Origin of the sequence: Janthinobacterium sp. (assembly GCF_031995485.1) — a bacterium.
In the GTDB taxonomy this organism is placed as follows: Bacteria; Pseudomonadota; Gammaproteobacteria; order Burkholderiales; family Burkholderiaceae_D; genus Janthinobacterium.
On sequence record NZ_DAMAGB010000021.1, the window covers coordinates 1 to 55,312 of the forward strand.

Consider the following 55,312-nt stretch of genomic DNA (forward strand, 5'->3'; position numbering starts at 1 on the left):
ACCGCCTTTCCAGGCCGCATGCGGACAGGGAGTTGCTTGCTGGGCGGCGGCGGGAAGCGACAGGGCGAGCGAAAGGAGAAAAACAGGGCGCAGGTTCATGCCCGTATTGTAAGGCGTCGCAGGTCGGATCAGGGCGAAGGCCGTAATCCGACAAGATTGTTGGCAACGCCTTAAAACGCCACAGTCGCCGACACCACCACCGTACGCGGCGCAGCCAATACCAGGCTGCCGGCGCCGAACGACGATATGGCCGACGACCAGTAGTTGCGGTCGGTGACGTTATCGACGCGCGCGCGCAGGGTCACGTCGCGGCCGGCCACTTGCGTCAGGTAGCGCGCGCCGATATCGAGGCGGGTCCACGAGGGCAGCTGCTTGGTGTTGGCCAGGTCCGCATACTGGGTCGAGGTGTAGACGGTGCGGGCGTTCAGGCTCAGGCCTGGCGCGCCCGGCACATCCCATTCGCCACCCAGGCTGACCTGGGTTTTCGGCGCGCCGATGGCCTGGTTGCCCTGGTTGACGCCGCCCTCGGTCTTGCGCAGGTCGGTATCGAGCCAGGTCAGGCCGCCCAGCAGGCGCACGCCCGTCACCGGCGTGCCGAACACCGACAGTTCCAGGCCCTGGTTGCGCTGCTTGCCGGACAGGTCGGCGCGCGTACCGGCGATCACCAGCGATGGCTTGTCGGTGGAGAACACGGAGGCGCTCATGCCCAGCTTGCCGCCGTCATACTTGACGCCGATTTCCTTCTGCCTTGACTTGTACGGGTCAAACACCTCGCCCAGATTGGTCACCGGCGTCGATTGCGGGCCGTAGGTGCCGCTGGCAACGGGGCCCTTGACCAGCGCTTCGATATAGTTGGCATACAGCGACACATTCTTGCTGGCCTTGTAGACGACGCCGGCCACCGGCGTGGTGGCGCTCTGGTCGTAGCTGGAGTACTGCACGGCGGTGCCGTAAGCGTAGGCGCCATCCTTGATCTGCTGGTAGCGCACGCCGACGGTCAGCAGCAGGCGCTCGTCGAGGAAGGCCATGGTGTCGGCCAGCGCATAGCTGCTGAGGATGGTTTTTTGCGTCAGGCGCGGATCGCTCATTACGCCGCCCGAGTTCGCTGCCAGTGTCTCCGGACGCAGTGCATCGACCGGACGATAGATATTCGTCGGCAGACCGGCATAATCGCTGATGGCATAGGCATTCTTCGCTTCATTCCAGTGCCCGGACCAGCTGGCCACCAGCGCATGCCTGATGCCGCCCGTATTGACCTTGCCGCGGACACCCAGTTCGCCCGTGCGGATTTCCTGCTTGCGTGCATTGTCAAAACGGTACACGCTGGCGTCGCCATTGCCCGACGTCAGCGCAGGGTTGGCCAGGCTGTTCGATTCACGCGTCTTGCGCCCGCCAAACGCGGCCCACGCCACCACATCTTTTGCCACGTCATATTCGGCGCGCGCGGTGCCGAACACATCGCGTTCCTTGGAAAAACTCCACGGCTGCGCAAAATTGCGCGATGCATCGGGCGCCGATGGCAGCACCGCCGCGCCCGAAGTGCCGACCGACGGGCGTGGCGCATCGAGGTCGAAATTCTGGTAGCCGGCATCGGCCGAAAAACGGAAACCACGGCCGCGGTAGTCGAGGCCGACGGCAAACATGCCCACGTCGTGGTCTTCATGCTTGATGCTGGTCTCGCCCTGGCGCTTGGCGGCATTGACGCGCACGCCCCATTCCTGCTGCTCGCCGAAGCGGCGCGCCACATCGATGGCGGCGTAGGCATGGCCGCCCGTTTCCACGCCGACCGTCACTTCCGTCAGCGGCGCATTGCCGGCACGCTTGGGCATCAGGTTGATGGCGCCGCCGAGGCCGCTGCCGCCCGGCGCCGCGCCGTTCAGAAAGGCGCTGGCGCCGCGGAACACTTCCACCCGTTCGAGCAGTTCCGGCGAGACATACTGGCGCGGCAGCACGCCGTACAGGCCGTTATACGCCACGTCGTCCGAGTCCAGCGCGAAGCCGCGGATCACATACACTTCCTGGAAATTGCCGTAGCCGCGCGACAGGCGCACGGCCGGGTCGCTCTGCAGCAGGTCGCCCACGCTGCGCGCCTGCTGGTCCGAGATGAATTGCTGGGTGTAGGCAGTCGAACCGAACGGCGAGTCCATCATGTCGACCGAACCCAGGATGCCCATGCGCCCGCCACGCGCCACCTGGCCGCCGGCATACGCGCGCGACAGGCCTTCGGCGGACGCGTCGGCCGACGCGTTGACCACCACCGACGGCATGGTTTGCGCGTCGGCAACGTCAGGCAAGTTTTGCGCCATCGCGGTGGAACTGGCCAGGAGGAAAGCAGCAAGGGCAAACGGAGTAGGGACTGGGCGAAATGGGCGCATGGCGTTCTTGATTAAATGTTAATGAGAATGATTATCATTATAAGCCAGCAAGGCTGCCCGTGTGAGCGGTGGCCAAAATAGTTCGATTTTTGTATAAAAAGTACAGACATTTACGCAACACCGGGACTTGGGTGCAGGATATGCAAGGAAAGGTGGCGCCAGACGGTACCTGCCCGAATTCCTGATGGAAACAGACGAGTGTGCCTAGAATGGGGAACCGCGCCACGGCGCTTATCAGGACACAGCATGGACAGGCAAGGCATCCACCCCGGCATCGAACATCGCATCAGCCTGAAAAGCGCCGCCGTTGCGCTGATCCTGGCCGTGCATGGGCTGGGCGTCTACCTGCTGCTGTTGCCGCCACGCCAGCTCAAGCAATATACGGAAGTGGCCTTCATGACCCTGATTCCGCCCCGGCCAGTGGCGCGCACGCCGCCGATGCCGTTGCCGATGCCCATGCCGTCGACGACTGTCCGCCAGCGTCCGCCCGCCGTGGCGGCAGCGCCGCCTGTTGCACCGGACGAGACCATCACCCTGGCGCCGGCCGCACCGCCAGGCGAGGTCGCGGAAGACACCGCGCCCGCTGCACCGGCAGTCGACTTGCGCACGCGCGCCCGGCTTGCGGCCGGTTCCATCGACCAGGCCCTGCGCGCCGAACAGAAAAAGGACAAGCCGTGGCTGGCCGCGCCCGAGCTGCACAGCGACAGCAAGTTTTCGGCGATGGTAGCCAGTGCCTGGCGCGGCGGCCCGGCGCTCAGGGTGGAGGATTATGTGACCGCCGATGGCCGCGCCGCCACGCGCGTCGTCACTGCCACCGGCACCACCTGCTTTGCCATGCAGGCCAATCCGTTGGGCGGTGCGGACCCGTTCGGCACGGCCGGCAAGGTCAAGCGCGTGCCTTGTCCCTAGGACGTGACCAACCCTGTTGACGCCAGGGTTACAGGGCATGGCCATTCCCGGCCGGGCGTCAAATATGCTAAGTTGCGTCTGCTAATAATACAGACCAACCCAGGACACCCATGCTTCCCGACATACTGATACTCGCCACCAGCCCCTCCGCCGCCGTCAACGAGCAGCTCGAACGCAGCTACACCTGTCACCACGCGTGGCAGGTGGCGCCGGAACAGCGCGCCGCCTGGTTGCAGGAACGCGCCAGCCGCATCCGCGCGGTAGTCACCACCGGCGCGCTGGGCTTGAAACGCGCCGACATGGATGCGCTGCCGGCGCTGGAACTCATCGCCGTCAATGGCGTGGGCCTCGATGGTGTCGATCTGGACGAAGCCCGCGCGCGCGGCATTGCCGTCACCACCACGCCGAATGTGCTGACGGATGACGTGGCCGACGTGGCGCTGGGCCGGCTGCTGGCCAGCGCCCGCCATATCGCCTTGCTCGACCGTTTCGTGCGCGACGGCGGCTGGGAACGCCGCGAACCTGTCAAACCGGCCTCCAGCCTGCGCGGCAAGACGGCCGGCATTTTCGGCTTCGGCCAGATCGGCCAGGCCATCGCGCTGCGCCTGGCCGCCTTTGGCGTGCAGGTGCGCTACTACCAGCCGCGCGCCAAGCCGGGCGTGGACGTGCCGCGCGCCGGCTCGCTGCTGGCCCTGGCGCAGGAAAGCGATTATCTGATCGTCTGCGCGCCCGGCACGCCGGCCACGCGCCATGCGGTCGATGCCGCAGTGCTGGCCGCGCTGGGACCAGCCGGCACCCTGATCAATATCGCGCGCGGCGCGCTGATCGACGAGGAAGCGATGATCGCAGCGTTGCAGGACGGCACGCTGGGCGCGGCCGGCCTGGACGTGTTTGCGGACGAGCCACGCGTGCCGGCCGCGCTGCGTGCCTTGCCCAATGTGGTGCTCACGCCCCATGTCGGCAGCCTGACGGTGGAAACGCGCCACGCGATGGGCCAGCTGGTGGTCGACAACCTGCAGGCGCACTTTGCCGGCCAGCCATTGCCGACCCCGGTCAAACTGTAAGGAACGAGACAGATGGAATTGAAAACATCGCTGCTGCGCACGCGCGGCAGGGCCGATAGCGGCAAGGTCGGCATGATCGAGCTGTTTTTCGACCTGGTCTTCGTGTTTGCCGTCACGCAGCTGTCGCATGCGCTGCTGGAACACCTGAGCGCCGAAGGCTGGCTGCAGACAGCCTTGCTGCTGATGGCGGTCTGGTGGGTATGGATCTATACCTCGTGGATTACCAACTGGCTCGATCCGGAACGCATGCCGGTGCGACTCAGCCTGTTCGTGCTGATGCTGGGCGGCCTGCTGATGTCGTCCTCGATCCCCGAAGCATTCGGCACGCGCGGCCTGGGCTTTGCCGGCGCCTATGTCGCCATGCAGGTGGGCCGTCCGCTGTTCGCGCTGTGGGCGGTGCGCGGCGAAGATGCGGCGCGGCGCCGCAATTTCCAGCGCATCGCGCTGTGGGCGGTGTTCTCGGGCGTATTCTGGCTGCTCGGCGGCGCGGCCGATCCCGCCGTGCGTATTTACTGGTGGGCCGGCGCCTTGCTGGTCGACCTGGCAGGGCCGTGGCTGCTGTTCGGTGTGCCCGGCCTGGGCCGCTCGACCACCGGCGACTGGGATATCGACGGCAACCATATGTCTGAGCGCTGTGGGCTGTTCGTCATTATTGCCCTGGGCGAATCGCTGCTGGTGACAGGCGCCAATTTCTCCGGCCTGGAATGGAACGCCGGCAACTGGCTGGGCTTTATTTCTGCCTTGCTGGGCAGCATCGCCATGTGGTGGCTGTATTTCGACAAGGGCGCCGAGCTGGGCCACACGCATATCGCCGCCTCGAAAGACCCGGGCCGCATCGCGCGCCGCGCCTACACGTATATCCACATGCTGATTATCGGCGGCGTGATCGTCAGCGCGGTGGCGGACGAATTGTCGCTGCTGCACCCCGATGAAACCAGCTTTGCCGGCATCAGCGCCATGCTGGGCGGCCCGATCCTGTACCTGTTGGGCAATGCGCTGTTCAAATGGGTCAGCAGCGACCGCTCGGCGCCGCCGATGTCGCATGTGCTGGGCATCCTGATCATCCTGGCGCTGATCCCGATGGCGTATGGCCGCCTGTATTCGCCGTTGACCCTGGCCTGCATCACGACCGTGGTGCTGATGCTGGTGGCGGTATGGGAGCATATGGCATTGCGCCGCCCCCCACCAGAGCTCGATCCTTGAGCCATCTCACGGTAGCGCCGCCGCGCGCAGCTGGGCTATCCAGGCGCGCGCGGCGCTGTTGTGTTCGTGGCGGCGAAACGCCACCGCGATTTCCGATGCAATCGGCGCTCCCGCCAGCGCGCGGTAGCACACGCCGGGCAGCCTGATGCCCTCCATCACGGCCTGCGGCACAATGGCGCAGCCCGCCCCCAGGGACACCTGCGCCAGCACCGCCAGCAGGCTGCCCGGGCGCGAGGCGATCTGCGGCGCAAAGCCGCCGCGCCGCGCCACTTCCAGCGTTCCATCTTCCTGTTCCGGCACGATCAGCTCCTGGCGCGCCAGCGCCTGCGCCTCGAGTGCGCCGCTGCTGGCGGCCAGCGCACTCCCTTCGGGCACGGCCAGCACAAAGCGCTCGCGCAGCAGCACCACGCTGTCCAGCCCCTCCGGGTACTGCATCGGAGGCCGCACAAAAGCAAAATCGAGCCGGCCCTGGTCCAGCAATTCCGGCAGCCGCTCCATCGGCAGCTCGCGCGAGCGCAGCGTCACGCCCGGATGCGCGGCGCGGAAGCGGGCAAACGCCCGCTGCAACACGCCGGCATAGACGGCCGACGCCACATAGCCGATCTCCAGCTTGCCCAGTTCGCCCCGTCCGGCGCGACGCGCTACTTCCTGCGCCTGCGCCAGCTGTTCCAGCGCGCGCTGCGCCTCGACCACGAACAGGGCGCCGGCAGATGTCAGCGCCACGCTGCGCTTGCTGCGCATGAACAGCCTGGTGCCCAGCAGCGCTTCTGCCTCCTGCACCTGCTTGGTCAGCGCGGGCGGCGAAATACCGAGCTCGGCCGCCGCTTTGGCAAAATGCAGCGTCTGCGCCACCACCAGTACGCAGCGGTAATGGCGCAGTTCCATGTCTTTCTCGGTATTCACCATTGATAAATTATAAGCCGATCGTCTTATAACAATATGTAATGCATGCCAGCTTACACTGGCCTCATGAAAAGAACCGATAAAACCCTGTATATCTGCTCCGCCGTCTGTGCGCTGATCATGCTCGACACCAATGTGGTGGCTGTCTCGCTGCCCGCCATCGCGCGCAGCCTGGATGCCAGCTTCGTCGACGTGGAGTGGGTGGTCAGCGCCTATATGCTGGCGTTCGCCTCGTTCCTGCTGCCGGCCGGCAGTATCGCCGACCGCCTGGGGCGGCGCCGCGTCATGCTGTGCGGCCTGGCCGTGTTTGCGCTGGCATCCCTGTTGTGCGGCGCAGCCTGGACGCCGTTCGTGCTGAACCTGGCGCGCGCCGTCAAGGGCCTGGGTGCGGCCTTGCTGCTCACTTCCGCGCTGGCCGTGATCGGCCACACCTTCCAGGGCGACGCCGAGCGCACGCGCGCCTGGTCGATCTGGGGCGCGGCCATGGGCGTGGCGATGACGGTGGCGCCGCTGCTGGGCGGCCTGATTACCAGTGGCATCGGATGGCGCTGGATTTTCTACCTGAACCTGCCGGTGGTGCTGCTGCTGATGTGGCTGGTAGCCAGGCATGTGGCCGAATCGCGCAATCCTGCCAGCACCGGACTGGACCCATTGGGCGCGGTGCTGTTCTCAAGCGGCCTGTTCTGCATGATCTGGGGCCTGATCGGGTCCGGCGTGACTGGCTGGAGCAGCCTGGCCACCGTTGCGCGTTTCGCCACCGGCCTTGTTCTGCTGGCCATCTTTGTCCTCGCCGAGCAGCGCGTGCGCGCGCCGATGATCGACCTGGCGCTGTTTCGCCGCCGCGCCTTTGCCGGCGCCGTGCTGGGCATGTTCGGCTATGCCGTCTCGGCCCAGGTGATGATGACCTTTTTGCCGCTGTACCTGCAGAACGCGTTCGATTATTCCGCCGTGCTGGCCGGCTGCGCCATGCTGCCGTTCGCCGTGGCCATGGTGCTGTTCTCGCGTATGGCGCCGCTGCTTGGTCCCTGGCTGATGGATCGCGGCATGCTGGTGGCGGGACTGTCGACCGTGGCGGCGGGCAATGCGGCCAGCGCGCTGGCCGCTGCCAGCCTGTCGTATGGCTGGGTTGCGCTGGGCATGGTGGTGACCGGCGCCGGTGCGGGATTGTTGAACGGCACCACGCAAAAAGCCATCCTCGCCTGTATCCCGCGCGAACGCAGCGGCATGGGTTCCGGCATCAGCACTACCACGCGCTTTACGGGCATCGTGCTGGCAGTGGGCGGGCTGGGCGCCGTGCTGGCGTGGCGTACCGGGGCCTCGTTCGAGCGCCTGGCCTGGCTGCATGGCCTGAGGGCGTCGCCGGAAATGGTGGGGCGTATCGTGGCCGGCAATGCGGCAGAAGCCTTCAGCCAGCTGCCGACACCGCTGCGCTCGCTGGCGCAAGAGACGGCGCGGCAAGCCTTTGTGGACGGTTTCGCGGCGGTGCTGTGGCTGGCCGCTGCGCTGGCCGTACTGGTAGCCGTGCTGGTTTTTTTCTGGCCAGGCCGGCGGGAAAAAGCCAGGCTATGTCACTTTTAGATGGGGAAGCTGCCCATCGCAGCCTTGAGCAAGCTTTGCGGAGACAAGATTCTCCTGGCGTCGAGGATCCGGCGCCAGCGTGCCGCGCACGCGGATGCCGGCCCGCCAGTTGACCGCTGCATGCCGGATGCCGATCTCTCTGGCAAACACGGGACAGGCCGGATGGCCAATCGCTGACGAGCAGGATATCGCGCTCGATCACCGGTGGCAGGCAGGCGTGCGGCCTGGCCTTGGCCAGCTGGCCCATGCCGGCGACCAAGTCGATGTCGTCTCTTGCAAGCAATGCATGATCAGTCAGACCTCGGCGATTCCGGAAGATTCCCACTTTTGACGTTGACAGAGCCAAAATGTAACTGTTCTGCGAGAACAGCGTGCACCAGCGCCGACTGTAATATCATGCCACCGAGAAATAGATGACACTCACTTAACTTTCAGGAGGCCCATGCGCAGGAAACGCATCATGATCACCAGCGTGCTGGCAGCGTTGCTTGGCGTGGCCGCGCCGCTGGGCCTGGCCATGCATCTGTCGATGGAACGGGCGGTGCAGGCAGAGCAGGAGCGGCTGCGTTTTCTGGCCAGCTACGCGCTGGAACGGGCGCAGCGCACGCTGGTGTCCGCCGGCGATGCGCTGCGCAGCTTCGAGCCGCTCGATGTGGCGCCCTGTTCGCCCGCGCATATCGAACGCCTGCGCCGCACCACCATCACCACGCGCAGCGTGGACGATATCGGCTATGTGGAAAACGGCATGCTCAAGTGCAGTGCCAGCGGCATGCAGGCGGTGCCGGTCAGCGTCACGCCGCCGGCGTTCACCCTGATGAACGGCATGGGCGTCGATTTCGATCTGCGCCCGGTCATCAGCGGCGGCAGGCGCATGGTGGGCCTGGTGCACGGCGCACACAAGGCGCTGATCGAACCGGTGCGCTTTGCCGACGTCATTGTCGACCATGATATCCAGATGGCGGTGGCACTGGCCCATGGCGGCGTGCTGGGCACTTTGCACCAGCCAGACCCGGCGCTGGTGCGCGCCTTGCTGTCGGGCAGCGCGATGCGCAACGGCGACCTGCACACGATATTGCGGCGCGACGGCCTGACGGCGGTGGTGATCGCGCCGCGCAGCAAGCTCGACGCCAGGCTGGCGCGCGAGCGCGCGGTGTGGCTGCCAGTCGGCCTGCTGATGGCGGCCTTTATGGTCGGCCTGGTGGCCTGGCTGTCGCGGCGCCGCCTGTCCCTGCTGGGCGAACTGAAAATCGCGCTCGAACGCAATGAGTTTTTCGTCCATTACCAGCCGATTATCGCGCTGGCTACAGGCGAGTGCGTGGGCGCCGAAGCGCTGATCCGCTGGCAGCGCCCCGACGGCAGCATGGTGCGGCCCGACCTGTTCATTCCGGTGGCCGAAGAAAGCGGATTGATTTTGCCGATTACCGACGCCGTCATCGCCTGCGTAATCGCCGACCTGCGCAATGCCCTGGTAGCCGACCGCGCGCTGCATGTCGCCATCAACCTGTGCGCCAGCGATATCGAAACGGGCAGGGTGCTGCAGGTGCTCGACCGCGTGCTCGCTGGCACCGGTATCGAGCCGCAGCAGATCTGGCTGGAAGCGACCGAACGCGGCTTCATCAATGCCGGCGCCGCGCGCGCGACACTGGAGCAGGCGCGCGAACGCGGCTACGCGGTGGTCATCGACGATTTCGGCACCGGCTATTCCAGCCTGGCCAGCCTGCAAAGCCTGCCGCTCGATGCGCTGAAAATCGACAAGGCCTTTGTCGACACCATTGCCACCGACGCCGCCACCAGCAGCGTCACGCCGCACATTATCGCCATGGCGCGCAGCCTGAAGCTGCAGATCGTGGCCGAAGGCATCGAAACGCAGTCGCAGGCCGATTACCTGGCGACGCAGCAGGTAGAATTCGGCCAGGGCTGGCTGTTCGCCAAAGCGCTGCCGGCCGCCGAATTCCTTGCTTTTCACGACGCACGCCGCCCCATGCCATCGACATGAACGATTTTCCTTATCCCTTGCAGCCGCTGCGCGTACCGGGCGGCTGGAGCATTACCGTCAATACCCTGTTCGACGTGGAACCGGGACCCGCTACCATGCAGTGGTTCAGCAGCGCGCTGCTGCTGTGGGGCCATTGCCGCGATTCGGGCTATTGCTTCAACTCCCATTTCGAACCGGAAGACGACCCGGATGGCGAGTTCGTGCTTGAGATGTTCAGGGTTAGGTACGACCGGCAGGGCCAGGCCGTCAAGGGCAGCGAGCTGTTCCTCGGCGACTTCCGTACGCGCAGCAAAACCGATTTTGTCGAGCGCGTCGAGCGATTTATGGCTCATCCTGTGCGGGAGCGGAAGACATGACCAGGGTCAGCATCAATTATCTGCTGTTATCGCTGTTCATTTTGCTGTTCGGCACCGCCGGCGGCGCCGCCATGACGCGAAAAATGGCCGGCCGCAATGACGAGCTGGGGTGGAGCTTTTTCTGGTGGGCGCTGCCGTTCTGCCTGGCGCTGTTTCTATGCCAGTGCCTGGTTTTTCCCAAGGCCCGCACCCGGCTGCTGTTTCAGCTGGTGTTCACCGGCTTGATGGGCTTTACGCTGACGTTTTTCCTGCTGTCCATTATTCTTCCCGTCTTCTGGCTCAGTCCCATGGCGCTGCCGGGCAAGATGGTCCTGGCGCTCATGTTCGCCGCCATCTTTCTGCATAACCTGGCGTTCGGCTGGCGGCGCGTGAACCTGCGCTGGGCCACCATGGCCGCTCCCGTTTTCGAGCAGGAATTCAAACCCCGGGACGGCACCGTCAACTGGGACAAGGTGGTGAGGAAAATGAGAATCGAGCCAGAAATCATTATTCCCGGCGTACCGGCGAAATGGGCCGCTGCCGTCTGGATCGCCTTGATTGCCTGCATGATCGTCGGCCTGGCCATGAAGTCGGCCTGGCCGGCGTTCAGCGCGTTTTCGTGGGCAATTCCGCTGGTCCTGGTCGCCGCCTGTCTCAATCAGGTCAGCGGTGCCGCTTTCGCGCAAGCCGTGAAAGTGCGTGCGATTGAAAAAGACAGGAAAATCATCCTGCCTTCCTGCGGTTGATCGCTGTAATGGCATGCCGGCCGTCACGCGCGGCGGCAAGGACCAGCGCAACGGCATGAACAGTTCGGTGAAAACAGCAATACAAACCTCAACCACCGATCGTGAAGTAAAAATCATCTTTGTCGGGAAAATGAACTCTTTTGATGCTGTTCGTGGCGGTGCCAGCCCCGCCTGGCGAGTTTCGCGTGAAGAAGGCGTGCGTTGATGGCAAAATGGACATACCATCAGCCGTCGGCTTATTTACTTCGTACCTGGAATCCACCTCATGTCAAACCGTGTTTATCTGTGCTGTACGCATTTCTCCACGCCGCCAGGCGACAGCGACTGGCCCGCGTTTGCCGATGAGTCCGGCATGGAATACGAGGCCGCGTACTGCATCCCCCTGTTCTGGCTGTGCCTGTTCGCGCCGCAGGACGTGCAGCTTGCCCAGGTCGAGGACGAAGATGCCGATGTGCCGCGCAGCTACGCTTTCCTTGCTTGTTCGCGCGACGATGGCCTGGCGCGGCTGCGGGCGCGTTCAGCCGTCATGCAGCGCGCGCTCGGCAGCGAGCGCCATGACTTGTACCTGGAATGGGCGGCGCGCCTGGGGCGCGAAAGCTACACCCATATCCTGGTCAGGACGGAAGAACTCGACATGATGGAGGAGGAGGGCCAGCTGCGGCAGGACATGCTGGCGGCCCTGAGCGATCTCGATGTGGCCTGCACCGGCGGTGCGCTGGTGGTCAGCCCCGTGCTGGCCAACCTGGCCGGCTTTCCGAATCCGCCCGAACTGCAGCGCTACAACTCCCATGTGCTGGCTGGCACGGCGATCAGCGCCGAAGGCTGGCCACCGGCATTGCCGGAACCGGCGCCAAAGCTGGAGCAGGACAGTGTGGATCTTCCCGCTACGCCGCGGGCGTGGTGGAAGCTCTGGTAGCGGGCGGGCGATGCTCTTCGGAAGGTACTCTTCCAACCCGGATGCGGAACCCGGGGCCGGACCCTGCTTTTGGATAAAGGCGATGCAGAGTAAACCCTAGTCGTCTTTTCTCTCTTCCAGCAGCGCCAGCCTCGCCGCCATCCCCGCATGCTCGCGCAACAGCGAGTCGCGCTCCTGCTCCAGCTGCTGCCTGCGCTCCAGGCTCGCTTGCGCCTTGTCGGCCAGCATGGACAACTGCCGGTCCTGCGTGGCCAGCGCCACTTTTGATTCATTGAGCGCCAGCATGGCCGCTTCGAGGCGGGCCAGCAGCGCGTCGGCCGACGCGGCCGCCTGTCCATACTGATATTCGAACTGGTCGCGCTCGGGACGCACGGTGGCCAGGGCATCGCGGTCCCGTGCCGCTTCTGCCGACACGCGCGCCAGTTCCGCCTGCAGCTGCGCCAGGCGCATGTCCTGCTGCACCAAAGTGGCCTGCTGGCCCTGCAGCCGCTGCTGCAGCTGGACGTTGTCCTGTTCCAGCCGGCTTTCGCGCTGCTGCTGCGCCTGGCGCTCTTCATTGCGCTGGGTGGCCGCCGCTTCCTGGTAATGGTCGAATTGCGAGCGCACCTGCGCCAGCTGGCGGTTCAGTGCCGCCACCTCCTCGCCGCGGTCGGCCAGGCGCTGCGTCAGCCCCGCATTGTCGCTATGCAGGCTGGCCAGTGTCACCGCCCGAAAATGGTGCTCTTCCTTCAGCTGGGCCAGCGCTTGCTGGGTGGCGCGCAGTTCCTGGGTCAGGCTGACGCGCACCTCCGTGAGCTTCAGCCGTTCCGCTTCGATCTTTTTCAGTTTTTCCTGCGCCGCCGTCAGTTCCACGCGGTTTTCCTGCATCGCCGTTTCGAGCTGCTGCGCCACATCGCGCTGCTGCTTGTGATACACGCCGCGCATCGCTTCCATCAGCTCGGCCGGCAGTCCTGCTTCCGTTTTCACGGCGCCCGCGCCCTGGAACTCTTCCTTCCAGCGTTTCAGCAGGGGCGCGATGGTGCTTTTGCTGCCGGTGCTGCCCAGCGCCTCGCGCACGGTATCGACCGTGGGATTGCGCCCATCGGCAGCGACGATTTGAGCTGCTTTCATAACATCAGAGTACGAAATGCCGGCGCGAGCCATAAAACCACCTGTGAGCGAAATTTAGTAACGTATTACATGATACGTAATTATGGATAATATTACGATATAAATTTTCTGAAAAATACAAAAATATATGTCGCGATAAGAGTGCTTATCGTGGGTTATGAGGTGGTTTTGCGTGGTATCCTGCGTAGCTCACGGTACATAACCCCGATTTCACCGATTTCATGCCGACTTTCCCGTTGAAAAGGCCGGGCTTTGCGCCAGCCCCCGCCATCCATCCCTTGCAGGGCGCCCTGATCGAGGCCGAGCTGGCCGCGCGCCACCAGGCTTTCCTGGCCGCCGCCACGGCCGACAACACGCGCCGCGCCTACCGCTCGGCCATCCGCCACTTTCAGAACTGGGGCGGGGCGCTGCCGGCCGATGAGTCCACCATCATTCGCTATCTGCTGGCCCACGCCGAAACGCTGAACGTGCGCACGCTGGCCCTGCGGCTGACGGCGCTGTCGCAATGGCATGTGTACCAGGGCTTCGGCGACCCAGCTTCCACGCCCACCGTGCGCAAGACGCTGGCCGGTATCGGGCGTTTGCATGGCAAGCCGAAGAAAAAGGCCAAGGCGCTGCCGCTGGAAGATCTGGAGCGAATCGTTACGCACTTGCAGGCGCTGGGCAGCCTGAAAGCGCTGCGCGACAGCGCCTTGCTGCAACTGGGATTTTTCGGCGGCTTTCGCCGCAGCGAACTGGTGAGCCTGACGATGGCCGATGTCAGCTGGGAGCCGCAGGGCCTGGTGATCACTTTGCCGCGCTCGAAGACCGACCAGTCGGGCGAGGGCATCGTCAAGGCGATTCCGTTCGGCGAGGGCGTGTGTTGCCCGGGCACTGCCCTGCGCGCCTGGCTGCTGGAGTCCGGCATTGCCTCGGGGCCGCTGCTGCGCACCGTGAATCAGTGGGGCCATGTCGGCCCGGGCGCACTCAATCCGGGCAGCATCAATACCATCCTCGAAGGGTGCGCCCGGCTCGCGGGCCTCGACTATGTGCCGGACCTGTCCAGCCACAGCCTGCGGCGCGGCATGGCCACCAGCGCGCACCGCGCCGGCGCCGATTTCCAAGCCATCAAGCGCCAGGGCGGCTGGCGCCATGACGGCACGGTGCACGGCTATATCGAGGAAGCCGGGCGTTTCGACAGCAATGCAGCCGGCAGCCTGCTGCGCAAGAAAGCGGCTGCCGCCTGACCTGCGGTTGACAATCGTGTGACACATGTCACATACTCTGTGCACACTTTGTCATCGAGGACAGGCAACGCATGAACCACCATACGGCCAGCCCGCGCAATGCGCGCATCGACTTCCTGCGCGGCGCGGCGATCGCCTGCGTGCTGCTGCTGCACTTCACGCTGGCGTTCGGCCTGGTCAATAGCCCGCTGGGCGACCTGCTGGGCGCCGCCGCCATCAAGGCGATCGCCTTTAACGGCAACTATGGCGTCACGATTTTCTTTGTGATCTCGGGCTATCTGATTACCAGCGGCATTCTCACGCGCTGGGGCAACTTGCGGCAGATCGATATACGATACTTTTACGTGATGCGTGCCGCCCGCATCCTGCCCGGCCTGCTGCTTGCGCTGGCCATTATTGTCGTGCTCGGTGTGCTGGACATTCCCTACTTCAATAATGGCGACGCAAAGCCGCCGCTGCCGGCCAGCTATTTCGGCATCGCCATCGCCTCCATCCTGACCTTCTGGCATAACGTGCTGATGCAATCAGCAGGCTATTTCAACTACTGCCTGAACGTGTACTGGTCGCTGTCGGTCGAGGAAATGTTTTATCTGTGCCTGCCGCTGCTGTGCTTGCTGTTGCGCCGCACCTGGCTGATCGCTGGCGTGTGCCTGGTTGCGGTCGTGGCCGGCCCGCTCTACCGCAGTGCGCATGCCGATAATGAACTGTATTTCATGTATGGCTATCTGGCGTGTTTCGATGCGATTGCCATCGGCTGCCTGAGCGCGCTGCTGGCGCCGCGCCTGCCGCTGCCGCCCCAGGCAAGGCGCATGCTGCGCTTGGCGTGCGGCATCGCGCTGCCGGTCATTTATCTGCGCGGCATAGGCGGCCATGAAGCGTTCGGCTTTACGGCGATCGCCCTGGCCGCCGCCGGCATCCTGCTTGGTGCGCACGGCGAACAGCAGCCGGGCTGGACCACGGGCCGGCTGGCCGCGCCGCTGCGCTGGGCCGGGCGCCATAGCTATGAACTGTATCTGTTCCACGTGATCGTGCTGGCGGCGATGCGCAATATTCTCACCAGGGCGGAGCTCAGCCATGCCATGCGGCTGCCGTGGCTGGCCCTGTTCCTGGCCTGCTCGGCGCTGGCCGCCATGCTGGTCAGCCGGCATATATCGGAACCGGCCAACCGCGCCTTGCGCGGCTGGTATCGCCAGCGCAAGGATGCTGCCGTACTGATCAGCTCGGGCGGATAATCATGCAGGTGGCCGTGGCATGCGCATAGATCTTGCCTGCCTCGTCGCGGATGGTGCCTTCGGAAATGACCAGGTTGCGGCCGGCATTGGTGACCTTGCCTTCCGCATACAGCGCCTGGTCGAACGGCAGCGGACGGCACATCTTGATATTGAGGTCGGTGGTGCCATAGCTTTCACCGGCCGGCAGCACCGTATGCGTGGCGCAGCCGGTGACCGTGTCGAGCACGGTCGCGGCAAACCCGCCATGCACGCCGCCCATCGGATTGGTATGGGTCTGGTTCGCGGTAGCCGTAAATACCACGCGGCCGTGCTCGATGGTGTCGACTTCCATCGGCATCACATTGGAAATGCCGGGACGGGGAAACAGTCCCTTGGCGAAAGCCTGCATCAATTCCAGGCCGGTCATTTGATTCGGTTGCATGGTATTACTCCTGTGGGGTGGTCGAAGAGGGTAAATCCTGTTGAAAACGCAACCTGGCCGCATGGATCAGGAAGCGCGCCACGACGGCCAGTTCCTGCTCGCTAAAGCCGCTTTTCAGCTGGGCGTTCAGGCTGTCCAGCACGGGCAGGGCGCCGGCCAGCACTTCGCGCCCCTTGTCGGACAGATGCAGCGAACCGGCACGCGCATCGAACGCCGACTGCGCGCGCACGATCAGCCCGTTTTCCTCCATGCGCGCCACCAGTCCCGTGACGGCGGAATTTTTCAGCTGCAGCAAGCGCCCCAGGTCTTTCAGCTGGCAGCCTTCCTGGCTTTTCAGCACGAACAGCGCCACCACCTGCGTGCCGGAAAACCCCAGTTCGCTGGTAAATACGGCGTCCGCCGAACGAAACAGATTCTGCCGCGCCTGGCTCAGCAGATTGAACAATCGCGGCGAGCGCTCGCCAGCGGGGCAGGCGGCAAGAGCGTCAGGGGTGGCCCCGGAGGGCGAGTCGGTATTATTACGCATGCGGAGTATACTACTACGTATGCGTAATAAATCAAGGGAATAACTTGAGCTCGATCGCAAGAATGGCGAAGTACTTGGTCAAAGACTGGTGCGTGCCCCTGGCTTAATCCCTGCCGCTCTCGGCATCGCGCTCGCGGCAACTGAGCGTCGCATAGCGCCCCGGCGCCAGCTTGCGGCGGATGCCCAGGCCGGCCAGATCGCCTTGCACGTCGGCGTTGTCGTTCAGGCTGCAGCGGTGCGCCGTGGCAAATTGCTCCAGCGCCTTGAGGCTGCCGCCGACCTTGACGCTCAGCCCGGCGCCGGGGCTGACGCAGCAGCCTATCCAGCGCGACATGTATTCTTCTTCGATCATTACCAGCTCGTGGCCCATGAAGCGGGCCGGTTTGTTGAGCAGGTAGTAATCGGTATAGTCGGCACGCACGTTCGGTTTGCTGTCGATCAGGCCGGCTTGCATATAGGCCTGGATGGCCTTGCCCGACGTGCCGACGCGTTCGCTGGTGCCTTTCTTCAGATGCATGGCCTGGGCCAGGCCGGTTTCCAGTTCCGTGCCGGGGTCGGCGCAGGCGAGGGAAGACGCCAGCGTCAATACAGCTGCAATACCAAGCCTGGCGAAACAAGATCGATGCATGAAATAGCTCCTTATATCAGTGGTGGTTCAGCCGCGCGGCCCGTCGCGCAGCAGTTCGGCCAGCCGCGCGGTAATCCACAGGCAGGTCGCGCTCAATTTCTTGCCGTGTAGCGCCAGGCGCCGCACGGGCAGGCGCGACAGGGCCAGCGCAGGGCAGGGCACTTCCTGCAAGAATCCCTTGTAGTTGTCGTAATGGGCGATATTAAACGGCAGTATCGCCCAGCCCAGCCCGTCGGCCACCATTTCCGCGATACTGTAAAAGCTGTCGGAATACCAGACGGCCGGGCTGTAGGCTTGTTCGCGGTTCAGCTCGGAGTCCATGATCAGCTGGCGGTAGCGCGCCAGTTCGTTGCGGCTGACCTCGCGGCCGTGCGCCATCGCGTGCCCTTTCGCCACGAACACGCCTTGCGCCACGCTGCCGATATGCTGCTGCTCCAGGATGGCGGAAACCTGCCCGCGGTCGAAATGAAACGCCACGTCGGCCTGCTGCTGTTCCACGTACTGCGCCACTTCCGAAGACGTGGCGTTCAGCATCACCAGTTCCAGCGCCGGATAACGTTCGGCCAGCTCCTTGACCAGGGTGCCGATCGCCAGGTAGGGCAGCGCTTCGTCAAGCGCCAGGGTCAGGCGCGCTTCCGGCGCCACGCTCAGCAGTTGCGCGCGCAGCTGCAAGCGTTCGGCCTGGCGCAGCAGTTCGCACGCTTCCAGGTGCATCACCTTGCCCGCTTCCGTCAGCACGGCACTGCGCCGCGAACGGTCGAACAGTTCCACGCCCAGCTCCGCTTCCAAGAGGCCAATGGCGGTGCTGACCACCGACTGCGCGCGTCCCAGCCGGCGCGCCGCGCCTGAAAACGAGCCGGCCGCGACCGCCGCTTCCAGATAGCGCATTTGTTCCAGTGTCCATTGCATGGCGGCTTCCCATCTGTTTTACAGATGGATTTTAACTTGAATACGATTCCAGGGCGACATAAACTGATGTTTCTTACCAATAAGGAATCATCATGACCAAGCAATCCGTCGCCAGCTTCAGCTGGTGCCACGACGCCGCGCAGGAAGATGCGCTGTGCAAACTGTACTTGGACAATGTCAGCCCTGATTATATTTCGCATTCGGAACTGCAAGGCGAGCGCGCCGAGTCGCCCGGCAACTGGCGTGCCGACCTGCCCGAGGTGATCCGCGGCGAGATCCGCGCCGCGCTGTCGCACGACTGGGCGCATGGCGATTCGAGCCTGCTGGCGGTCGCCACCGTTGACGGCGCCATCGTCGGCATGGCGCTGGTTTCGATCGATACGCGCCAACGCGCCGCGAAATCGTTTGCCGCACTGGACGACCTGGTGCTGCATCCGGACGCGCGCGGCAGCGGCACCGGCACCGCGCTGGTGGAATGGGTAGCTGGCGAACTGCGCAGCCACGGCATCGCGCGCCTGTTCCTCGAATGCGGCGCGCACAATCTGAACGCGCAGCAATTCTTCAAGGGGCGCGGTTTCCAGCAGGTATCGGTGGTGATGCTGCGCGAACTGAACGAGGACAGCGAGGACAGCAAGGACGGCGAGGGCGCCAACCATGGCTGACGCTGCCCGTTCCCCACGTCTTCCGGCACGGCTTCTTTACACGCCGATGTCGCGATTTATCCATTCCACCAGTTACTCCTGAGTTTTCCATGCATCCAATTAAAAAATGGCTGACGCTGGCCATTGTCTCCAGCGCCCTGTTCCTGATCGTGGTCGACATGACCGTGCTGTACACCGCCTTGCCTGCGCTGACGCGCGAACTGCAGGCATCGGCATCGCAAAAATTGTGGATCATTAACGCCTATTCGCTGCTGGTATGCGGTTTGCTGCCCGGCCTCGGCACCCTCGGCGACCGCCTCGGCCACAAACCCGTGTTCCTGTCCGGCCTGACTATATTTGGCCTTGCCTCGCTGTGCGCCGCGTTTTCGCCGTCTCCCGCCTGGCTGATTGCCGCGCGCATGCTGCTGGCGGTCGGCGCCGCCATGATGATGCCCGCCACCCTGTCGCTGATCCGCCTGACCTTTGACAACCGCCGCGAACGCTCGTTTGCCATCGGCGTCTGGGCCGCGATCGCCTCGGGCGGCGCCGCCTTCGGCCCCGTGCTGGGCGGCTTGCTGCTGGAACACTACTGGTGGGGTTCGGTATTCCTGATCAATGTGCCGGTGGTGGTCCTGACTTTGCTCATGGCGTCCTCGATACTGCCCAAGCGCGCCGGCAACCCTGACAAGCCATGGGATTTGCCCGGTTCGCTGCAGATCATGGCGGGCCTGCTGGGCAGTGTCTACGCCATCAAGGAACTGGGCAAGCCGCAGCCGTCCTGGCTGGTCGCGTTCGGCTCGTTTGCCATCGGCGCCGCATTCCTGTGGACCTTTGTGCGCCGCCAGCAACGGCAGGCGCAGCCGCTGATCGATTTTTCGCTGTTTCGCGCCTTGCCGTTTTCCAGCGCCGTGGCCGCCGCGATGGTGGCGTCGGCCGCGCTGATCGGCATGGAACTGGCGCTGAGCCAGCAGCTGCAGCTGGTGCGCTCGCTGTCGCCGCTGGAAGCCGGGCTGTTGCTGCTGCCCCTGCCATTGGCATCCGTGTTTGCCGGCCCGCTGACGGGCTACCTGCTGCCGCGCGCCGACAAGGCCAGGGTGCTGTGGGGCTCGCTGCTGGTATCAAGCCTGGGCATGGCCAGCTATCTGCTGCTGCACGAGGCCAGCGTGCCGGCGCAGATCGCCAGCCTGGTCTTGCTGGGCCTGGGACTGGGCGCCGTGATGACGGCCGCCTCCAGCGCCGTGATGCTGAACGTGGCGCCGCACCAGGCGGGCATGGCCGCCTCGATCGAGGAAGTGTCGTATGAACTGGGCGCCGTGCTGGGCGTGACCATTCTGGGCACTCTGATGTCGGCGGTCTACGGTGCCAGCCTGGTCCTGCCGGAAGGCGCCGGCCTGTTGCCGAACGCCCGCGACACGCTGGACGCCGCGCTGCTGGCGGCCGGGCAGCTGCCGGCCGGGCTGGGCGCGCAGGTGGCGCAACTGGCGCGCGCCGCGTTCGACCAGGCTTTTGCCGCCGTGCTGGCAACGGCCTCGGCCATCCTGCTGCTGGCGGCAGCGGCCATTCGCCAGCTGCATCTGCGGGCACTGGACGCGCTCGAGGCCGTCAAGCCACTGGCCACCAGCCAGCCGGCACCGTGATGGCGACATCGGGCGCCTGCACCACGGGGCGCGGCGTGCCATCGACCTCGATGAACATGGTCAGGTCGAGCAACAGCGCCGCCTGGCTGGTATCTGGCAGCATGGCGTCATGCCAGCGCTGCACTTCCACGGCCAGCTGGCCTGCCAGTTGCTGCGACGCGGTGGCGGCCGGTACGTCGCTGCCAGGGCGGGTCAGCACCAGGTCGGGCAGCAGCAATACCGGCAGTTGCACCGGCAAGCCGGTGGCATCGGCCTGATAGCGGTAGCTCAGTTGCAATTTCAGTGACCATGGCACGCCGGGCACGCTGGCCGCCCGCGTGCAGATCTGCAAGGCGCTGCCGAATGCGGCAATCAGCGAGGTAGCGCCGGCATGCGTCTGCGGCGCCAAGGTCAGCAGCGGCATGACCGGCGCGGCGAACGCCGTCATGTTCTGGTAAACCAACGCCGGATGGACCTTGCCGTGTGCATGGTCATCTACCGGCAGATGGGCGTTGCGAACCGACCGGTACCCGGACGTAGCACTCAGGTGCGTTGCCAGATCGAGTCCCGGCTAGGTGATGCGTAGCGCCCCGGCTCCCGCCTCATATGGGTAACCGCTTTGCAACCAGCTGCCGCTGTCATCCGGACTGAGGTCGCCCGAGGGCAGCACGGCGCCATGGTGCTGGCCGTTAATGACCGGCCACAGGATGTTGCCGCTGCTGTCGGCGCGGGCATGCACCAGCAGCTGTTTCTGGTCATGCGCATGCGCGAAGTCGAACAGATAGCTGCCGTCAGGCGGCGCGCCGGTGTTGCCAGTGACGCTGCGCAGCGCACCCCAGGCATCGGCTACGCCGCCGACATGATGCAGCAGCGCCGCGATCAGGGCGGCCGGCAGCGGCCTGGCCGGGCCTGCCAGATAAGCCTGCAGCTGCGGCCAGGCGACAATGAAAGCGCCCAGCGCCTCGAACAGGCGCGCGGTGCTGCCGCGCGCCGTCGCGGCGCGCAGGCGTTCGCCGCCGTGCGGCAACGGGAAACTGGTGATTACCCACAATGCGTCCTGCGCATCCTGCGGCACTTGCTGCAGCGTGCTGTCGTAATCCCAGCGCAATGCAGCGCTCGCGCCACCTTCCGCCGGCGCCTGGCTCGGCACTGCCTGGTGCGCCAGCAGCAATGCGGGCGGCAGCGTGTGGCCGGGAATCGGCACCTGCAGCGTGCCGAGCGCCAGGTCCACGGGACTTTCCGGCCAGTACCCGGCCAGGCATGCGCGGTACACCAGCGCAAGCTGCAGGCTGGCGGCCTGTTGCGGTTGTAATGCCTTGACCAGGAAGTGCAGCGTGCCCGGCTGCTGGCCGCTGGTGGCCAGCGTGACGCCGCCGGCAGTGCGCGTATCGGCCATGGCACTGGCGCCTGGCGCAGGCAGCACCTCGATTTGGCCGTGAAATTGCAGCTCGGCCGTATCGGCTGGCATGGCGCCATGCAACACGATCGTTGCCGGCAGTTGCACCAGCACCGAAGCCGCACAGGCGCCGGACAGCGACACCAGCGCGCTTTGCCGGAAGTGCTCCTGCGCCTTTGCCAGTTGCAGGCCCGGCTGCTGCGGGAAGACGGGCACCAGAGCCTGGGCCAGGGACTGCGCCACGACAGCGCGCGCCTGTATCAAAGCCTCGCTGGCGGCAGCATCGGCGGCGGCGATCGCAGCCAGCGTGCCGGGCGACAGGATCTCGTCCAGCGCGGCCACGAAGGTCCTGGCCCAGGCATCGAGATCGATGTTCGAAAACACCTGCAGTTCCTCGCTGGGCGCCAGCGTGCCGGGCGCATAGCGGACCACGCAGATGCTGCCGCCGGTCAGCCGGTTGCCCAGCGGCGTCAATGCATAACAGATCGCCGGCCCCTGGCCCAAGGCAAGGTGCGCACCCTTGCTGCCGCTCAGGCGTATGGCCCGCAGGTGTGGCGTTGCCGCCGCGCCGGCCAGCGCATCCCATGCCACGCGGACACCACCGTCTGCGCCGTCGTAGCCACCAAAACTGGCTGCGAAGCGGCTGGCAAACAGTTCCGGCACGGCATCGGGCGCTATCGGCATCGCGACCGATACTGTCTGCGGCGTTGCGCCGGGCGCGCCAGGGTCGGCCAACTCGTCGGGACGGGACATGATCAGCTGCGCGCCGATGGCGAACATATCGTCCGCGCGCGCAGCCAGCTCTGCCGGTGCGATGGCAATCGGGAGCGCATGGGTAAACGGCTGCGCTGGCCGGACCAGACCGGCAAGCTGTCCGCTCGCTTCGGTGGCAAACGCCAGCAGCGCCGCCTTGATCACGCCGCTGTCGCCCAGCGCGCCGCCATGGGCCGGCAATACCGATTGCGTGACGCTTGCGCTCACCCGGGGATCGGTCAGCTCGATTACGGCCGCGCCGTAGGTCGCCAGCGCCGTCAGGTAGCGCGGCACGGGCGCGGCATCGGGCAAGGCGGCTTCGCACTCGACCCGTGACAAATCGAAGTGCAGCAACAGCAGCAGGGCCGGGCCGTCGTAATGGTAGCTCAGGCGCACACCGGGCCAGGCGGCAGGGTGCAGCAGGGCGCCGGCATGCAGCGCAGGCGCGTCCGGCCCTGGCTCTTCCTTGCTCTTCGGCTGGTCAGCGGTGGCAGGCTGGAGTTCTTCTGGCGAACTGCTGGCAAAATCGGTCATCAAGGTTCCTGGCGATGGGATGGCGGCAGCGTCTACGGCTTACCGTAAGGCTCCATCCCATTATTACCGATGTTTTGACCGGCCCGCAGCCTTATTTCTCGGCCTTGAGCAGCGGCGCCACTTTTTCGCGCAGGACCTTCCACTGTGCGTCGAGCACGGCCTGGTTCGGGTCGTGACCGGCGCGCGGAACCAGCACGAAGTCCTTGTGCGGCGCGCTGATGCTGTCGAAATAGCGGCGCGCCACCACGGGCGAAGTCAGCAGGTCTTGCGTGCCCATCAGCAGATACACGGGCAGCTCGAATGTCGTGCCCATGGCCGGCAGGTCCACTTTCGAGAACATGCCGTCGCCGCGCATGCCCATGAACTGGATATACGAATAATCGTCGGCGGCTTCAGCGTCCGCCAGCGCCTGCGGCGTGGCATAGAACGGCGCCGGCTGCCACCAGTTTTTCGGGGGCGCATCGGTGGTCAAGGCTTCGTATTTGCGGTCGAAACGGCGCAGGATGCCGAAATTGCGCGGATCGGTCCACGGCGGGCTGCCCAGCGCCGTCAGCTTGTCGACGGTGGCCGTGTCGCCGGCCGCTTTGGCCAGCGCCATGACTTCGCGGTACATGCCGACCAGATTGGTGCGCGCGTCCACCACCTGCGCCGTGCCGATATACGCATGAAACAGCGCCGGACTGGCCTTGATCATGTAGACGCCCAGAATCGAGCCCCAGGAACTGCCCATCAGAATCAGCTTGTCCTGGCCCAGGCGATGGCGCACGTAATTGGCCACCGCAATGCCATCGTCGCGCATCTGCTCCAGGGTCAACGGCACGTCTTGCGTCGGCCTTTGCTTCGAGTAGGTCATGCCCGCGCCGCGCTGGTCCCACTGCACCAGCGTATATTGCTGCTCCCAGCCCTGGTAGATGGCGTCGGCAAACGGGCTCAGCGGATTGCCGGGGCCGCCGTGGATAAACAGGATCACCGGATTGCCGCAGCGCGCGCCGGTGATGGTGATCCATTGTTCGATGCCATTGATGGTGACATAACCCTGTTCCCTGACCGGCTGTGCGGCAGATGCGCACACAGCACGGGCGGTGGCGGGCTCTGCGGCGCTGGCGGCGCCGGCACAGGACAATAACAGCAGCAATGCGGCTTTTTTCAGCATATCTTTCCTTGGTGTATCGCTTATAAGGAACAATCGTCGGCCCGCTTGCCGGCAATAAAACGCCGCGCCGCCTGCTCGAAACAGGCGGGCGCCGTCCACAGGATAAAGTGCGGCGCCTGGCCGATGCTGGCCAGCGCCACCTTGCCGGCGCCGGCTTGCTGCAAAGCCGCTACCTGCGCCTGCGCGCCTGCATACGGCGTCTTCGGATCGAGCGTGCCCTGCAGTATTAGTAGCGGCGGGATTGCCGCCGGCAATTCGCCGAACCCGGCGTCGGCAGCATAGGTGGGCAAACCGCCACCGAGCAGCATGCGGGGCAGGGGACTGGCAAACAGCAGGCCCGCTTCTTCGCGGTCGATATCGGCAGCGGTCAGTGCCGGCCGCAGATTGTTTTCCGAGCTGCTGATGATGCTGACCAGCGGAATCGACAGCGCAGACTGCGGATAGCTGCCCAGGCTGGCGGCGGCCTCGGCCAGCAGCGCGCGCACGCTGGCCAGTTCCGTTGTTTCGCCCTGATCGAGGTCGCGCAGCAGATACGGTATGCGAGCCCTGGCGGCCGGCACATCGAGCAGGCTGCCCATGAAGTGCTTCAGGTTCTTGCCGGGGATGGCGGCCAGCAGCGCCGGGTCCAGCGCCACCTTGTCCAGTACGCGCCGGTACAGCGCCAGCGCCGGTTCGTCCGCCAGCACCTGCAGGCCCACCTGGTTGACGACCCGGGAGCGCTGGCTCAGGTCCCAGCGCGGATCGCGTTGCGGCGGCGCCAGCGAGTCGAGCAGCACGCCCTTGACGGGGAGTGGCCCTAGCTGCAGCGTACGCAGCACCAGCTGGGTGCCGTAGGACACGCCATACAGATAGACGGGGCCGCTGCCGCCCGTGTTGCCGAGCAGGGTACGCAAGTCATGCGCGGCATTAGTGAGGGAAAACTGGCGCGCGCGTTCCGGTGCGGCGTTCAGGCCGGCAAAGCAGCTGCCCCATTCCGCGCCGGCCAGCGCCAGGCCGCCAGGGCTGCCGGCCGCTTCCTCGGCGGGACACAGGCGCGACGAATAGCCGGTGCCGCGATGGTCGGGAATCAGCAGGTCGTAGCCGGGAAAGCTGCGCCGCAGCGTGGGCAGCAGGCCGTAGAACGACGCACCCGATTCGCCCGGACCGCCGGCGACCAGCCAGACACTGCCCTTTGGCTTGCCCTGGGACGGAATCTTGCGCACGAACAGCTGCAGCTCGCCGGCCGCGCCATCCGGCTTGCCGTGGCTGAGCGGTACCGTTTGCAGCGCGCACAGGCTGCCGGGCAGCACCGCATCCGCGCACGGCGTAAATGCCAGCGGCGCCGCATGCAGGCCGGCGCAAGCGAACAGGGCTGGAAGTAAGGTCAGGCGGGGCGGAAAGAGCATCGTTCACTTTGCTGATCTGTCGACAACCCTCAAAATAACTTTATTTGGAGCAATTGTCCAGATGCTATCGTTGACCTTGTTTCAAGGTGACGAAGTCAATCCTGCGATCGTGTAGGAGATGTGGTCGATATCGAAGCCGGCCACCGCAGGCAATACGCTGACCTTGTTCAGCAGAAACTCGTAGCCGCATCGGCGGTGTTCGATATCGGCGTCCAGCCTGTCGATGAACTTGACGACCTGCACCGCATAGCTGCCCGGCGCCAGCTGCACCGCCGCATCGACACCGGTACGCTCTTGCGCTGGCGGAAAATGCTGGTAATACTCGAGGTCAAAGTCCATCAGGCCGAACAGGTCGGTGACGATCAGCGTGCCACTGGTGATGGCGAGCGGCAGCAATGCCGGCAGCACGGCATCGACCAGCGGCGGCGCGGTCGCAATGCCGCCTGCCTCATTGAAGACCAGTTCGTAGTCCCACATCGGGATGCTGTAGACCGGCAGCACGCAGCCTTGGGCGATGGCGGCGTCGCCCAGCTCGGGGAAGTCGATAAAGTGCTGCAGCAGATCGGTGGCCTCGATGCCGTGATCGCTGACGAAACGCGCCAGCGTGGCCGGATCGAACAGCGCCATGCCCGGCGTTTGCAGGATGATTTTTTGATGTTGGATCATGCCCGTCCCTTGCCGGCGCGCAGCAGCCGCAAGCCGTTGGCCACCACCAGCAGGCTGGCGCCCACATCGGCAAACACCGCCATCCACAAGGTGGCCAGGCCGCCCAGCGCCAGGCCGAAGAACACCAGCTTGATGCCGATGGCAAAGCTGATGTTCTGCACCAGGATGCGGCGCGTGCGGCGGCTGAGGTGTATGAATTCGGGCAACTTGCCCAGTTCGTCATCCATCAAGGCCACATCGGCCGTGTCGATTGCCGTATCGCTGCCGGCTGCGCCCATGGCAAAGCCGATGTCGGCCTGCGCCAGGGCCGGCGCATCGTTGACACCATCGCCAACCATGCCGACCACGCCGAATTGCCGCTGCAGCGCGACGATTTCATCGAGCTTGTTTTCCGGCAGCAGTTCCGCCTTGACCAGCTTGACCCCAACTTCTGCCGCAATGCACTGGGCCGTCAGGACGTTATCGCCCGTCAGCATGACGGTGGCCACGCCCATCGCGTCCAGTTTGGCGATGGCGGCCGTGGCGCTCGGACGCAGCACATCGGCCACGGCGATCACGCCCAGCGCCCCGGTGCCGTTGGCCAGCACCATGGCCGTGTACGCCTGTTGTTCCAGGCGCGCCAGGGTAGCCTCCAGCTCCGGCGTCAGCACGTTCAATTCCTGCATCAGGCGCGCATTGCCCAGGTAGACCGTCTGGCCGGCGATCACGCCCTGCACCCCGCGCCCGTGCAGGGCAGCAAATTGCGTCACGGCCTGCAACCGGTCTGCGGCAGGCCCTGCCTTGACGATGGCGGCGGCCAGCGGATGGGCCGACCCCGCTTCCAGGCTGGCGGCCAGCAGCAAAATCTCGTCCCGGCTGCGGCTTCCCAGCGTCACCACTTCCGTCACGTTTGGCTTGCCCATGGTCAAGGTGCCCGTCTTGTCGACGGCAATCGCCTTGATCTTGTAGCCGGTTTCCAGGAATTGCCCGCCTTTCACCAGGATGCCGCGCCGCGCGGCCGCCGTCAGCCCGCTGACGACCGTGACGGGCGTGGAAATGACCAGCGCGCACGGGCAGGCGATCACCAACATGACCAGCGCCTTGTATATCCAGTCCATCAGCGGCTGGTTCAGCAGCAACGGCGGCAGCACCGCCACCAGGATGGCGAACACCACCACCACCGGCGTGTAATAGCGGGCGAACTGGTCGACAAAACGCTGCGTCGGCGCCTGCCTGCCCTGGGTCTCCTCGATTACCTTCACAATGCGCGCCAGCGTGCTGTTGCCGCTGTTGGCCGTCACGGTAATGTCGAGCAGGCCCCGTTCATTGATGGTGCCGGCATACACGACGTCGCCGGCGGCCTTGTCCACCGGCATGCTTTCGCCCGTGATTGGCGCCTGGTTGACGGACGACGCGCCGTTTTTCACGACGCCGTCGAGGGCGATGCGCTCGCCCGGCTTCACGCGCAGCAGGTCGCCAACGGCCACGGTGGCCACCGGCACTTGTTGCCATTCGCCATGACCCGACTGCACGTTCGCCACGTCCGGCGCCAGCTGCATCAGGCCGTGCACGGCATTGCGCGCGCGGTTCAGCGACATGCCTTCGATCAGTTCGGCAATCGCAAACAGGAAAATCACCATCGCCGCTTCCGGCCACTGGCCGATGGCCACCGCGCCAAGCACCGCCAGGCTCATCAGGAAGTTGATATTCAGGGTAAAGCTTTTCAGCGCGATCCAGCCTTTTTTCAGGGTTGGCCAGCCGCCGCTGCCGATCGACAGCACGGCCAGCGCGATGACGACAGGAGAATTATCCTGGTGCGAGGTCCAGGCCAGCGCTTCGGCAGCCACCGCCGCCACGCCCGAGACGGCCAGCAGCGCCTTCTGCGCGCCTGCCAGCTTGCCTTCGCCGGGGTCCCGCACGCTGGCCACGCCCGCGACCACCGGTATGGCCTGCATGCCGATACCGTGCAACGCCGTTTCGACACTGGCCAGCGACGGCAGGGTGTGATGCACGTCGAGTACCCGGTTCATCAGGTTGAAATCGAGCCCGACCACGCCGTCCATGCCGGAGAGCTTGTTGCGGATCAGGCGTTCTTCCACCGGGCAGTCCATATTGGCGATGCGGTACTTGGCCGTTTGCGCGCCGGCGACGGCGGTGCTGGGCAAGTCGGCGGCCGCGGTCGGCGCCGGCGCAGGCGCATGTGCATGTGCATGGCTGTGGGAACAGCAGCCGCCATGGGAGTGGCCGTGTGTATGTGCGTCGGCGTGGCTGTGGGACGGGTCATGAGGCATCGCGTGGTCCTTCCGGGATTCGTGTATGCTGGCATTAGAAACCCTGTAGCCGCTACAGGGTCAAGCGAAATTTGCACGAACGAAAGGAAATGCCATGCGTATCGGAGAACTGGCCAGGCGCACCCACTGCGATGTCGAGACAGTGCGCTACTATGAAAAAGCAGGCTTGCTGCAGGAACCTGGCCGCAGCAGCGCCGGCTACCGCGAGTACAAGGCGGAGCACCAGGAGCGGCTGCAATTTATCCGCCACTGCCGCTCATTGCAGATCGGCCTGGCCGATATCCGCGCTTTGCTGGAGTTCAAGAACAACCCGGCCGAGGGCTGCCAGAGCGTCAATCAATTGCTGGACCACCATATCGAGCGCATAGCCGAACAGATGGCGAATTTGCAAACGCTGCAGCAGCAACTGGTCAGCCTGCGCCACCAGTGCGACCAGCCGACGCCGTCACAGGATTGCGCAATCTTGCAGAACTTGTCGGAAGCGGCCAGCGGCAACGATTGCGCCTGTCATACCGATCTGCATTGAGCAACTTGCATCAAGCGCACTGCGGCAGGGTCCAGCTGGCATCGCCCATGTCGGTCGGGTAGATGGCGCGCTCCTTGCCCCAGCTGGCATAGTCCATCAAGCCGTCTTCATGCAGGTCCAGCACCCATTCGGTACTTTCCAGCATGTTGCCCTGTTTGTCGTAGACGCGGAAAAACGACTGCGTGCTCAGTGCACGCACGATATTGGCGACCGTGCCGCTGCCATACGCCGGGGCATAGGTGTTGATCACGCACTTGCCGCTGGGACTCCATGCCTGCGCATACAGTTTGGCGTGTTCGGCGGCATTGATCTTGACGGAAAGCCAGACGGCAATCAGCATCGCCAGCAGCAGGCCGGCAACGATCAGCAGGCTTTTTTTGAGAAGTGGAGACATGAAGGGCAGTAAAAACGAGATGGCTGCATTGTAAGCCATGCCTGCACTGGCCGCTTGCACAGCCGGCCAGTCGCAGTTTCAACAAATTACTTGGTCAGGCTCGAATGCAAGGCATTCGCCATTTCCAGGTGATGCTGCAAGGCTGGCAAGGTTTTCGCCGCAAATGCCTTGATCTCCGGATCGGTGGCCTTCTGGCTGGCATCCGTAAACAGCTTCACGGCTTCCTTGTGCGCTTCGACGCCGATCTTGGCCGCATATTCCTGGTCGAACTGCTTGCCGGACAGACCGTCGAGCTTGGCCAGTTCCACCTTGTGCTTGGCACCCGGCTCGTCGCTGACCTTGACCTGCTTGCTGCTGGCCAGCTGCCTCAGCTCATCGGCCACCTTGGTATGGTCGGTCACCATTGAGTCGGCGAATTTTTTCACTTCCGCATTGGTGCTCTTGCCTTGCGCGACCTTGCTGGCGGCAATTTCCGTGCTGCCCGCATCGGCGGCCTTGGCCAGGAAGGTCTTGTCGTAGGCGCCGGTGGCACTGGCGGCGAAGCTGTTCACGGCCAGGCCGCTCAGCAGGGCGACGGCCGCGCCGATGGCGACGCTTTTCAGGGAAGGGGTACGGGAACGGGTAGTGGTCAGACGCATGGAAAATCCTTTCAAGGTAAAAGTGACAAGCTGGCTGAAAGCATAAGCCAGCAGTGCGTTCACCCCCATAGGACGTCCGCGTCCGTCTGCGTAGGATCAGTCCTGTACGCCAGCGCACAGTTCGCGCCGCTTGCATCCGAACAGGGCGCCGATCTCGGGATCGTCGCGCCAGCCGGGCAGGCCGATATCGAGATACTCGGCCGTCGCCTCCAGGTGCGATGGCTGGGTGGCATAGCGCTCCAGGTTGGCCAGCACGGTGCGCTTGTCGATATACAGGCTGTCCAGATAGGCGCCGAACGAGGGCGCCAGCACCATCAGGCCGCTTGGCGCACGCGGCCCGGTCCAGGCCGGCAGTTCGCGGATATAAGCGAGCACCCGTCCTTGCCCCTCGTCGCTCAGGTCGAGAAACAGCATCGAGTCGCCGCCATCGCGTGCAAACGGCAGGATTTTTGCCGGCATGTCCAGCTGCTCGCGCGCCGCGCGCAATTCGCCGACCAAGGTTTCATCGCAGAAATCGCCTTCGTCGGCGCTGAAATAGCCGCAGAAACACAGCTGCTCGACGCCACCGCGGCCATCGGGCACATCGCAGTAGTAATCGAGATAGGCGGCGTTGCCCACCTGCAGGAAAGCGAGGAACTCGGGCGGCAACGGGGCCTGCAGCTCGGTTTCGATGGCGGCGATCTGCGCGGCGGTCGGTGCCGGCTTGGCGTCGGAAATGGCCAGGTGGCGGTAGCGGTTGTACAGGCTCATGAGTATCTTGGAGAAAGCAAAAACGCCAGTGTAAGCTGGCATGCACCCTAGGTCGAAACTGCTGGGGTCGGACCCTCAGGGTCCGACCCCGGACTTTGCTTTCGGGTTAAAAAATAACGGATCAGGCAAACGGCAAGCCATCAAGATCCTGCGGCTCGCGCGCCACCACGCCCGTCCTCTCGAAACGGAAGCGCGACGACATCGCATACGCGGCCTTGCGCACGCGCATGATGGAGCCGAGCGGGCGGTGCTCGATCACGCCATGCCACGGGCTGAACGACATGCCGTCGTCGATCGCGCGCGACAGCGCCTCGCTCCAGCCAGCCTGCGGCGGCGCCGTGATGCGCGCGACCGGCAGGAACGGGCTGTCTTCCTGTTTCCATTCGACCGAGGCATCTTCCAGCGGCATCGCCTCGATATCGCGGCACAGCTGCACCCGCACCTCCCAGATGGCCGTATGGCCGGCAAAAAATGCCGCGACCGCTTCGCGCAGGCCGTTCGGCTTGCCATCGAGGTCTACCGGCGCGTCTTTCAAGGCGGCCAGCTCCGGAGAGATCGGCACCAGTTGCACCTTGGCCATGTAAGCGCCATACAAAATCGGCACCTGGCTGAAATAGGTTTCACCAAGCACATTGGTTTCAGGATGGCCGCCCATGCCTTTCAGCAAGGTGCTTTCGCCGCCAACCGCTTCCAGCGCTTTTTCCGCGCCTTGCAGCACGGTTGACAATGCCTTTTTCAGTCCGGGCGCCTTGTCGGTGGTACTGGCCAGCAGTTTCAGGCTGCCGAGGAATTTTTTCGCCGTCGGCGCCTGGAACACGGGGCCATTGACCAGCACGAAATCCTGCGTCGCGGCCGGCACGCTGGCCGAGGTTTCCTCAGCGTCCTGGCTCGACAGCTGCGTGCCGGGCACGCCGACTATCTTGATGGCCATGCCGCGCGGCACCGACACATTGTCGTCGAGCACGTCGCCGGGAATGGTCGAGATGCGCATCACGACCGGATAGCTGCCGGGCTGGGCAAACAGACCCTGCGCCAGCTCGGGCGACAGGCCATCGAGCACCTGCAGCTGGCCGCGCAGCAAACCATGGCTTTTGGCATGCACGCTGCGCGTGGGGTGGCCGGAATCTTTATAGGTGGTAGCGGAAATGCCGTGCAGTGTCTGCAACAGTTGGGCCTTGGTATCCTGTTCGCCTTCCTCTTCGTATTCGTAGCGCGGGTCGTAAGGCAGGGGCGGGCGGGGAATGGCAGACATGGCTTTTCCTTTGAAGGTGAATGATGTCCCATCATTACCGCAAGTCACAAAGCCTTCCGTATGCTGGCATACAGAGTGGAAAAATAGCCGGGATTTACAGGACTGCCATCACCTGCTCGCGCAGCCATCGGTGGCCTGGATCCAGATGCATGCGCTCGTGCCAGACCATGGCCATCTCGTAGTCGGGTATCGCCAGGGGCGGCTCCCGGATGCACAGCGAGCCCAAGGCATTTTTCAGCAGGCGCGACGGCAGCAGTGCCACCATGTCGGACGCGGCCAGCAATGGCGGCACAACCAGAAAGTGTGGCACCGACAGCACAACCGTGCGCGTGCGTCCCAGTTGCGCCAGGAATGTGTCGACCGCCGTGCGGTAGCCGCCGCCATTGGGCGAGACCACCACGAACTCGAGCGCGCAGAAACGATCGAGGTCCGGTGCCGTCTGCAAAGCCGGATGGTCGATCCTGCCGGCCAGCACATAGTGCTCGCTGAACAGCACGCGATGGCGCAGCGCAGGCGGCGCTTCTTCCTGCGCCAGGAAACCCAGGTCCACCAGCCCGCTTTCCAGCTGGCTGGCCATGCGCGATGGCACCGCTTCCAGCACGGCCATGCGCGAACCGGGAGCCTGCGCACGCAAGGTGGGCAGCAGCGGCAGCACAATCGCATATTCGGTCGCATCGGCCGCCGCCAGCTTCCATTCCACCTCGGCCGTCAAGGGATCGAAGGCGGCTTCGGGCTGCAACACCTGTTCCAGCTGCGCCAAGGCCGCCTGCAGCGGCGCCAGCAGACCCAGCGCGCGCGCCGTGGGCAGCAGGCCGCGCGGGCCGGGCAACAACAGCGGATCGTCAAATGCGGCACGCAACTTTCCCAGCTGCACGCTCACCGATGGCTGGCTCAGGTGCAGCCGTTGCGCTGCCCGCGTTACATTGCGCTCGATCAGCAAGGCGTTCAGCGTCAGCAGCAGGTTCAGGTCCAGCTTGTGTAAATTGTCCACGGCTATACCTTATATATTTATTATTCATTTCTACTATGATAGCGCAAGCCCTACAGTGGTTGCTGTCCATCGACACATCTCAACCACGACAGGAGCAATCTGATGCAACTCCATGAATACACACGCCATGACGGCCTGGGCCTTGCCAACCTGCTGCGCCAGGGCCAGGTCAGCGCTGCCGAGCTGCAAGCGTGCGCGCTGCGGGCGATCGAACTCGTCAACCCCGCCATCAATGCGGTGGCAGAACATTGGCCAGCCGATCCCGCGCCGCCAGATGCTGGCGCGCCGTTTGCCGGCGTCCCGTTCCTGATCAAGGATATCGCCGTCACCATGGCCGGCAAAAAGGTCGAGCTGGGCAGCCGGCTGGCGGCAGGCCAGGTGGGCCAACATGATTCTTTCCTGATGAGGCAGTTCCGCCAGGCGGGCCTGGTCACGTTGGGCAGGACCAATACGCCGGAAATGGCGTTTGCCACCACGACAGAACCGGTGCTGCATGGCGCCACGCGCAATCCGTGGAACCTGGCGCTGAGCGCCGGCGGATCGAGCGGCGGCGCGGCGGCAGCGGTCGCGGCCGGCATCGTGCCACTGGCCCATGCAACCGATGCTGCCGTTTCGATCCGCGTGCCGGCAGCGTCGAACGGTCTGTTTGGCCTCAAGCCCAGCCGTGGCCGCGTCTCGAATGGCCCGGCGATGGACGAAATTTTCAGCGGCCTGGGCGTGCAACTGGGCGTCAGCCGCAGCGTGCGCGACAGCGCCGCCTTGCTCGATGCGGTCCAGGGCATCATGCCGGGCGAACCCTATCTCACGGCCGCGGCCGGTCACAGCTGGCTGTCGCAAGTGAATGTGGCGCCGGGCCAGCTGCGTATCGGCGTAATGCGCGAAGCCAGCAATGGCCAGCGGCCCGACGCCGAAGTCGGCACAGCGCTCGACGCCAGCGTGCGGCTGCTGGAAGCGCTGGGCCACCGCGTGGAGGAAGCCGCCTTGCCTCTGGGTATCTCGTGGGAGGCATTCGTGCTGGCCAATGCGCGCATCTGGTGCGCCAACCTGGTTGGCTGGATCGACGGCATTGCGCAGCAGCAGGGCCGCGCCATTTCGATTGATACGCTGGAGCCGAGCACCCTGGCATGCTACCGCTACGGCAAGACGGTATCGGCGGTCGAATTTGTCGCCGCGCTCGATATGCGCAATACCGTCGCGCGACAGGCTGGAGCGTTCTTTGCACAATACGATATCCTGCTGTCGCCCACCTTGCCGTCACTGCCTTGGCAACTGGGCAAGTATGGCGAAGACGAGAACAGGATGGATGGCTTTGCCTGGACGGCGCGCCTGTTCGAGCATTCGCCTTACACGCCGCTGGCCAATGTGGCGGGACTGCCGGCGATGTCGGTGCCGCTGGCAATGTCCAGTGAAGGCATGCCGATCGGCATGCAATTCCTGGCGGGATTCGGGCGGGAAGGGTGTCTGCTGCGCCTGGCAGGGCAGCTGGAGCGGGCGGCGCCGTGGGTACAGCGCCGCCCGGCAATATGGGCCGGAAATTAAAAATAATTACAGCGCTGCCAGGCGAAGCGCATCGCGCTGTTCCAGGCGGGTGCGCAGTTTCTCCCACAGCCGGTCATGGTAAGGCAGCACGATCACATTGCAGATCGGCTCGACTACCGCCAGCAAGCCGCCAAAAGCCGCCGACCCGGTGGCCCAGTACAGCACGCCAAACGCCACGCCCATGTGCATGCAGGTCTGGCTCAGCTTTTCGCCGGCCAGCGCGGCCATGCCGATGCGGCTGTGTGCGTGGCGCTGGCGTATCGCATGCCACAGCTTTTCATGCAGCGGCAGCAGCGCCACATTGATGACCGGCTCGATAATGGCGGCCAGGCCGCCCAGTGCGAGCGAGCCTGTCAACAGATAAGCGAGGCCGAAGGCGATCGACATATGGGTGACGACCTGGCTGAATGTTTTGGCGGCGGTGAGCATGCGGAAGGCTCCTTTCTGAGCTGGCTGATCCTTGATTCAGATAGTAACGATTCGCATTTGCAATTGGAAGTAAAATCTTTCAACCGTAACGGTAGGCTTTGGCTATCGGCAAACGAGAGTGCTGAAATTGGCGGCTATCAGGGAGGGGCAGGGCAGCAGCGGTAGTTGCTGCCCTGCTGGCGTAGCCTGCAAAAACGATATCCACGAGGCGGATGGCCGCAGGTCTGGTGACACTTACAGTACCAGGCTGCCGGCAATTGACGCCAGGGCCGGCTTCGCAAGCCCATTTGAATCAGGTGTACAGAAACAGCAGCGCGTGATTGGGCATTCTGGTGGACCACCAGACGGTTACACCTTCAGCCAGTTCGGCTGCATCCAATGGTACAGCTCGTTCTGCGTCAAGCCGCCGATACTGTTTGCTGACATCAATCGTCCAGGCGCGATGACGGTCGCATGGCGCATGCTTTGCCAAATCGCTGAAGTGACTTACACATAAGCCATGACAGACGTGCTGCTCGGCCCGGTTTCCATCCTGACTGGCCGTTCGTGCTTGGCGACAAGACTTGCTTGGTGTTGTGCTATCAGTCGATCCTGGCAGCCCGCGTCAAATTACTCGATCTGGAAAAGATTGTCGATCGCGTGATCCGGTTCCTGGAAGCCGCAATGGCTGAAAAGCTGCGCCGAAGCGTCGAATCGTTCCACATCGCCGTCAATGGAGTGGCCGACGAACCCGGGTCCATACCCCCGCGTGCCATGCGGAGTTCAGCGAGATCAGCACCGACGCGATCCGCATCGTCGAGCACGGGACTGCTCGACGCCATTCGCTGGCTCAGCCAAACATTCCTGCCGGGGAGCCTGTCGTCAAGCCGATACGCAAGTCCGCAGCAAGAGTCCCGGCGTAACGCCGCAGTTCAACAACGACTGCTGCCGTCAGAACGCGCTGGAAAAACAGCGTGACAATGCTCGGCAAGATGTCCACTGCGTCGAAGAGCTTGCATGGCAATGTGGTAGCACAGGAACTTTCATCGTGAGGAAAGAAGGGCTGATCAAGCAGGCGATGATGGCTCCATGAGCGGCAAGGGTTAAAATCGCATTTGCGATTGCAGAAATGGCTAAATGGAACTTTTCTCTTTTCTATCTATAACTTCGCATAATTTATATTATGTAAAATTGCTTAGAATGGAAGGCTATTCGTCGATAGCCTTACTCTTACTTGAGTACTGTTTTGATAACGACATGGGTCCTGTGATCAATGTGACCAAGCCCAACTTCACTTGTCTCTTTGAATATCCGGCGAGCTTGTCGTCAACTGGCAGGCAAGACACGCAAGTCCGTGGCTTGCCGCAGCCTCAACCATTCATCCGTTCAAACAAGCCCTCGCCCATCTTGCGCGCGCCCGCCGCCAGCCCCACCAGTACCTCATCCTGGCCGCTTGCCAGCTGTACCAGCGCTTCGCTCGCAAAATCTTGTGGCGTCATCATGCGCTGGCCCGCCGTGCCGGCGCTGCGTTCGTTGCCGCCCAGTCCTGTGTCAACGATCGGTGGCGCCAGTTCCACCACCCGGACTGTTGTTGCCTTCAGTTGATGGCGCAGTGTGAGCGTAAAGGAATGCATGGCTGCCTTGGTGGCGCAATAAACAGGCAGGTCGGCGATCGGCGCGTAGGCCAGCGCGGAAGTGACGTTGATGATGGTGGCCGATGGTTGCTGTTTCAGCAGCGGCAGCAGTTCGCCGGTCAGCCGCACGGGCGCGGTAAAATTGGTTGCCACTTCCTGTTCCAGATCGGCCAGCGCATCGGCGTCGATGAACAGGCGGCGTTGCTGGATGCCGGCGTTGTTGAACAGCATGTTGAGCCGCGGATGCTCGCTGTTGAGCCACTTCACCATGGCCTGCCGGCTGGCCTGGTCGGTGATGTCGCAGACCCGTATCAGCAAGCCCGGCACCTGTGCTTGCGCCTGCAGCAGCGCCATTTCGCTGCGCCCGCAGATGATGACGCGATTGCCGCGTTCTGCCAGCTGGCGCGCCAGTGCCAGGCCGATGCCGGCGCCGCCGCCGGTAATAAGGATGGTGTTGGATGTCAGGTTCATGTCGGTGATCTCTTCAAATGGTAAATTTTCAGGTTGTACTCAACCGCAGTCGCGTTGCCGGCAAGGATGGTCCGGCAGCGCGCGCCATTGCCGCACCAGCTGACGCCGATGGCCCGGGTAACGCTCGTCGAGGAAATCCAGGCTGTCGATGCGATCGAGGTGAAAAATGCGGAAGGCACCGTCCGACTCGCACCTTGCCGCTACTGACCAGCGCGATGCCACAAAGCCCAGCATGATGGGCCAAATGGTGTAGTCGACTGTGGCGACAGGCGCTATCGCAGCGCCCTCTTCCCGATACACCAGGTGCAGCTTGCGCTGCTCGCGCACCGCGAGGCGCAAACGGCCCAGATCGGCGCCAGCACGATCCTGGGTGTCCTGATGGCGGCTGATGAACAGGCCGTTGTCGTCGAATGCGCGGCGCATCTCGGGCGCCAGCACCGCGTCGATCTTGGCCAGCGCATCCTGCACGGCGCGCGCCATGCCGGCGTCGGCATGGCGGCTGACCCACTGGGCGCCGGCTACCAGCGCATGGATTTCGTCTTCGGTCAACGCCAGCGGCGGCAGGCTGAAGCCTGGCTTGAGCAAATAGCCCACGCCCGCCTCGCCGATGATGTCGGCGCCCATGCCCTGCAAGGTGGCGATATCGCGGCGCAGGGTGCGCAGCGACACGCCGGTGTCGCGCGCCAGCACGCTGCCCGCCACCGTGCCGCGATGGCGGCGCAGCACTTGCATCAGGTCGAACAAGCGGTGGCTGCGCGTCATCTCAGCCCATCCGTACGACGGCTTTGCCGCGCAGGCGCTGGCCGCCTTCGATGGCCGCGATCAGGGCAATCGCCTCGCTCAATGGCACTTCCCTGGCGATCGTCAGGCGCAGGCTGCCGTCGCCGGCGGCGCGGGCAAGCTCGTCGAGCAGTGCAGCTCTTGGCGTGCACACCACCATCTTGAGCCGGCGGCTGAACAGCGCCTTGATGAATTTGCCCGGCGTGGGATGCAGGTCAAGCAAAACGCCGCCCGGCTTGAGCAAGCCGAAACCGGTGCCGCTGTCGATGCTGGCGGCCGTGTCGAAGACCGCGTCGTAGCGTTCGCGCAGCTGCGTCAGGTCGGCTTGGCGATAGTCGAGCACGTTTTCCACGCCGAACGCATGGGCGCGCGCCATATCGGCGGCGCTGCACGTGCCCGACACCCGTATGCCATGCTTGCGCGCAATTTGCACGGCGGCCTCGCCGACCGCGCCCATGCAACCATTGATGAAGACATGCTGGCCTGCGATCAGGCTCGCCTTGTCGATCAGGGCGTTCCAGGCGGTGATGCCGGGCGAACCGAGGCAAGCGGCCTGGTCAAAACCAAGTTTCGCCGGCTTCAGGGCCAGCGCGCCCTCGCTGGCGATCGTCGCCTGGCCCAGTGCCCCGCATTGCTTGAAGCGGGCCTGGCCGAATACCTCGTCGCCGACCTTGAAGCGCGTCACGCCAGCGCCGACCGACATCACGGTGCCGGACAAATCCATGCCCATGGCGCGCGGAAAGCGTTTGCCGGTGACGATGCGCATCTCGCCCTGGCGCAGTTTCCAGTCGATCGGGTTGATGGCGGCAAACCTGACGCGTACCGCCACTTCGCCCTTGCCCGGCGCTTCTGGCGTAAACTGTTCAAGGCGCATGACCTCCGGGCCGCCATATTGCTGGTATTCAATCCGTTTCATGCCTGTCCTGCCTTCTGTGGTGGGTAAAGCGCCACTGTAGCCGGCCATGGTGCCAGTTTTTGTCACCATGGTGACGATCATGACGATCAAGCCGGCAAATGATCGAGCAGTTTGTCGAGCGTGATGGGGTAGTTGCGCACGCGCACACCGGTGGCGTTGTAGACCGCATTGGCGATCGCCGCCGCCACGCCGCTGATGCCCAGCTCACCCACGCCTTTGGCCTTCAGCGGCGAGATGGTCTCGTCCACCTCGTCGAGGAAAATCACCTCCTGGTGCGGGATGTCGGCATGCACCGGCACCTCATAAGCGGCCAGGTCATGGTTGACGAAAAAACCATGGCGCTTGTCGACCACCAGTTCCTCCATCAGCGCCGCGCCCGCGCCCATGGTCATGCCGCCGATGACCTGGCTGCGCGCGGTTTTCGGATTCAGGATGCGCCCGGCAGCGCACACGGCCAGCATGCGCCGCAAGCGGATTTCGCCGGTGGCGGCGTCGACGGCGACTTCGACAAAATGCGCGCCAAAGGTCTGCTGTACATAGCGCTTGGCGAGGTCGCCGTATTCCATCGCGTCTTCGCCAGCCAGTTCGCCGTCTTTCGCCGCCTGGGCCAGGGCAAACGACTGATCCTCCTGCGTCACCCGTCCATCGGCGAATTGCGCGCGCTGCGCGTCCAGGCCGAGTTCGGCCGCCACCAGCGCGCGCAGCTTGACGCAGGCCGCATACACGCCCGCCGTCGACGAGGCGGCGCCCCACTGGCCGCCCGATCCAGACGACTCGGGAAAGGCCGAGTCGCCCAGCCTGACCACCACCTGATCCATGCCGACGCCCATCATTTCGGCCGCGGTCTGGGCGATGATGCTGTAGCTGCCGGTGCCGATATCGGTCATATCGGTCTCGACGGTAACGATGCCCTTGCCGTCCAGCCGCACCCTGGCCGCCGATTTGGTGATCGGCGCGCCACGGATGGCCGCGGCCACGCCGAGCCCCACCAGCCAGCGCCCTTCCCGCCTGCTGGCTGGTGTTCGATTGCGCTGCTGCCAGCCAAACTGCTGCGCGCCCGTTTGCAGGCATTGCACCAGTTGCCTGCGCGAAAATGGCCGCCGTGGGTTGGCCGGGTCGATTTGGGTGTCATTGATGATGCGAAATTCAACCGGATCCAGCCCCAGTTTTTCCGCCATCTCGTCCATCGCGACTTCGAGCGCCATCATGCCCGGCGCTTCGCCAGGCGCGCGCATGGCGCTGCCTTCCGGCAAGTCGAGCTGGGCCAGGCGCAGGCGCGTCATGCGGTTGGCGCCGGCGTACAGCACGCCGGTCTGGATGGTGGCCGCTTCCGGCCTGCCGCCGGCCAGGTTGCCGGACCAGCTTTCGTGGCCGATGGCAGTGATCCTGCCATCCCTGCCGGCGCCGATGCGCAGGCGCTGCAAGGTAGCCGGCCGGTGCGTGACGTTGTTGAACATCAACGGGCGCGGCAAGGTGACCTTGACCGGCCGCCCCACCGCGCGCGCAGCCAGAGCGGCAAGCACTGCGTCGGACAGGATCGTGCCCTTGCCGCCGAAGCCGCCGCCGATATATGGCGAAATGATGCGCACGTTTTGCTTCGGGATGCCGAGGGTGCTGGCGATATCGCGCACGCCCCAGTTGATTTGCTGGATCGAGGTCCACAACGTCAGTCGTTCACCATGCCAGGCGGCGATGGTGGCGTGCGGCTCCATCATGGCGTGCGCCTGGTCGGGCGTGGCGTACTTGGCATCCAGCCGCACGGGCGCGGCGGCAAATGCGCCGATAAAGTTGCCCAGTTCGGTTTCCGGCGGCGGGCCAAAGGCGGCCGGCCTGGCCACCGGCGCGCCTGCCCTGGCGGCGGCCAGGTCAAAGGCGCCCGGCTCGCGCACATACTCCACGCGCACCAGCTGCGCCGCCGCGCGCGCCTGTTCAAAGGTCTGCGCCACCACCACCGCGACGGCCTGGTGGTAATGGTCGACCTGCGGCCCGGCCAGCGCGCGCGCCACATAAAATGCGCCCCGATCAAGCTTGCCGGCGTTGCCAGCGTGGACCACCGCCAGCACGCCGGGCGCGCGCCGGGCCTGCCCGATATCGATCGCCGCGATGCGGCCTTTGGCGATGCCCGCCCCTACCACATAGCCATAGGCGGCGTTCGGTGCGGCCGCATGTTGTTCATAGGCATAGGTGGCGCGCCCGGTCACCTTGAGCGGGCCGTCGACCCGGTCCACCGGCTGGCCGATGATCTTCAATTGGTCGATCGGATTGGTGCCTGCTGGCTGGTCAAATTTCATGCGGTCTCCTTGCGTGCCTGGTCCAGCACCGCTTTGATGGTGCGCTCGACCAGAGTGATCTTGTAAGCGTTGTCAGGCGTGGTGCTGGCGCCGGCCATCAGCAGCGCCGTGACCGCTTGCGCGCCCAGCGGCATGGCCGCTTCCGCCGCCTCGATGCGCCAGGGTTTTGCCGCCACGCCGCCCAGGGCGATGCGGCCGGTGCCGTCCGCCTGCACAATGGCGCCGACCGACACCAGCGCGAACGCGTACGAGGCGCGGTCGCGCACCTTTTGATAAATATGGATGCCGCCGACGGGTTTGGGCAGGGTCACGCCGGTAATCAGCTCGCCAGGCTCGATCACCGTCTCGCGCTGCGGCGTGTTGCCTGGCAGCGTATAAAAGTCGGCGATGGGAATGCGCCGGCCCGCGCCGTCGGCGCGCATCGTGACGACAGTGGCGTCGAGCGCCCGCATGGCCACCGCCATGTCGCTCGGATGGGTGGCGATGCAGGCGTCGCTGGCGCCCAGTACCGCATGGCTGCGCGAAAATCCGCCGATGGCCGCGCAGCCGCTGCCTGGCTGGCGTTTGTTGCAGGGCAAGTTCGTATCGTAGAAATACGGGCAGCGCGTGCGCTGCAGCAAGTTGCCGGCGGTGGTCGCCTTGTTGCGCAGCTGGCCCGAGGCGCCGGCCAGCAGCGCGCGCGACAGCAAGGCATAATCGCGCCGCACGCGCGTATCCGACGCCAGGTCGGCGTTGCGCACCAGCGCGCCGATATGCAGGCCGCCGTCCGGCGTGGGCTCGATGCGGTCCAGTCCCAGGCCATTCACGTCGATCAAATGGGTCGGTGTTTCGATATCGAGCTTCATCAGGTCCAGCAAATTGGTGCCGCCGGCAATAAATTTCGCCCCCGGCCGGCACCCTGCCAACGCTGCGCCGGCGATGGACTGCGCGCGTTCATAGGTAAAAGCCCTCATGCGCCACTCCCGGCCACTTCGGCAATGGCGTCGACGATATTGGAATACGCGCCGCAGCGGCAGATATTGCCGCTCATGCGCTCGCGCAGTTCGCCAGCCGTCAGCCGCACCGGCGCGTCCAGATCCGCCGTGACATGGCTGGGCACGCCCGCCTTGACTTCGGCCAGCACCGCCACCGCCGAGCAGATCTGGCCCGGCGTGCAGTAACCGCACTGGTAACCGTCGTGCTTGATAAAAGCCGCCTGCAGCGGGTGCAGCGACTGTGGCGTGCCCAGCCCCTCGATGGTGGTGATGCTGTCGCCCTCGTGCATCACCGCCAGGCTCAGGCAGGAATTGATGCGGCGGCCATTGACCAGCACGGTGCACGCGCCGCACTGGCCATGGTCGCAGCCTTTCTTGGTGCCGGTCAACTGCAGTTGTTCACGCAAGGCATCGAGCAAGGTAGTACGGGTGTCGAGGACGAGTGCTTCCTGCCGGCGATTGATGGTGAAGCTGACCTGGTGCTGGGCCGGGCCGGCATCCGTGGCGGCGGGTTGGGCGCTGGCGTTCAAAGGCACCATGCTGGCGGCCACGGCGGCGCCGCTGCTGACCAAAAAATCGCGCCGCTTCATGTCGGCAGTGTGAGGATCGTGCATGTCGATGTCCTGGAGATGGTTGGCTTGCGCCCAGCTTGACACAGGTGCCCTGCGCACGATATCCCGATGCTGCCGACTTATTGCCTGTTCTTCTCGAAGTGCGCCGTGCATACTGGCTGGCGCCTCGCCCGCACGCGTATGATGATTGCCTGAAGAACCCACCCCGACTGACGAGGCAAAACCATGACCCTTGAGCCCGAACCAGCGCGCCGCCAGCTTGCCGGCAAGGTCGCATCGCTGATCGGCACGGCAGAGAGCATGCAGCTGGCTGTGCCCGGCCTGACGATTTACCGCCATGCGGCGCCCACCGAGGCCTATTCGAGCACCTACCAGCCCAGCATCGCGCTGGTGGCGCAGGGCAGGAAACAGGTCGACCTGGGCCAGAGCCGGTTCGTCTACGATGAATCGCACTTCCTGCTGACGTCGCTCGACTTGCCCGTCACCAGCCGTGTGATCCAGGCCAGCGCCGGGCGCCCGTATCTGTGCGTGCGGCTGGCGTTCGACATGGCCATGGTGCGCGAACTGCTGGCACAGGGCGGTCTGCCGGCGGCCCGGGGACAGCCGGGCGCGCTGGCGATGACACTGGGCCAGACCACGGCGCCGCTGCTCGATGCCTTCGGCCGCCTGCTGGACCTGCAGCAGGCGCCCGGCGATATCGCTTTTCTCGGCGAGCTGCTGGCGCGCGAAATCATCTACCGCGTGCTGCAAAGCGCCGACGGCGCGCGCCTGCGCGCCATCGCTACACTGGGCGAGCACGGCCAACGCACGGCGGCGGTGGTCGACTGGATCAGGCAACACTACGCCAGGCCGCTGCGCCTGGACGAACTGGCTGGCATGGCGGCCATGGGCCAGTCCACCCTGCACCGCCATTTCCGCGCCCTGACGTCCATGACGCCACTGCAATACCAGAAACAGCTGCGCCTGCATGGCGCGCGCCGGCTGATGCTGACCGAAGGCTGGGACGCATCGAGCGCCGCCTTCGAGGTCGGCTACGAAAGCGCGAGCCAGTTCAACCGCGAGTACAGCCGTTTTTTCGGACGTTCGCCGATGCGCGATGTGAAGGCGTTGCGCAGGCCGGAGGGTGGCTAGCGCCGCAGTTTGTCGTCCCCTTCCGCCACCGCCAGCCGCGCCCGCAACTCCTGCCGCTCCGCTTCCAGCTGCGCCAGGCGCTCGCGCAACGGCGCCACCGCCGCGCTGACTTCCTGCTCGGTGTAGCGCGGCGTGATGTGCTGCGGGCAGTTCCAGTCGAACGCCTGCAGGCGCAGGCGGTAAATGCGTTCGATTTTCGCGCCATAGGCGGCATCGGTCACCTGCGCCGTCAGCGCGGGATCGTCGCCTGGTGCCAGGATATCGACGTGCACGTAGATTTTCAGGCGCGCGCGGCGCGCATAATCCATCAGGAACAGGCAGGCGCGGTCGTTGGCGGCCACATTGCCCGTGCTGATGTACTGCCGGTTGCCCCGGTAGTCGGCAAACGCCAGCGTCTGCGCGTCGATCAGCTTGAGAAAGCCGCGCGGGCCGCCGCGGTGCTGGACGTAGGGCCAGCCCGTCTCCGACACGGTCGCCATATAGAAGCTGTCGCGCTCGCCGATAAAGGCCGCTTCGCTGTCGGTGAAGCGGTCGAATTCGCGGTGGCCCCTGAAGTCCTGCCACGTGTGATCGGCACCCATCTGTGCCTGGGCGGCGCGGACGCTGGGGGTGATGGCGATATCGAGAAAACCATAGGACATGGCGAGCCTCCGTAGTAATTACGCCGGGTCCGGCGCGGATGCATCGATTATCGGCCATTCCAGTGACGTTGATAATCCCTTGGAATTGGGATGGACCCTGTCAAATTATGGAAGAATTGATTTGCCACGCATGCCGGCATGACACAGCGGTCGACCACGGTATGGCTCATCAGCACTTGCAAGCTGTTAAACTGTGGCCAACTACTCATTTTTACTTTCAAGCGCACATGACTAACGTGGAAGACCTGGTACACACCGGCATCGCCGGACTCGATGACATCCTGTTTGGCGGCATACCGCGCCATAACAACATTATCGTGGAAGGCGCGCCAGGATCGGGCAAGACCACGCTGGGACTGGGATTCATCCATGCCGGCGCGGCGCAATACAACGAAGCGGGTGTGATCGTCTCGTTCGAGCTCGACGAGGCCAAGCTGCTGCGCGATGCGGCCGGTTTCGGGTGGGACTTGCAGGCGCAGATCGACAAGGGCCTGATCCGTATCATCCAGACCAGCCCGGCCGTGCTGCTGTCGGAGTTCCGCAATGCCGATGGCGCATTTTCCACCGCCCTGCGCGGCATGGGCGCGCGCCGCCTCCTGATCGATGGCCTGACGCCGCTGCGCCTGTATGCCGAGGCGCATGACCTGGCGTTTCGCGAAGACCTGCACATGCTGATCGAGGGACTGAACCGGCTCGGCGTGACCACCATGATGACGGCCGAGCGCGACGCCTCGATCGCCGCGCCGGCGCACGAGCGCTTCGTGTTCGACACCATCATCGAGCTGTCGCGCACCGAGCACCGGCGCCGGGTCGAGCGGCGCCTGACAGTGGCCAAGTCGCGCGGCCAGAACTTTATCGCCGGCAGCCATACCATGCGCATCGAGGCGCACCAGGGCGTGCATGTGTATCGCCGCGCGCAGTCGCGTCCGCTGACGCTCAATGACCAGCCCACCTCGGACCAGCGCATTTCGGTCGGCGCACCGGCCATCGACATGCTGATGGACGGCGGCCTGTACGAAGGCTCGGTGACCATGGTCAGCGGCATTTCCGGCACCGGCAAGACGGTGCTGTCGGTACAGTTCCTGACCGCTGCGGTGAAGGCCGGCCACAAGACGCTGCTGGTCACGCTGGACGAGCATCCGCGCCAGCTGGCGCGCAACGCCGCCTCGCTGGGCTTCGATCTCGATGGCATGCAGGAACGCGGCGAACTGTTCCTGCTGTACGAGTCGCCGCTGGAACTCGAGCTCGACGTCCATTTCGACCGTGTCATCAAGCTGGCCGAGAAGGAGCGGATCGACTGCATCGTGTTCGACTCGGTCGCCGTATATGAAATGGCCAGCCGCCTCGAGGTGGCCGACTACCTGTATGCGCTGGCGACCCACTTCAAGAACCGCCTGGCCACCATCTTCTTCAACTACGAGAGCCCGGAACTGCTGGGCCTGTCGCAGATCAGCGAGGAGCTCAAGGGTTCGCACCTGGTCGACAATATCATCCTGCTCAATTACGTGGAAATTTCCACCGTGCTGCGCCGCGCCATCGCGATTCCCAAGGTGCGCGGCAGCCGCAACCGGCAGGTCACGCGCGAATATGTAATCGCCAAAGGCGGCCTGTCGCTGCTCGACGAGGACCAGTCGGAAGCGGCGCGCGCCAACGCGGTGCCGCAACTGCCGTTTTCGGCGTATTCGAGCCTGCTGTCGCGCTCCCCTACCCGCCAGAGTCCGGCGATCGAATCGGCCGTCGTCAATGGCGAGGACCTGCCCGACTCGGTTACCCTGCCTGTCAAAGCGATTTCGTGATCCATATCGCCGAATCCGATTTTTACCAGGTCGACTGGGACGAATGGCGCACGCCTTTGCTGCAGGTCAGCCAGGCCAGCAGCCTGGTAGTCTCGGCCTACGATATCGCGGGCGTGCGCCAGGTCGGCCCGCTGCTGCCATCGCACACGGCGCAGCTGCTGGGCAGCTCCACCTTGTGGCACGACGGCGGCCCCGGCGCTGCCGCCGAGCGGCGCATCGTGGCGCGCATGGCCGATGGCGAAAACGATGTCGAAGAGCAGTTTCACGGCATGCAGATCTGCAGCCTGCCCCTGACCCGTGCCGGCCACCGCTATGGCGTGCTGGTGTTCGGCTGGTGCCTGCGCGATTTCAGCTCGCCGATGGCCTGCGAACGGCTGGCCAGCCTGGTGGGCCTGTCTGGCCGGCTCTTGTGGAGCGCAGTACGGCTGGAAGCACCGTTGACCGATGCGCGCCTGGCCACCTACAAGGAGCTGCTGCGCACGCTGGCCGGCTCGATCGACCGCCAGCGCGACACCATCGACGAACTGAACCGCGTCAGCCGCACGCGCGAGCTGTTCCTGGCCACCGTGTCGCACGAAATGCGCACGCCCCTGTCGGCCCTGTCGATGCGGGTCGACCTGCTGCTGCATACCCTGCAGGACATGCCGCCGGCGCTGAAAACCGCCCTGCTGGCGATGCGCATGCACGTGCGCCAGGAGGCGGCGATGGTGGAAGACCTGATCGACGCGGCGCGCACGCTGACCGGCACCATGTCGGTCGAGCGCGTGCCCGTCTCGCTGGGCCGCATCGTGCGCGACGCGGTGTCCACCACCGAGGTGAACGCCAGCGAAAAACGCATCACCTTGTCGGTCACGCCGTTCGACCATGGCGACCATATCGAACTCGATGCCGATCCGCGCCGCCTGCAGCAGGTGCTGTGGAACCTGATCCTGAACGCCATCAAATTTACGCCCGCTGGTGGCGCGATCGAGCTGGCGATACAGCGCGACGCCGACGCCGTGCGCATCGTCGTGCGTGACAGCGGCCAGGGCATCTTGCCCGAAGACCTGCCGCACGTGTTCGGCGCCTTCACGCTGCAAAGCCACGCCAACGCCAGCGGCCTGGGCCTGGGCCTGTATATCGCGCGCCGCCTGGTCGAACTGCACGGCGGCTCGCTTGCAGTCAGCAGCGAGGGCAAGGACAGGGGCGCCAGCTTTACGGTGTCGCTGCCGGTGCGGCCGGCCAAGCGCGCAATCGCCTGACACTTGCCCGCATGGAGCGGGCCTGATCATATCGATTTCAATTGATTTTTTGATAGCATCGGGAATGCAGGCTGCCACTTTCAATTGAATCGCGCTTGTCAGGAAATAATTTCTGGGTTGTAATCTTGCATTGATTATATCCAAACTGGCGTAGGAGGCGATGGCGCCGCAGACGGGAGAACCCTCTTCATGGCTGAAACGATTTCATCTCAGGCCGGCCTGGTCGATGCGCGCGCCATATTGTCGGGCCTGACGCAGGCAACGCGGCTGCTCAGGCTGACCACGCCGCTTGGCGCCGATGTGCTGCTGGCCGAATGCGTGCGCGGCGAAGAAGGACTGAGCCTGGGCTTTCGCTTCCAGATCGCGGCGCTGTCAACGGATGCCGCCATTGCGCTCAAGTCGCTGCTTGGCCAGCCTGTCTTGCTTGAACTGCTGACGGCCGCCGACCGCGACCAGCTGTGCGCCTTCCATGGCCATGTGACCACCGTCGATATGGCCGGCGCGAACGGCGGCCTTGCCCGTTACAATCTCTCCGTTCGTGTTCGACATCCTCGACGCCGTGTTCGCCGCCTACCAGAGACAGGGCAAGCTGGCGCCGGCCTGGCGTTTCGACCTCGTCGATCGCGGCATTTATCCAAAGCGCAGCATTACCACCCAATATCAGGAAAGCGACCTCGCGTTTGCCGAGCGGCTGATGCATGAGGAAGGATTTCCATTATTTTGAACACAGCGGCGATGCGGCCAGTGCAGGCCTGGGCAGCCACACCATGGTCATTGCCGACCATAACGGCAGCTTCAGACCAAACGCCCAGGCGGAAATCGCCTTCGCTGAACCCGGCGCGACCATGCGGCAGGACAGCCTGGACCGCTGGCGCAGCGAGGTTCGTCTGCAGACCAATGCCATCGAACTGGGCAGCTGGAATTACCGTTCGCTCGGCATGCGTCCGGTCCAGGCTGCCAGCGCGCTGCCGCAGGCCGACGACCATATTCTGGCCCTTGCGAAGATCGTCGAACATAAACTGATCAGCAATCCCGCAGGAGCGCAGAAATTTGCGCCAGAGCACAGCAAGCATGATGTGCAAAAAGAATTCGGGGAGCAGGCCCTGATCGACGCCGAAAAATATTATAGCGAGTTTGGCAAGCCTAAAAAGGTCAAAAAAAGAAAAAGTAATTTATGGAAAACAAGGAATTCATCAAACGGCGGCGCCAGATCTATCTCGATGAAGACAGTTACCGCCATACCCTGGGGCATATCCGCAGCGAAAACGCGCTCAATGTGCAGGCACTGCAGGAGCCGCTGACCGAACGGGGCCGCAAGACCACGCTGGACCTGATCGCCAGCAACAAATGGACCGTGTTCCAGTTGCAGTACACGGCCGGCGAAAAACTGACCGAACTGGCGGAGTCGCTCGACGACATCGTGCTGGCATACGAACAATATGTCGATGCGGCGCAGGCCATGCCTGACGATGCCTATATGCCGCCTTTCGTGATGAACGACGTCATCGATACCTATGTCGACTACCTCAATCTGCTGTGCGCTGCCATTTTGCTGCGCCGCGAAGAACTGATACCGCGCATCCATGCCCTTAACGCAGGCACGGATTTCGACGAGGCCGATGCCGTGCTCGAGGAGCTCTTCGGCCGCTTCCTGCCGGACCGTCCCGAGCTCGATGACTGGCTGTGGGACCAGCCCTACCGCAAGCTGCTCGATGCGATCGACGACGATACGCCGCAGGCGATGGCGAAAGGCATGAAGCTGTATGTGAAAAGCTGGTACAAGGACATGAAAGGCGTCGCCCATTTCTGGGGCAAGCATGCAGAGATAGAAGCCGATTTTACGCCCTATGAGGGATATTGGGCCATGTGCGCGGCCGCCTTTACCTATCTGCTGGAGCTCGATGACAGCGCCTATCGCGCCGAGACGGTGTATCCCGCCGATATGGTCGACTATGCGCGCAGCCTGCCGGACACCGTCCGCGCCCGGGAGGGCGAAGCACGGCTGTTGCGCGTCGAGGGCGGCGATATCTGCCCCCGGGACGGCAGGTGGTACGCGCCGGCGCAAGCCGACAGCACCCGGCATTTCACCAGGGGAGAACGGATGCCGGACTTCCCCGACGCAAAATATGGCCGCACCATCTGGCAATGGATAGGCGAATAAGTGGCAGCGAGGCCGGCCCCATGGGCCTGAGATGACCGCTTGAGAGACCTGGACGCCCTCAATCCGCCGTTTGCAAAACCGAGCAGTGCTTGCCGGGTCGGCGCACTTATCCCTTTCATTCTTGGCGGCGCCTCGATGGTCCTGGTATCGGACGCGTCGACAGCGTCGTCGCCGGGAACCAATCCGCTGGCGCTGGTGCTGTCAGGTGTGGTTTTACTGAATTTCCTGCTTTTTTTTATCCCGCGCATTTTCCGCTGGGACTGGAACGTGCGCTATTTCCTGGTCAGCGGGTTTCAACTTGGCAGCATCGTCATGCTGGGAGGCGTGCCGTGGCTGTGCTTTCTGCTGTACGGCTCACCGCCCCTGGCCCTGCGCGGCCTGGCTTTCCTGGCCTACCTGGCCATTATCTTCCTGCCCGGCAGACGGTTCATCCAGATGTATGCCGACATCCAGCAGTCCGGCGAACTGATGCGTTATTTATACCAGCACGATGCGGAGGATGACACCTACTATTATGTGCAGAAAAATGATGTCAGGCTGCAGGAAAAGAAATACAAGGTCAGCTTTTTCCCGCCCGCGATGCTGTTTATTGCCTTCGCCTTGGCCGCGTTTGCGATGATCCCGTTCGCCGGCCAGCTCTCGGCGCTGGCCGGGCTGCCATTTGCACACCTGTTCATGGGGATCATTTCGGTACCCATCGATATGATGGGTATTAATTTTTTGGTGAAAGCATGGCTGGTCTTTGCGTATTTGCCAAAATCCATCGGCAAGCGAGCGGGCCAGAAGGTACTGGTCGACATGGGATCGAGCACAAAGTTGCCAGCTCGTCACTGACACGGGAGCGATAATCTCATGACCGATGACAATTTTTGCCTGCGGCGGCGCCAGGCCTGCCTCGATGAAGAAAGTGGCAAACAGGTCCCAGGCGGCAATGTACATGGCGTACGTATCTCGCCGTTCGTCCGTCTGTACAACATGCAAGCTTGCGATGACGAGGCCGGGACCTGGCTGGCGCTCGCCGGGGAAATTGGCGGGCGCAACATCGCCTGTGTCCACCTGAGCTATCAACACACCTTGGACGCCGATTGCGAAACGAGCTTTTTTGCCCATTTCCGCGAGGCATATGCCGGCACGCTGATCGTGCCGGGAAGCCTGGGCGTCAGCATCATGTTGTTACTGCTTATTCGACACTCAACAGATAGTAATTGTCGAATTCCTCCTGCGCCACCAGCTTGAAACCGTGGCGCTGATAGAAACGGTTCGAATCGCTGCCGCGCAGTGCCCCCACCCGTAGCGGCAGTCCTTGCAACCGGGCTTCATCGATAATGCGCGCCAGCACGATGGCGCCGATGCCCTGGCCCTGGCTGCCAGGGCGGATATACAGATGGTCGAGCAGCAAGGCGTCCGCCTGCGGCTTGACGGCCACAAAGCCGATGCGCCGGCCCGCCACCTCGATATGGCGCGTGTGTGCGGGCGAATAGCCGGACAGGAAACGCTCGCGCGCGCGCTGCGGATCGAAGCGGCCGATGCGCGCCAGGCTGTCGCGCATGGCGGCAATCCTCAGCGCGACCAGCTGCTCCGCATCGTCTTCATGCGCCGCGATCAGCGCGATGGTCATGCTGTCCATGCCGGCTTATTCCGTATGAAATTCGCTGGCCGTGGCAAACAGGTCCCAGGCCGCAATGAACATGGCCGCGACAATCGGGCCGATGACGAAACCGTGCAGCCCGAACAGGGCCATGCCGCCGACGGTCGACAGCAGCACCACATAGTCGGGCATCCTGGTGTCCTTGCCGACCAGCACCGGGCGCAGCAGGTTGTCGACCAGGCCGATCACCAAGATGCCGAAGGCGATCAGGGTCACGCCCTGCCAGATGGAGCCGGTGGCGAGGAAATAGATGGCGACCGGCGCCCAGACGAGCGCCGCGCCGATGGCCGGCAACAGCGACAGGAATGCCATCAGCACGCCCCACAGCAGCGGCGCGCGCACGTCGAGGAACCAGAAGATCAGGCCGCCCAGCGCGCCCTGCGCAATGGCGATCAGGATATTGCCCTTGACGGTGGCGCGGATGACGGTGGTGAAATTGTTGAACAGGCGCTGCTTGTACTTGCGGCTGAGCGGCACGGCGTTGCGGATGCGGGCCGTCAGGGCTGCGCCGTCGCGCAACAGGAAAAACAGCAGGTACAGCAGGATGCCCAGGCTGGTCAGGAAATCGAACGTGTACAGGCCGATATTGATGGCTTTCACGGCCACGACCTGGCTGACCTGCGAGGCGCCGGCCGTCAGCTTGTCCTGCAGGCTCGACAGGTTGGTCAGGTTGAAGCGGTCCAGCAGGTTGATGGCCCATGCCGGCAGCGCATCCATTACCTTGCCGAAGAAACCGGCCACCGTGATGTCGCCCGCGCGCACCATTTCCACCACCGAGGCCGCCTGGTTGACCAGGGCGGCGGAAATCAGCGACAGCGGCAGGATCACCATCACCACGATCAGCAGCAGCACCAGGATCGAGGCCAGGGTCGCCCTGCCCCTGGTTTTCAGCAGCACCCAGCGATACACGGGGGCAAACACGATCGCCAGGATGACGCCCCAGAAGATGGCGCCCGCGTACGGCAGCAGGATCCAGCCAAAAGCAATGGTGACGATGCTGAGCAGCAGCAGGAACGTCTTCTGTTGTAGTGTGAGTTGAGACATGGATAGTGGCTTATTGTTAATTGAAGTTGCACCATGATAAGCCACACACGCGTTCTTGCCTCACACAAATGTCGCGGCGCTGTTAATACCCTGTAGCCGAGCCTGCGGGACGGCGGCCGTCATTGGCGCCGTAGATATAACCGGGCAGCACTTTGCCCGATACGCCCGCATCGTTGCCCGCGCTGGCGGCGCCTACGCCGGCCGCGTTCGGCAAGCCCATCATGATCAGCTCGGTGGCGCCCCAGGTGCTCTGCTCCTTCATGGTGTAGCCCATGCCGGCGAGGATATTCAGGGTATCAAGGGACAAGCCACGGCGCTCGTAATACACCATGTCGGGCAGCCACTGGTGGTGGATGCGCGGCGCATCGACCGCTTCCTGTGGTTCCATGCCGTAATCGATGATGTTCAGCGCCGACTGCAGGGTAATCGTGATGATGCGCGAGCCGCCCGGCGAGCCGGTGACCAGGAACACCTTGCCGTCTTTCGTTACCAGCGTGGGCGCCATCGACGACAGCGGCCGCTTGCCCGGCGCAATCGCATTGCTGGCGCCCTGCACCAGGCCGTACATGTTTTTCGCGCCGATCTTGGTGGTGAAGTCGTCCATCTCGTCGTTCAGGAAAAAGCCCGTGCCCGGCGCGATCACCACGGCGCCAAAGCGGCCGTTGACGGTATAGGTGGTCGACACGGCATTGCCGTCCTTGTCCACCACCGAGTAATGCGTGGTTTCCGGCTTTTCGCCCTGCCTGACGGGCTGGACCGCGCTGGACGGCGTGGCCTTGTCGGGCAGGATCTGGCTGCGGATCTGCGCCGCGTAGTCCTTGCTCAGCAGATGGTCGACCGGGTTCTGGATAAAGTCCGGATCGCCCAGATAGGTATTGCGGTCCTTGTAGGCGTGGCGCATGGCTTCGGTCATGTAATGCACCGAAGCGGCCGAGTTGTAGCCCAGCTTTTTCATGTCATAGCCTTCCAGGATATTGAGGATCTGGCACAAGGTGACGCCGCCCGAACTCGGTGGCGGCGCGGAGACGAACTGGTAGCCGCGATAGTTGCACTCGAGCGGCGCCATTTCGGTGGCCGTATAGGCCGCGAAGTCGGCCGCCGTGATCACGCCGCCGCCCTGCCTTGCCGCTTTTTCGACGGCGGCGGGAATCGCGCCTTTATAAAAGGCATCGGGACCTTTTCTGGCGATCGCTTCGAGCGTGTTGGCCAGGTCTTTCTGCACCAGCCGGTCGCCGGGCTGCAGGGGCGTACCGTCCTTGCGCAGGAAGATGCGCGCCGCTTCAGGGTCTTTCTTGAAGTAGGCGACGGTGGTGTCGAGAATGTCGGTGTCGCCGCGGTTCAATATATAACCGTCGCGCGCCAGCCTGATGGCCGGGGCCAGCACCTGCGCGCGCGTCAGCTTGCCGTATTTGCGCTGGGCATAGTCGAAACCGGCCACCGTGCCGGGCACGCCGACAGCCAGATAGCCGTGCAGGCTGGCGCCCGGTTTCAAGTTGCCGTCGGCGTCCAGGTACATGTCGGCGCTGGCGGCGGCCGGGGCTTTTTCGCGGAAGTTGATGAAGGTGTCCTTGCCGTCGGCCAGATGGATGGTCATGAAGCCGCCGCCGCCGATATTGCCGCAGCAGGCATTGACCACGGCCTGCGCATAGCCGACCGCCACGGCCGCATCGACGGCATTGCCGCCGCGCTTGAGGATATCGACGCCAACCTGGCTGGCCAGGTGCTGCGACGACACGACCATGCCGTTTTTCGCTTCCACGGCAGGCAGCGAGGCGGCCTGCGCCGAGGCACAGAGGGTCGAGATGGCCAGGGCCATGATGGTGGCGGCGAACGGCGCGCGGCAGTGGCGAGAAATCATGTCGGTGTTCCTTGATGCTTGAAGAAAAGAGAATGGTACAGGCAGCCGGGCATTTTTGCCCACGCTGCCCCGGCGATGCCTAGTTTTCGTTGGCCGCCAGCAGATGGCGGATCAGCGCGTCGGCCACGATGGCGGCCGTCTGTTCGATGCGCTCCGGCGTGGTGCGCAGGTTGGCGCCGAATTCCAGCTGCACGCTGTCGATCCCTTGCGGCGCCTGGTAGCCGAACACGCGCACGATGGTGCCGCCGCTGAAGTGCTGCTCTTTCGCCTCGGCCGTCTCCGGCTGCACATTCAGGCCGGCGACGTTCAGGCGCGTGATCAGGCCATCCGGCTCGCCATAGAATCGGGCGTTGCGCGCCGTCAGGCCGCTACCCGTGCCGCGAAACACCACGTCGCGCTTGAAACTCTGGCCGTGGATGTCGACCAGCAGCGCGCCCGGCTGCGCGCGCACGCGGTTGACGGCGCGGCGCAAGGCGCCGTAATAGGCCTCGTAGACACGCGCGGCGTCGGGCGACTCGTACGCCTCGTCCGCGCGGCGGTTGAAATCGACATATTTGCGGCTGATTTTCGCCCCCACCAGATAGGCCTCCTTGCCCGTCTTCGCCTGCAGCTGGCGCTGGATGGCGGCCGCCAGTTGGTTGACCCTGTCATCCTGCACTTTCGTGCCGTTGACCCGCTCGGCGGCGCCGTCGAGCGCCACCTCGCCGCCATGCGGGACGGACAAGACGATCGGCAGGCTGCCGGTGGAAATGGTGAGGTAGGTGTCCAGCGGTTGGGCGGCGTGGCAGGGCAGGCAGATTGCCAGCAGCAGTGGCGCCAGGAGTTTGTTAACTTTTTGTGACATTGGTATTCCTTGAATTAAAGCAACCCAAGAGCGAAGACCGGGGTCGGACCCTCAGGGTCCGACCCCGGCATTTCGGCAGTTGGGATTAAAAATTAAAACTTGTAACTGGCGCGCGCATATACAAACCGCCCGCCGCGCCCGAACGGTGCGCGGTTGGCGAACGGCACGGCGCCGGTGGTGTTCAGCGAGGCCGGCACGGCATCTGGATAGATGTCGAACAGGTTGTCGGCACCGAACGCCAGCTGGGTCGATTTGGTGAGCGCATAGCGGCCCTCCAGGTTGACGATGGTTTTCGGCGAGACCACGAAGTCGGTGGCGGCC

At 64.2% G+C, this 55,312-nt stretch carries 55 protein-coding genes and 2 pseudogenes (1 of these 57 cut by a window edge); 25 read left to right on the plus strand and 32 right to left on the minus strand.

The window, feature by feature from the left end:
• Positions 1-170: 170 nt before the first annotated feature.
• The gene (locus tag RTQ46_RS13445; RefSeq protein ID WP_312437244.1) at positions 171-2,294 is read right to left on the minus strand and encodes a TonB-dependent receptor; all 2,124 of its coding nucleotides are present in this window, start codon (positions 2,292-2,294) and stop codon (positions 171-173) included.
• Between the two features lie 327 nt (positions 2,295-2,621).
• Between RTQ46_RS13445 and RTQ46_RS13450 the strand changes: the two genes are divergently transcribed.
• The 3 genes from RTQ46_RS13450 to RTQ46_RS13460 all read left to right on the plus strand — a co-directional run bounded on the left by RTQ46_RS13450 (position 2,622) and on the right by RTQ46_RS13460 (position 5,551).
• Positions 2,622-3,284 carry a hypothetical protein gene (locus RTQ46_RS13450; protein WP_312437245.1) on the plus strand — a complete coding sequence of 221 codons (663 nt, stop codon included), beginning with the start codon at positions 2,622-2,624 and terminating at the stop codon, positions 3,282-3,284.
• A 110-nt stretch (positions 3,285-3,394) separates the two neighbouring features.
• Positions 3,395-4,348: a 2-hydroxyacid dehydrogenase gene (locus tag RTQ46_RS13455; protein WP_312437247.1), complete on the plus strand. Its 954-nt coding sequence runs from the start codon at positions 3,395-3,397 to the stop codon at positions 4,346-4,348.
• A gap of 12 nt (positions 4,349-4,360) precedes the next feature.
• The gene (locus RTQ46_RS13460; protein WP_312437248.1) at positions 4,361-5,551 is read left to right on the plus strand and encodes a low temperature requirement protein A; all 1,191 of its coding nucleotides are present in this window, start codon (positions 4,361-4,363) and stop codon (positions 5,549-5,551) included.
• Positions 5,552-5,557: 6 nt separating this feature from the next.
• Here the strand turns inward: RTQ46_RS13460 and RTQ46_RS13465 are convergent, their stop codons facing one another.
• The gene (locus tag RTQ46_RS13465) at positions 5,558-6,436 is read right to left on the minus strand and encodes a LysR family transcriptional regulator (protein WP_312437250.1); all 879 of its coding nucleotides are present in this window, start codon (positions 6,434-6,436) and stop codon (positions 5,558-5,560) included.
• 84 nt (positions 6,437-6,520) lie between these two features.
• Between RTQ46_RS13465 and RTQ46_RS13470 the strand changes: the two genes are divergently transcribed.
• On the plus strand, positions 6,521-8,032 hold the full coding sequence (locus RTQ46_RS13470; RefSeq protein WP_312437252.1) for an MFS transporter: 1,512 nt from the start codon (positions 6,521-6,523) through the stop codon (positions 8,030-8,032).
• Here RTQ46_RS13470 and RTQ46_RS13475 read toward each other — a convergent pair.
• Positions 8,029-8,342, minus strand: a pseudogene (locus RTQ46_RS13475) (IS1595 family transposase); the annotation flags it as partial. The gene RTQ46_RS13470 and the pseudogene RTQ46_RS13475 overlap by 4 nt on opposite strands.
• 132 nt (positions 8,343-8,474) lie before the next feature.
• On the opposite strand from RTQ46_RS13475, the gene RTQ46_RS13480 reads away from it, so the two are divergent.
• Genes RTQ46_RS13480 through RTQ46_RS13500 form a run of 5 tightly spaced genes read left to right on the plus strand, consistent with a single transcriptional unit; the run spans position 8,475 to position 12,025 of the window.
• Complete coding sequence (locus tag RTQ46_RS13480) at positions 8,475-10,028, plus strand: EAL domain-containing protein (protein ID WP_312437253.1); 1,554 nt, start codon at positions 8,475-8,477, stop codon at positions 10,026-10,028.
• Complete coding sequence (locus RTQ46_RS13485; RefSeq protein ID WP_312437255.1) at positions 10,025-10,384, plus strand: hypothetical protein; 360 nt, start codon at positions 10,025-10,027, stop codon at positions 10,382-10,384. Before RTQ46_RS13480 ends, RTQ46_RS13485 begins: the two co-directional genes overlap by 4 nt.
• The gene (locus RTQ46_RS13490; protein WP_312437257.1) at positions 10,381-11,109 is read left to right on the plus strand and encodes a hypothetical protein; all 729 of its coding nucleotides are present in this window, start codon (positions 10,381-10,383) and stop codon (positions 11,107-11,109) included. Before RTQ46_RS13485 ends, RTQ46_RS13490 begins: the two co-directional genes overlap by 4 nt.
• 13 nt (positions 11,110-11,122) lie before the next feature.
• Positions 11,123-11,314 carry a hypothetical protein gene (locus RTQ46_RS13495; protein WP_312437258.1) on the plus strand — a complete coding sequence of 64 codons (192 nt, stop codon included), beginning with the start codon at positions 11,123-11,125 and terminating at the stop codon, positions 11,312-11,314.
• Positions 11,315-11,374: 60 nt separating this feature from the next.
• The gene (locus tag RTQ46_RS13500; protein ID WP_312437260.1) at positions 11,375-12,025 is read left to right on the plus strand and encodes a hypothetical protein; all 651 of its coding nucleotides are present in this window, start codon (positions 11,375-11,377) and stop codon (positions 12,023-12,025) included.
• Positions 12,026-12,121: 96 nt separating this feature from the next.
• On the opposite strand, the gene RTQ46_RS13505 is transcribed toward RTQ46_RS13500, so the two are convergent.
• Positions 12,122-13,135 (minus strand): DNA-binding protein, encoded by a 1,014-nt coding sequence (locus tag RTQ46_RS13505; RefSeq protein ID WP_312437261.1) that lies wholly within the window; start codon positions 13,133-13,135, stop codon positions 12,122-12,124.
• Between the two features lie 221 nt (positions 13,136-13,356).
• On the opposite strand from RTQ46_RS13505, the gene RTQ46_RS13510 reads away from it, so the two are divergent.
• Positions 13,357-14,361, plus strand: a complete 1,005-nt coding sequence (locus RTQ46_RS13510) for a tyrosine-type recombinase/integrase (protein ID WP_312437262.1) — start codon at positions 13,357-13,359, stop codon at positions 14,359-14,361.
• A 71-nt stretch (positions 14,362-14,432) separates the two neighbouring features.
• Positions 14,433-15,593: an acyltransferase gene (locus RTQ46_RS13515; RefSeq protein ID WP_312437264.1), complete on the plus strand. Its 1,161-nt coding sequence runs from the start codon at positions 14,433-14,435 to the stop codon at positions 15,591-15,593.
• On the opposite strand, the gene RTQ46_RS13520 is transcribed toward RTQ46_RS13515, so the two are convergent.
• The 4 genes from RTQ46_RS13520 to RTQ46_RS13535 all read right to left on the minus strand — a co-directional run bounded on the left by RTQ46_RS13520 (position 15,577) and on the right by RTQ46_RS13535 (position 18,077).
• The gene (locus tag RTQ46_RS13520) at positions 15,577-16,014 is read right to left on the minus strand and encodes a PaaI family thioesterase (RefSeq protein ID WP_312437266.1); all 438 of its coding nucleotides are present in this window, start codon (positions 16,012-16,014) and stop codon (positions 15,577-15,579) included. The genes RTQ46_RS13515 and RTQ46_RS13520 overlap by 17 nt on opposite strands.
• 4 nt (positions 16,015-16,018) lie before the next feature.
• Positions 16,019-16,540 carry a MarR family winged helix-turn-helix transcriptional regulator gene (locus RTQ46_RS13525; RefSeq protein ID WP_312437267.1) on the minus strand — a complete coding sequence of 174 codons (522 nt, stop codon included), beginning with the start codon at positions 16,538-16,540 and terminating at the stop codon, positions 16,019-16,021.
• A gap of 103 nt (positions 16,541-16,643) precedes the next feature.
• The gene (locus RTQ46_RS13530; protein WP_312437269.1) at positions 16,644-17,168 is read right to left on the minus strand and encodes a hypothetical protein; all 525 of its coding nucleotides are present in this window, start codon (positions 17,166-17,168) and stop codon (positions 16,644-16,646) included.
• 27 nt (positions 17,169-17,195) lie between these two features.
• On the minus strand, positions 17,196-18,077 hold the full coding sequence (locus tag RTQ46_RS13535; protein WP_312437270.1) for a LysR family transcriptional regulator: 882 nt from the start codon (positions 18,075-18,077) through the stop codon (positions 17,196-17,198).
• 92 nt (positions 18,078-18,169) lie between these two features.
• Between RTQ46_RS13535 and RTQ46_RS13540 the strand changes: the two genes are divergently transcribed.
• The gene (locus RTQ46_RS13540; RefSeq protein ID WP_312437272.1) at positions 18,170-18,739 is read left to right on the plus strand and encodes a GNAT family N-acetyltransferase; all 570 of its coding nucleotides are present in this window, start codon (positions 18,170-18,172) and stop codon (positions 18,737-18,739) included.
• Positions 18,740-18,828: 89 nt separating this feature from the next.
• A complete protein-coding gene (locus RTQ46_RS13545) occupies positions 18,829-20,355 on the plus strand; it encodes an MFS transporter (protein WP_312437273.1) in 1,527 nt (508 codons plus the stop codon).
• On the opposite strand, the gene RTQ46_RS13550 is transcribed toward RTQ46_RS13545, so the two are convergent.
• The 6 genes from RTQ46_RS13550 to RTQ46_RS13575 form a co-directional block, all read right to left on the minus strand.
• On the minus strand, positions 20,321-20,782 hold the full coding sequence (locus RTQ46_RS13550; RefSeq protein WP_312437275.1) for a hypothetical protein: 462 nt from the start codon (positions 20,780-20,782) through the stop codon (positions 20,321-20,323). The genes RTQ46_RS13545 and RTQ46_RS13550 overlap by 35 nt on opposite strands.
• A gap of 123 nt (positions 20,783-20,905) precedes the next feature.
• Positions 20,906-23,017 (minus strand): hypothetical protein, encoded by a 2,112-nt coding sequence (locus tag RTQ46_RS13555; protein WP_312437276.1) that lies wholly within the window; start codon positions 23,015-23,017, stop codon positions 20,906-20,908.
• 91 nt (positions 23,018-23,108) lie between these two features.
• Complete coding sequence (locus RTQ46_RS13560; RefSeq protein WP_312437277.1) at positions 23,109-24,170, minus strand: alpha/beta hydrolase; 1,062 nt, start codon at positions 24,168-24,170, stop codon at positions 23,109-23,111.
• A 20-nt stretch (positions 24,171-24,190) separates the two neighbouring features.
• Positions 24,191-25,555, minus strand: a complete 1,365-nt coding sequence (locus RTQ46_RS13565) for an alpha/beta fold hydrolase (protein WP_312437279.1) — start codon at positions 25,553-25,555, stop codon at positions 24,191-24,193.
• A gap of 81 nt (positions 25,556-25,636) precedes the next feature.
• Entirely contained in the window at positions 25,637-26,221 is a 585-nt protein-coding gene (locus RTQ46_RS13570; protein WP_312437281.1) for a hypothetical protein, read from the minus strand.
• A complete protein-coding gene (locus RTQ46_RS13575; protein ID WP_409518332.1) occupies positions 26,218-28,491 on the minus strand; it encodes a heavy metal translocating P-type ATPase in 2,274 nt (757 codons plus the stop codon). Before RTQ46_RS13575 ends, RTQ46_RS13570 begins: the two co-directional genes overlap by 4 nt.
• A 94-nt stretch (positions 28,492-28,585) precedes the next feature.
• Here RTQ46_RS13575 and cadR point away from each other — a divergent pair, with 94 nt between their 5' ends.
• Positions 28,586-29,017, plus strand: a complete 432-nt coding sequence (gene cadR, locus RTQ46_RS13580) for a Cd(II)/Pb(II)-responsive transcriptional regulator (protein WP_312437285.1) — start codon at positions 28,586-28,588, stop codon at positions 29,015-29,017.
• 10 nt (positions 29,018-29,027) lie between these two features.
• Here cadR and RTQ46_RS13585 read toward each other — a convergent pair whose 3' ends face one another.
• From RTQ46_RS13585 to RTQ46_RS13605, 5 genes are all read right to left on the minus strand, one after another.
• Positions 29,028-29,411 carry a hypothetical protein gene (locus RTQ46_RS13585; RefSeq protein WP_312437286.1) on the minus strand — a complete coding sequence of 128 codons (384 nt, stop codon included), beginning with the start codon at positions 29,409-29,411 and terminating at the stop codon, positions 29,028-29,030.
• An 86-nt stretch (positions 29,412-29,497) separates the two neighbouring features.
• Positions 29,498-30,049: a DUF4142 domain-containing protein gene (locus RTQ46_RS13590; RefSeq protein ID WP_312437287.1), complete on the minus strand. Its 552-nt coding sequence runs from the start codon at positions 30,047-30,049 to the stop codon at positions 29,498-29,500.
• A 96-nt stretch (positions 30,050-30,145) separates the two neighbouring features.
• Positions 30,146-30,799, minus strand: coding sequence for an SMI1/KNR4 family protein (locus tag RTQ46_RS13595; RefSeq protein WP_312437288.1), 654 nt, complete (start codon positions 30,797-30,799; stop codon positions 30,146-30,148).
• A gap of 121 nt (positions 30,800-30,920) precedes the next feature.
• Positions 30,921-32,051: a catalase family protein gene (locus RTQ46_RS13600; protein ID WP_312437289.1), complete on the minus strand. Its 1,131-nt coding sequence runs from the start codon at positions 32,049-32,051 to the stop codon at positions 30,921-30,923.
• A gap of 94 nt (positions 32,052-32,145) precedes the next feature.
• Positions 32,146-33,042: a LysR family transcriptional regulator gene (locus RTQ46_RS13605; RefSeq protein WP_312437290.1), complete on the minus strand. Its 897-nt coding sequence runs from the start codon at positions 33,040-33,042 to the stop codon at positions 32,146-32,148.
• Between the two features lie 102 nt (positions 33,043-33,144).
• On the opposite strand from RTQ46_RS13605, the gene RTQ46_RS13610 reads away from it, so the two are divergent.
• Positions 33,145-34,581, plus strand: a complete 1,437-nt coding sequence (locus RTQ46_RS13610) for an amidase (protein ID WP_312437291.1) — start codon at positions 33,145-33,147, stop codon at positions 34,579-34,581.
• 6 nt (positions 34,582-34,587) lie between these two features.
• Here RTQ46_RS13610 and RTQ46_RS13615 read toward each other — a convergent pair whose 3' ends face one another.
• Positions 34,588-35,010, minus strand: a complete 423-nt coding sequence (locus RTQ46_RS13615; RefSeq protein WP_312437292.1) for a DUF2061 domain-containing protein — start codon at positions 35,008-35,010, stop codon at positions 34,588-34,590.
• Between the two features lie 316 nt (positions 35,011-35,326).
• On the opposite strand from RTQ46_RS13615, the gene RTQ46_RS27125 reads away from it, so the two are divergent.
• Entirely contained in the window at positions 35,327-35,506 is a 180-nt protein-coding gene (locus RTQ46_RS27125; RefSeq protein ID WP_409518334.1) for a hypothetical protein, read from the plus strand.
• Between the two features lie 853 nt (positions 35,507-36,359).
• Here RTQ46_RS27125 and RTQ46_RS13620 read toward each other — a convergent pair.
• The 6 genes from RTQ46_RS13620 to paoA all read right to left on the minus strand — a co-directional run bounded on the left by RTQ46_RS13620 (position 36,360) and on the right by paoA (position 42,669).
• Positions 36,360-37,094, minus strand: coding sequence for an SDR family NAD(P)-dependent oxidoreductase (locus RTQ46_RS13620; RefSeq protein ID WP_312437293.1), 735 nt, complete (start codon positions 37,092-37,094; stop codon positions 36,360-36,362).
• A 39-nt stretch (positions 37,095-37,133) separates the two neighbouring features.
• A complete protein-coding gene (locus RTQ46_RS13625; protein WP_312437295.1) occupies positions 37,134-37,856 on the minus strand; it encodes a YafY family protein in 723 nt (240 codons plus the stop codon).
• 1 nt (position 37,857) lies between these two features.
• The gene (locus tag RTQ46_RS13630; protein ID WP_312437297.1) at positions 37,858-38,790 is read right to left on the minus strand and encodes an NAD(P)-dependent alcohol dehydrogenase; all 933 of its coding nucleotides are present in this window, start codon (positions 38,788-38,790) and stop codon (positions 37,858-37,860) included.
• Between the two features lie 86 nt (positions 38,791-38,876).
• Positions 38,877-41,081 (minus strand): aldehyde oxidoreductase molybdenum-binding subunit PaoC, encoded by a 2,205-nt coding sequence (gene paoC, locus RTQ46_RS13635; protein WP_312437299.1) that lies wholly within the window; start codon positions 41,079-41,081, stop codon positions 38,877-38,879.
• Positions 41,078-42,034: a xanthine dehydrogenase family protein subunit M gene (locus tag RTQ46_RS13640; RefSeq protein ID WP_312437300.1), complete on the minus strand. Its 957-nt coding sequence runs from the start codon at positions 42,032-42,034 to the stop codon at positions 41,078-41,080. The genes paoC and RTQ46_RS13640 overlap by 4 nt, the downstream gene beginning before the upstream one ends.
• Positions 42,031-42,669 carry an aldehyde dehydrogenase iron-sulfur subunit PaoA gene (gene paoA, locus RTQ46_RS13645; protein ID WP_312437302.1) on the minus strand — a complete coding sequence of 213 codons (639 nt, stop codon included), beginning with the start codon at positions 42,667-42,669 and terminating at the stop codon, positions 42,031-42,033. Before paoA ends, RTQ46_RS13640 begins: the two co-directional genes overlap by 4 nt.
• Before the next feature lie 183 nt (positions 42,670-42,852).
• Here paoA and RTQ46_RS13650 point away from each other — a divergent pair, with 183 nt between their 5' ends.
• Entirely contained in the window at positions 42,853-43,758 is a 906-nt protein-coding gene (locus tag RTQ46_RS13650; protein ID WP_312437304.1) for an AraC family transcriptional regulator, read from the plus strand.
• Here RTQ46_RS13650 and RTQ46_RS13655 read toward each other — a convergent pair.
• Positions 43,755-44,399, minus strand: coding sequence for a pyridoxamine 5'-phosphate oxidase family protein (locus tag RTQ46_RS13655; RefSeq protein WP_312437305.1), 645 nt, complete (start codon positions 44,397-44,399; stop codon positions 43,755-43,757). The two genes, RTQ46_RS13650 and RTQ46_RS13655, sit on opposite strands and share 4 nt — an antisense overlap.
• Before the next feature lie 227 nt (positions 44,400-44,626).
• Here RTQ46_RS13655 and RTQ46_RS13660 point away from each other — a divergent pair, with 227 nt between their 5' ends.
• The 8 genes and pseudogenes from RTQ46_RS13660 (at position 44,627) to RTQ46_RS13695 (ending at position 50,833) form a co-directional block, all read left to right on the plus strand.
• Complete coding sequence (locus RTQ46_RS13660) at positions 44,627-46,195, plus strand: ATPase domain-containing protein (protein ID WP_312437307.1); 1,569 nt, start codon at positions 44,627-44,629, stop codon at positions 46,193-46,195.
• Positions 46,192-47,436 carry a HAMP domain-containing sensor histidine kinase gene (locus RTQ46_RS13665; RefSeq protein ID WP_312437308.1) on the plus strand — a complete coding sequence of 415 codons (1,245 nt, stop codon included), beginning with the start codon at positions 46,192-46,194 and terminating at the stop codon, positions 47,434-47,436. Before RTQ46_RS13660 ends, RTQ46_RS13665 begins: the two co-directional genes overlap by 4 nt.
• Positions 47,437-47,625: 189 nt before the next feature.
• Positions 47,626-47,916: pseudogene (locus RTQ46_RS13670) on the plus strand (hypothetical protein); the annotation flags it as partial.
• A 79-nt stretch (positions 47,917-47,995) separates the two neighbouring features.
• Positions 47,996-48,160, plus strand: a complete 165-nt coding sequence (locus RTQ46_RS13675; protein WP_312437310.1) for a contractile injection system protein, VgrG/Pvc8 family — start codon at positions 47,996-47,998, stop codon at positions 48,158-48,160.
• Positions 48,135-48,737 (plus strand): contractile injection system protein, VgrG/Pvc8 family, encoded by a 603-nt coding sequence (locus RTQ46_RS13680; RefSeq protein ID WP_312437312.1) that lies wholly within the window; start codon positions 48,135-48,137, stop codon positions 48,735-48,737. The genes RTQ46_RS13675 and RTQ46_RS13680 overlap by 26 nt, the downstream gene beginning before the upstream one ends.
• Positions 48,738-48,928: 191 nt before the next feature.
• Entirely contained in the window at positions 48,929-49,597 is a 669-nt protein-coding gene (locus RTQ46_RS13685; protein WP_409518335.1) for a PoNe immunity protein domain-containing protein, read from the plus strand.
• Between the two features lie 39 nt (positions 49,598-49,636).
• Positions 49,637-50,431, plus strand: a complete 795-nt coding sequence (locus tag RTQ46_RS13690) for a hypothetical protein (RefSeq protein ID WP_312437314.1) — start codon at positions 49,637-49,639, stop codon at positions 50,429-50,431.
• A gap of 18 nt (positions 50,432-50,449) precedes the next feature.
• Entirely contained in the window at positions 50,450-50,833 is a 384-nt protein-coding gene (locus RTQ46_RS13695; RefSeq protein WP_312437316.1) for a hypothetical protein, read from the plus strand.
• Here the strand turns inward: RTQ46_RS13695 and RTQ46_RS13700 are convergent.
• The 5 genes from RTQ46_RS13700 to RTQ46_RS13720 all read right to left on the minus strand — a co-directional run.
• On the minus strand, positions 50,778-51,215 hold the full coding sequence (locus RTQ46_RS13700) for a GNAT family N-acetyltransferase (protein ID WP_312437362.1): 438 nt from the start codon (positions 51,213-51,215) through the stop codon (positions 50,778-50,780). The genes RTQ46_RS13695 and RTQ46_RS13700 overlap by 56 nt on opposite strands.
• 15 nt (positions 51,216-51,230) lie before the next feature.
• The gene (locus tag RTQ46_RS13705) at positions 51,231-52,289 is read right to left on the minus strand and encodes an AI-2E family transporter (RefSeq protein ID WP_312437318.1); all 1,059 of its coding nucleotides are present in this window, start codon (positions 52,287-52,289) and stop codon (positions 51,231-51,233) included.
• 82 nt (positions 52,290-52,371) lie between these two features.
• On the minus strand, positions 52,372-54,105 hold the full coding sequence (gene ggt, locus RTQ46_RS13710) for a gamma-glutamyltransferase (RefSeq protein WP_312437363.1): 1,734 nt from the start codon (positions 54,103-54,105) through the stop codon (positions 52,372-52,374).
• Positions 54,106-54,226: 121 nt separating this feature from the next.
• Positions 54,227-54,991 carry a hypothetical protein gene (locus RTQ46_RS13715; RefSeq protein ID WP_312437319.1) on the minus strand — a complete coding sequence of 255 codons (765 nt, stop codon included), beginning with the start codon at positions 54,989-54,991 and terminating at the stop codon, positions 54,227-54,229.
• Positions 54,992-55,083: 92 nt separating this feature from the next.
• Positions 55,084-55,312 carry the end of a TonB-dependent receptor gene (locus RTQ46_RS13720; RefSeq protein ID WP_312437321.1) on the minus strand. Its footprint extends 2,270 nt past the window's final position, so 229 of the gene's 2,499 nt are visible here — the last part of the coding sequence; its start codon lies beyond the right edge, outside the window; it ends in the stop codon at positions 55,084-55,086.

Excerpts from the sequence above, each read along its gene's own strand:
- RTQ46_RS13625 (WP_312437295.1), bottom strand. The coding sequence starts at position 37,856 with ATGACGCGCAGCCACCGCTTGTTCGACCTGATGCAAGTGCTGCGCCGC.
- RTQ46_RS13590 (WP_312437287.1), bottom strand. The coding sequence starts at position 30,049 with ATGCGTCTGACCACTACCCGTTCCCGTACCCCTTCCCTGAAAAGCGTC.
- RTQ46_RS13540 (WP_312437272.1), top strand. The coding sequence starts at position 18,170 with ATGACCAAGCAATCCGTCGCCAGCTTCAGCTGGTGCCACGACGCCGCG.
- RTQ46_RS13655 (WP_312437305.1), bottom strand. The coding sequence starts at position 44,399 with ATGTCCTATGGTTTTCTCGATATCGCCATCACCCCCAGCGTCCGCGCC.
- RTQ46_RS13585 (WP_312437286.1), bottom strand. The coding sequence starts at position 29,411 with ATGTCTCCACTTCTCAAAAAAAGCCTGCTGATCGTTGCCGGCCTGCTG.
- RTQ46_RS13485 (WP_312437255.1), top strand. The coding sequence starts at position 10,025 with ATGAACGATTTTCCTTATCCCTTGCAGCCGCTGCGCGTACCGGGCGGC.
- RTQ46_RS13640 (WP_312437300.1), bottom strand. The coding sequence starts at position 42,034 with ATGAGGGCTTTTACCTATGAACGCGCGCAGTCCATCGCCGGCGCAGCG.
- RTQ46_RS13630 (WP_312437297.1), bottom strand. The coding sequence starts at position 38,790 with ATGAAACGGATTGAATACCAGCAATATGGCGGCCCGGAGGTCATGCGC.
- RTQ46_RS13705 (WP_312437318.1), bottom strand. The coding sequence starts at position 52,289 with ATGTCTCAACTCACACTACAACAGAAGACGTTCCTGCTGCTGCTCAGC.
- RTQ46_RS13495 (WP_312437258.1), top strand. The coding sequence starts at position 11,123 with ATGCCGGCCGTCACGCGCGGCGGCAAGGACCAGCGCAACGGCATGAAC.
- RTQ46_RS13460 (WP_312437248.1), top strand. The coding sequence starts at position 4,361 with ATGGAATTGAAAACATCGCTGCTGCGCACGCGCGGCAGGGCCGATAGC.
- paoC (WP_312437299.1), bottom strand. The coding sequence starts at position 41,081 with ATGAAATTTGACCAGCCAGCAGGCACCAATCCGATCGACCAATTGAAG.
- RTQ46_RS13555 (WP_312437276.1), bottom strand. The coding sequence starts at position 23,017 with ATGACCGATTTTGCCAGCAGTTCGCCAGAAGAACTCCAGCCTGCCACC.
- RTQ46_RS13565 (WP_312437279.1), bottom strand. The coding sequence starts at position 25,555 with ATGCTCTTTCCGCCCCGCCTGACCTTACTTCCAGCCCTGTTCGCTTGC.
- RTQ46_RS13650 (WP_312437304.1), top strand. The coding sequence starts at position 42,853 with ATGACCCTTGAGCCCGAACCAGCGCGCCGCCAGCTTGCCGGCAAGGTC.
- RTQ46_RS13695 (WP_312437316.1), top strand. The coding sequence starts at position 50,450 with ATGACCGATGACAATTTTTGCCTGCGGCGGCGCCAGGCCTGCCTCGAT.
- ggt (WP_312437363.1), bottom strand. The coding sequence starts at position 54,105 with ATGGCCCTGGCCATCTCGACCCTCTGTGCCTCGGCGCAGGCCGCCTCG.
- RTQ46_RS13700 (WP_312437362.1), bottom strand. The coding sequence starts at position 51,215 with ATGACCATCGCGCTGATCGCGGCGCATGAAGACGATGCGGAGCAGCTG.
- RTQ46_RS13450 (WP_312437245.1), top strand. The coding sequence starts at position 2,622 with ATGGACAGGCAAGGCATCCACCCCGGCATCGAACATCGCATCAGCCTG.
- RTQ46_RS13715 (WP_312437319.1), bottom strand. The coding sequence starts at position 54,991 with ATGTCACAAAAAGTTAACAAACTCCTGGCGCCACTGCTGCTGGCAATC.
- RTQ46_RS13515 (WP_312437264.1), top strand. The coding sequence starts at position 14,433 with ATGAACCACCATACGGCCAGCCCGCGCAATGCGCGCATCGACTTCCTG.
- RTQ46_RS13490 (WP_312437257.1), top strand. The coding sequence starts at position 10,381 with ATGACCAGGGTCAGCATCAATTATCTGCTGTTATCGCTGTTCATTTTG.
- RTQ46_RS13600 (WP_312437289.1), bottom strand. The coding sequence starts at position 32,051 with ATGTCTGCCATTCCCCGCCCGCCCCTGCCTTACGACCCGCGCTACGAA.
- RTQ46_RS13465 (WP_312437250.1), bottom strand. The coding sequence starts at position 6,436 with ATGGAACTGCGCCATTACCGCTGCGTACTGGTGGTGGCGCAGACGCTG.
- RTQ46_RS13505 (WP_312437261.1), bottom strand. The coding sequence starts at position 13,135 with ATGAAAGCAGCTCAAATCGTCGCTGCCGATGGGCGCAATCCCACGGTC.
- RTQ46_RS13480 (WP_312437253.1), top strand. The coding sequence starts at position 8,475 with ATGCGCAGGAAACGCATCATGATCACCAGCGTGCTGGCAGCGTTGCTT.
- RTQ46_RS13545 (WP_312437273.1), top strand. The coding sequence starts at position 18,829 with ATGCATCCAATTAAAAAATGGCTGACGCTGGCCATTGTCTCCAGCGCC.
- cadR (WP_312437285.1), top strand. The coding sequence starts at position 28,586 with ATGCGTATCGGAGAACTGGCCAGGCGCACCCACTGCGATGTCGAGACA.
- RTQ46_RS13560 (WP_312437277.1), bottom strand. The coding sequence starts at position 24,170 with ATGCTGAAAAAAGCCGCATTGCTGCTGTTATTGTCCTGTGCCGGCGCC.
- RTQ46_RS13535 (WP_312437270.1), bottom strand. The coding sequence starts at position 18,077 with ATGCAATGGACACTGGAACAAATGCGCTATCTGGAAGCGGCGGTCGCG.
- RTQ46_RS13470 (WP_312437252.1), top strand. The coding sequence starts at position 6,521 with ATGAAAAGAACCGATAAAACCCTGTATATCTGCTCCGCCGTCTGTGCG.
- paoA (WP_312437302.1), bottom strand. The coding sequence starts at position 42,669 with ATGCACGATCCTCACACTGCCGACATGAAGCGGCGCGATTTTTTGGTC.
- RTQ46_RS13660 (WP_312437307.1), top strand. The coding sequence starts at position 44,627 with ATGACTAACGTGGAAGACCTGGTACACACCGGCATCGCCGGACTCGAT.
- RTQ46_RS13510 (WP_312437262.1), top strand. The coding sequence starts at position 13,357 with ATGCCGACTTTCCCGTTGAAAAGGCCGGGCTTTGCGCCAGCCCCCGCC.
- RTQ46_RS13570 (WP_312437281.1), bottom strand. The coding sequence starts at position 26,221 with ATGATCCAACATCAAAAAATCATCCTGCAAACGCCGGGCATGGCGCTG.
- RTQ46_RS13610 (WP_312437291.1), top strand. The coding sequence starts at position 33,145 with ATGCAACTCCATGAATACACACGCCATGACGGCCTGGGCCTTGCCAAC.
- RTQ46_RS13550 (WP_312437275.1), bottom strand. The coding sequence starts at position 20,782 with ATGACGGCGTTCGCCGCGCCGGTCATGCCGCTGCTGACCTTGGCGCCG.
- RTQ46_RS13520 (WP_312437266.1), bottom strand. The coding sequence starts at position 16,014 with ATGCAACCGAATCAAATGACCGGCCTGGAATTGATGCAGGCTTTCGCC.
- RTQ46_RS13680 (WP_312437312.1), top strand. The coding sequence starts at position 48,135 with ATGAGGAAGGATTTCCATTATTTTGAACACAGCGGCGATGCGGCCAGT.
- RTQ46_RS13620 (WP_312437293.1), bottom strand. The coding sequence starts at position 37,094 with ATGAACCTGACATCCAACACCATCCTTATTACCGGCGGCGGCGCCGGC.
- RTQ46_RS13525 (WP_312437267.1), bottom strand. The coding sequence starts at position 16,540 with ATGCGTAATAATACCGACTCGCCCTCCGGGGCCACCCCTGACGCTCTT.
- RTQ46_RS13530 (WP_312437269.1), bottom strand. The coding sequence starts at position 17,168 with ATGCATCGATCTTGTTTCGCCAGGCTTGGTATTGCAGCTGTATTGACG.
- RTQ46_RS13575 (WP_409518332.1), bottom strand. The coding sequence starts at position 28,491 with ATGCCTCATGACCCGTCCCACAGCCACGCCGACGCACATACACACGGC.
- RTQ46_RS13455 (WP_312437247.1), top strand. The coding sequence starts at position 3,395 with ATGCTTCCCGACATACTGATACTCGCCACCAGCCCCTCCGCCGCCGTC.
- RTQ46_RS13615 (WP_312437292.1), bottom strand. The coding sequence starts at position 35,010 with ATGCTCACCGCCGCCAAAACATTCAGCCAGGTCGTCACCCATATGTCG.
- RTQ46_RS13500 (WP_312437260.1), top strand. The coding sequence starts at position 11,375 with ATGTCAAACCGTGTTTATCTGTGCTGTACGCATTTCTCCACGCCGCCA.
- RTQ46_RS13685 (WP_409518335.1), top strand. The coding sequence starts at position 48,929 with ATGAACGACGTCATCGATACCTATGTCGACTACCTCAATCTGCTGTGC.
- RTQ46_RS13595 (WP_312437288.1), bottom strand. The coding sequence starts at position 30,799 with ATGAGCCTGTACAACCGCTACCGCCACCTGGCCATTTCCGACGCCAAG.